57 protein-coding genes (1 of these 57 running past the window's edge) are annotated in these 55,118 nt (G+C 65.9%); 29 read left to right on the top strand and 28 right to left on the bottom strand.

All coding sequences use genetic code 11. From position 1 onward, the window contains the following. The 3 genes in view from ispH to RT513_RS12210 are tightly spaced (at most 40 nt apart) and all read left to right on the top strand, a layout consistent with a single transcriptional unit that may run on beyond the window. Positions 1 to 857: the 3' portion of a 4-hydroxy-3-methylbut-2-enyl diphosphate reductase gene (gene ispH / locus RT513_RS12220; protein ID WP_290686036.1), read on the top strand. 94 nt of this gene lie to the left of the window's left edge; the window shows 857 of its 951 coding nt (coding positions 95-951); its start codon lies beyond the left edge, outside the window; its stop codon occupies positions 855 to 857. 40 nt (positions 858 to 897) lie between these two features. Further along, the gene (gene rnhA / locus RT513_RS12215; protein WP_088216594.1) at positions 898 to 1,359 is read left to right on the top strand and encodes a ribonuclease HI; all 462 of its coding nucleotides are present in this window, start codon (positions 898 to 900) and stop codon (positions 1,357 to 1,359) included. A 2-nt stretch (positions 1,360 to 1,361) separates the two neighbouring features. Then, entirely contained in the window at positions 1,362 to 1,985 is a 624-nt protein-coding gene (locus tag RT513_RS12210; RefSeq protein ID WP_290686047.1) for a trimeric intracellular cation channel family protein, read from the top strand. Between the two features lie 15 nt (positions 1,986 to 2,000). Here RT513_RS12210 and fmt read toward each other — a convergent pair whose 3' ends face one another. The 7 genes from fmt to clpS form a co-directional block, all read right to left on the bottom strand. Then, positions 2,001 to 2,900, bottom strand: coding sequence for a methionyl-tRNA formyltransferase (gene fmt, locus RT513_RS12205; RefSeq protein ID WP_290686053.1), 900 nt, complete (start codon positions 2,898 to 2,900; stop codon positions 2,001 to 2,003). Positions 2,901 to 2,978: 78 nt separating this feature from the next. After that, complete coding sequence (gene def, locus RT513_RS12200) at positions 2,979 to 3,479, bottom strand: peptide deformylase (protein ID WP_290686055.1); 501 nt, start codon at positions 3,477 to 3,479, stop codon at positions 2,979 to 2,981. After that, a complete protein-coding gene (gene def, locus RT513_RS12195; RefSeq protein ID WP_290686058.1) occupies positions 3,476 to 3,985 on the bottom strand; it encodes a peptide deformylase in 510 nt (169 codons plus the stop codon). Before def (RT513_RS12195) ends, def (RT513_RS12200) begins: the two co-directional genes overlap by 4 nt. After that, positions 3,982 to 4,503 carry a peptide deformylase gene (gene def, locus RT513_RS12190; RefSeq protein ID WP_088216589.1) on the bottom strand — a complete coding sequence of 174 codons (522 nt, stop codon included), beginning with the start codon at positions 4,501 to 4,503 and terminating at the stop codon, positions 3,982 to 3,984. Before def (RT513_RS12190) ends, def (RT513_RS12195) begins: the two co-directional genes overlap by 4 nt. A 51-nt stretch (positions 4,504 to 4,554) precedes the next feature. Further along, positions 4,555 to 5,376, bottom strand: coding sequence for an SDR family NAD(P)-dependent oxidoreductase (locus RT513_RS12185; RefSeq protein ID WP_088216588.1), 822 nt, complete (start codon positions 5,374 to 5,376; stop codon positions 4,555 to 4,557). Then, positions 5,373 to 6,422, bottom strand: a complete 1,050-nt coding sequence (locus RT513_RS12180) for a class I SAM-dependent methyltransferase (protein WP_290686064.1) — start codon at positions 6,420 to 6,422, stop codon at positions 5,373 to 5,375. Before RT513_RS12180 ends, RT513_RS12185 begins: the two co-directional genes overlap by 4 nt. A gap of 31 nt (positions 6,423 to 6,453) precedes the next feature. Beyond that, the gene (gene clpS, locus RT513_RS12175) at positions 6,454 to 6,774 is read right to left on the bottom strand and encodes an ATP-dependent Clp protease adapter ClpS (RefSeq protein WP_088216640.1); all 321 of its coding nucleotides are present in this window, start codon (positions 6,772 to 6,774) and stop codon (positions 6,454 to 6,456) included. Between the two features lie 116 nt (positions 6,775 to 6,890). On the opposite strand from clpS, the gene RT513_RS12170 reads away from it, so the two are divergent. Then, positions 6,891 to 7,589 carry an HAD family hydrolase gene (locus RT513_RS12170; RefSeq protein ID WP_290686067.1) on the top strand — a complete coding sequence of 233 codons (699 nt, stop codon included), beginning with the start codon at positions 6,891 to 6,893 and terminating at the stop codon, positions 7,587 to 7,589. Between the two features lie 242 nt (positions 7,590 to 7,831). Next, positions 7,832 to 9,424, top strand: coding sequence for a D-alanyl-D-alanine carboxypeptidase family protein (locus RT513_RS12165; protein WP_088216639.1), 1,593 nt, complete (start codon positions 7,832 to 7,834; stop codon positions 9,422 to 9,424). A 270-nt stretch (positions 9,425 to 9,694) separates the two neighbouring features. Here RT513_RS12165 and RT513_RS12160 read toward each other — a convergent pair whose 3' ends face one another. After that, entirely contained in the window at positions 9,695 to 10,873 is a 1,179-nt protein-coding gene (locus tag RT513_RS12160) for an MFS transporter (protein ID WP_290686070.1), read from the bottom strand. A 167-nt stretch (positions 10,874 to 11,040) separates the two neighbouring features. Between RT513_RS12160 and metH the strand changes: the two genes are divergently transcribed. Further along, complete coding sequence (gene metH, locus RT513_RS12155; protein ID WP_290686073.1) at positions 11,041 to 14,796, top strand: methionine synthase; 3,756 nt, start codon at positions 11,041 to 11,043, stop codon at positions 14,794 to 14,796. On the opposite strand, the gene RT513_RS12150 is transcribed toward metH, so the two are convergent. Then, positions 14,797 to 15,249, bottom strand: a complete 453-nt coding sequence (locus RT513_RS12150; protein ID WP_290686076.1) for a TspO/MBR family protein — start codon at positions 15,247 to 15,249, stop codon at positions 14,797 to 14,799. Between the two features lie 364 nt (positions 15,250 to 15,613). On the opposite strand from RT513_RS12150, the gene RT513_RS12145 reads away from it, so the two are divergent. The 4 genes from RT513_RS12145 (at position 15,614) to recR (ending at position 18,684) form a co-directional block, all read left to right on the top strand. Then, positions 15,614 to 15,835 carry a hypothetical protein gene (locus RT513_RS12145; RefSeq protein ID WP_088216435.1) on the top strand — a complete coding sequence of 74 codons (222 nt, stop codon included), beginning with the start codon at positions 15,614 to 15,616 and terminating at the stop codon, positions 15,833 to 15,835. Between the two features lie 113 nt (positions 15,836 to 15,948). Further along, positions 15,949 to 17,724 carry a DNA polymerase III subunit gamma/tau gene (locus RT513_RS12140; protein WP_290686081.1) on the top strand — a complete coding sequence of 592 codons (1,776 nt, stop codon included), beginning with the start codon at positions 15,949 to 15,951 and terminating at the stop codon, positions 17,722 to 17,724. A gap of 11 nt (positions 17,725 to 17,735) precedes the next feature. Continuing rightward, positions 17,736 to 18,080, top strand: a complete 345-nt coding sequence (locus RT513_RS12135) for a YbaB/EbfC family nucleoid-associated protein (RefSeq protein ID WP_088216433.1) — start codon at positions 17,736 to 17,738, stop codon at positions 18,078 to 18,080. Between the two features lie 7 nt (positions 18,081 to 18,087). Beyond that, the gene (recR, locus tag RT513_RS12130) at positions 18,088 to 18,684 is read left to right on the top strand and encodes a recombination mediator RecR (protein ID WP_179209240.1); all 597 of its coding nucleotides are present in this window, start codon (positions 18,088 to 18,090) and stop codon (positions 18,682 to 18,684) included. 3 nt (positions 18,685 to 18,687) lie between these two features. Here recR and RT513_RS12125 read toward each other — a convergent pair whose 3' ends face one another. Beyond that, complete coding sequence (locus RT513_RS12125; RefSeq protein WP_290686087.1) at positions 18,688 to 19,620, bottom strand: cation diffusion facilitator family transporter; 933 nt, start codon at positions 19,618 to 19,620, stop codon at positions 18,688 to 18,690. 73 nt (positions 19,621 to 19,693) lie between these two features. Continuing rightward, positions 19,694 to 20,449, bottom strand: a complete 756-nt coding sequence (locus tag RT513_RS12120; protein ID WP_290686090.1) for a DUF1013 domain-containing protein — start codon at positions 20,447 to 20,449, stop codon at positions 19,694 to 19,696. 121 nt (positions 20,450 to 20,570) lie between these two features. Here RT513_RS12120 and RT513_RS12115 point away from each other — a divergent pair, with 121 nt between their 5' ends. From RT513_RS12115 to RT513_RS12100, 4 genes are all read left to right on the top strand, one after another. Next, positions 20,571 to 21,224 carry a ribonuclease T2 gene (locus tag RT513_RS12115; protein ID WP_290686093.1) on the top strand — a complete coding sequence of 218 codons (654 nt, stop codon included), beginning with the start codon at positions 20,571 to 20,573 and terminating at the stop codon, positions 21,222 to 21,224. Positions 21,225 to 21,284: 60 nt separating this feature from the next. Continuing rightward, positions 21,285 to 21,749, top strand: coding sequence for a hypothetical protein (locus tag RT513_RS12110; RefSeq protein WP_290686096.1), 465 nt, complete (start codon positions 21,285 to 21,287; stop codon positions 21,747 to 21,749). A 64-nt stretch (positions 21,750 to 21,813) separates the two neighbouring features. Next, a complete protein-coding gene (locus tag RT513_RS12105) occupies positions 21,814 to 23,187 on the top strand; it encodes an aspartate aminotransferase family protein (RefSeq protein WP_290686099.1) in 1,374 nt (457 codons plus the stop codon). Further along, on the top strand, positions 23,184 to 24,572 hold the full coding sequence (locus RT513_RS12100; RefSeq protein WP_290686102.1) for a glutamine synthetase family protein: 1,389 nt from the start codon (positions 23,184 to 23,186) through the stop codon (positions 24,570 to 24,572). The genes RT513_RS12105 and RT513_RS12100 overlap by 4 nt, the downstream gene beginning before the upstream one ends. A 27-nt stretch (positions 24,573 to 24,599) precedes the next feature. On the opposite strand, the gene RT513_RS12095 is transcribed toward RT513_RS12100, so the two are convergent. Further along, on the bottom strand, positions 24,600 to 25,082 hold the full coding sequence (locus tag RT513_RS12095; protein WP_088216427.1) for an Lrp/AsnC family transcriptional regulator: 483 nt from the start codon (positions 25,080 to 25,082) through the stop codon (positions 24,600 to 24,602). Positions 25,083 to 25,222: 140 nt separating this feature from the next. On the opposite strand from RT513_RS12095, the gene cysG reads away from it, so the two are divergent. The 6 genes from cysG to RT513_RS12065 are packed head-to-tail and all read left to right on the top strand — an operon-like array spanning position 25,223 to position 30,614. Next, complete coding sequence (gene cysG, locus RT513_RS12090; protein ID WP_088216441.1) at positions 25,223 to 26,611, top strand: siroheme synthase CysG; 1,389 nt, start codon at positions 25,223 to 25,225, stop codon at positions 26,609 to 26,611. After that, complete coding sequence (locus RT513_RS12085) at positions 26,608 to 26,925, top strand: DUF2849 domain-containing protein (RefSeq protein WP_088216426.1); 318 nt, start codon at positions 26,608 to 26,610, stop codon at positions 26,923 to 26,925. The genes cysG and RT513_RS12085 overlap by 4 nt, the downstream gene beginning before the upstream one ends. Positions 26,926 to 26,944: 19 nt before the next feature. Continuing rightward, positions 26,945 to 28,612, top strand: coding sequence for a nitrite/sulfite reductase (locus RT513_RS12080; RefSeq protein ID WP_290686109.1), 1,668 nt, complete (start codon positions 26,945 to 26,947; stop codon positions 28,610 to 28,612). Then, a complete protein-coding gene (locus RT513_RS12075) occupies positions 28,602 to 29,348 on the top strand; it encodes a phosphoadenylyl-sulfate reductase (RefSeq protein WP_290686112.1) in 747 nt (248 codons plus the stop codon). Before RT513_RS12080 ends, RT513_RS12075 begins: the two co-directional genes overlap by 11 nt. Further along, complete coding sequence (locus RT513_RS12070; RefSeq protein WP_290686115.1) at positions 29,345 to 29,749, top strand: DUF934 domain-containing protein; 405 nt, start codon at positions 29,345 to 29,347, stop codon at positions 29,747 to 29,749. Before RT513_RS12075 ends, RT513_RS12070 begins: the two co-directional genes overlap by 4 nt. Before the next feature lie 49 nt (positions 29,750 to 29,798). Then, positions 29,799 to 30,614, top strand: coding sequence for a ferredoxin--NADP reductase (locus RT513_RS12065; RefSeq protein ID WP_290686118.1), 816 nt, complete (start codon positions 29,799 to 29,801; stop codon positions 30,612 to 30,614). 3 nt (positions 30,615 to 30,617) lie between these two features. Here RT513_RS12065 and RT513_RS12060 read toward each other — a convergent pair whose 3' ends face one another. Further along, a complete protein-coding gene (locus tag RT513_RS12060) occupies positions 30,618 to 31,238 on the bottom strand; it encodes a hypothetical protein (RefSeq protein WP_088216422.1) in 621 nt (206 codons plus the stop codon). 131 nt (positions 31,239 to 31,369) lie between these two features. Between RT513_RS12060 and infC the strand changes: the two genes are divergently transcribed. Further along, positions 31,370 to 31,909, top strand: a complete 540-nt coding sequence (gene infC, locus RT513_RS12055) for a translation initiation factor IF-3 (protein ID WP_088216439.1) — start codon at positions 31,370 to 31,372, stop codon at positions 31,907 to 31,909. 216 nt (positions 31,910 to 32,125) lie between these two features. On the opposite strand, the gene ureG is transcribed toward infC, so the two are convergent. The 10 genes from ureG to RT513_RS12005 form a co-directional block, all read right to left on the bottom strand. After that, a complete protein-coding gene (ureG, locus tag RT513_RS12050) occupies positions 32,126 to 32,737 on the bottom strand; it encodes an urease accessory protein UreG (protein WP_088216421.1) in 612 nt (203 codons plus the stop codon). Continuing rightward, positions 32,734 to 33,369 carry an urease accessory protein UreF gene (locus RT513_RS12045; protein ID WP_088216420.1) on the bottom strand — a complete coding sequence of 212 codons (636 nt, stop codon included), beginning with the start codon at positions 33,367 to 33,369 and terminating at the stop codon, positions 32,734 to 32,736. Before RT513_RS12045 ends, ureG begins: the two co-directional genes overlap by 4 nt. A gap of 23 nt (positions 33,370 to 33,392) precedes the next feature. Then, entirely contained in the window at positions 33,393 to 33,956 is a 564-nt protein-coding gene (gene ureE, locus RT513_RS12040; protein ID WP_290686126.1) for an urease accessory protein UreE, read from the bottom strand. Positions 33,957 to 34,016: 60 nt separating this feature from the next. Next, positions 34,017 to 34,250 (bottom strand): hypothetical protein, encoded by a 234-nt coding sequence (locus tag RT513_RS12035; RefSeq protein ID WP_290686129.1) that lies wholly within the window; start codon positions 34,248 to 34,250, stop codon positions 34,017 to 34,019. Positions 34,251 to 34,353: 103 nt separating this feature from the next. Further along, a complete protein-coding gene (locus RT513_RS12030; RefSeq protein ID WP_290686132.1) occupies positions 34,354 to 34,650 on the bottom strand; it encodes a hypothetical protein in 297 nt (98 codons plus the stop codon). Between the two features lie 9 nt (positions 34,651 to 34,659). Further along, positions 34,660 to 36,369, bottom strand: a complete 1,710-nt coding sequence (gene ureC, locus RT513_RS12025; RefSeq protein WP_290686135.1) for an urease subunit alpha — start codon at positions 36,367 to 36,369, stop codon at positions 34,660 to 34,662. 113 nt (positions 36,370 to 36,482) lie between these two features. Continuing rightward, complete coding sequence (locus RT513_RS12020) at positions 36,483 to 36,833, bottom strand: antifreeze protein (protein ID WP_088216415.1); 351 nt, start codon at positions 36,831 to 36,833, stop codon at positions 36,483 to 36,485. Positions 36,834 to 36,952: 119 nt separating this feature from the next. After that, on the bottom strand, positions 36,953 to 37,258 hold the full coding sequence (locus RT513_RS12015) for an urease subunit beta (RefSeq protein ID WP_088216414.1): 306 nt from the start codon (positions 37,256 to 37,258) through the stop codon (positions 36,953 to 36,955). A 10-nt stretch (positions 37,259 to 37,268) separates the two neighbouring features. Next, positions 37,269 to 37,571 carry an urease subunit gamma gene (locus RT513_RS12010; protein WP_290686140.1) on the bottom strand — a complete coding sequence of 101 codons (303 nt, stop codon included), beginning with the start codon at positions 37,569 to 37,571 and terminating at the stop codon, positions 37,269 to 37,271. Positions 37,572 to 37,583: 12 nt separating this feature from the next. Then, complete coding sequence (locus tag RT513_RS12005; protein ID WP_290686142.1) at positions 37,584 to 38,399, bottom strand: urease accessory protein UreD; 816 nt, start codon at positions 38,397 to 38,399, stop codon at positions 37,584 to 37,586. A gap of 115 nt (positions 38,400 to 38,514) precedes the next feature. On the opposite strand from RT513_RS12005, the gene pyrC reads away from it, so the two are divergent. The 3 genes from pyrC to RT513_RS11990 all read left to right on the top strand — a co-directional run bounded on the left by pyrC (position 38,515) and on the right by RT513_RS11990 (position 42,069). Then, the gene (pyrC, locus tag RT513_RS12000) at positions 38,515 to 39,549 is read left to right on the top strand and encodes a dihydroorotase (protein WP_290686146.1); all 1,035 of its coding nucleotides are present in this window, start codon (positions 38,515 to 38,517) and stop codon (positions 39,547 to 39,549) included. A gap of 70 nt (positions 39,550 to 39,619) precedes the next feature. Next, the gene (locus RT513_RS11995; RefSeq protein WP_290686149.1) at positions 39,620 to 40,294 is read left to right on the top strand and encodes an orotate phosphoribosyltransferase; all 675 of its coding nucleotides are present in this window, start codon (positions 39,620 to 39,622) and stop codon (positions 40,292 to 40,294) included. Positions 40,295 to 40,581: 287 nt separating this feature from the next. Next, positions 40,582 to 42,069, top strand: coding sequence for a replicative DNA helicase (locus RT513_RS11990; protein WP_088216410.1), 1,488 nt, complete (start codon positions 40,582 to 40,584; stop codon positions 42,067 to 42,069). Between the two features lie 391 nt (positions 42,070 to 42,460). Here RT513_RS11990 and RT513_RS11985 read toward each other — a convergent pair whose 3' ends face one another. Further along, a complete protein-coding gene (locus tag RT513_RS11985) occupies positions 42,461 to 42,877 on the bottom strand; it encodes a GFA family protein (protein ID WP_290686152.1) in 417 nt (138 codons plus the stop codon). Positions 42,878 to 42,995: 118 nt separating this feature from the next. Between RT513_RS11985 and alr the strand changes: the two genes are divergently transcribed. The 4 genes from alr (at position 42,996) to RT513_RS11965 (ending at position 46,861) form a co-directional block, all read left to right on the top strand. Next, positions 42,996 to 44,042: an alanine racemase gene (gene alr / locus RT513_RS11980; RefSeq protein WP_088216408.1), complete on the top strand. Its 1,047-nt coding sequence runs from the start codon at positions 42,996 to 42,998 to the stop codon at positions 44,040 to 44,042. Next, complete coding sequence (locus RT513_RS11975; RefSeq protein WP_088216407.1) at positions 44,042 to 44,824, top strand: MlaE family ABC transporter permease; 783 nt, start codon at positions 44,042 to 44,044, stop codon at positions 44,822 to 44,824. The genes alr and RT513_RS11975 overlap by 1 nt, the downstream gene beginning before the upstream one ends. Then, complete coding sequence (locus RT513_RS11970) at positions 44,821 to 45,576, top strand: ABC transporter ATP-binding protein (protein ID WP_373447809.1); 756 nt, start codon at positions 44,821 to 44,823, stop codon at positions 45,574 to 45,576. Before RT513_RS11975 ends, RT513_RS11970 begins: the two co-directional genes overlap by 4 nt. A gap of 169 nt (positions 45,577 to 45,745) precedes the next feature. Further along, positions 45,746 to 46,861 (top strand): sensor histidine kinase, encoded by a 1,116-nt coding sequence (locus RT513_RS11965; RefSeq protein ID WP_290686158.1) that lies wholly within the window; start codon positions 45,746 to 45,748, stop codon positions 46,859 to 46,861. A gap of 32 nt (positions 46,862 to 46,893) precedes the next feature. On the opposite strand, the gene RT513_RS11960 is transcribed toward RT513_RS11965, so the two are convergent. The 4 genes from RT513_RS11960 to RT513_RS11945 all read right to left on the bottom strand — a co-directional run bounded on the left by RT513_RS11960 (position 46,894) and on the right by RT513_RS11945 (position 54,676). Then, positions 46,894 to 48,108 carry an FAD-dependent oxidoreductase gene (locus RT513_RS11960; protein ID WP_290686161.1) on the bottom strand — a complete coding sequence of 405 codons (1,215 nt, stop codon included), beginning with the start codon at positions 48,106 to 48,108 and terminating at the stop codon, positions 46,894 to 46,896. A 116-nt stretch (positions 48,109 to 48,224) separates the two neighbouring features. Continuing rightward, a complete protein-coding gene (locus tag RT513_RS11955) occupies positions 48,225 to 49,124 on the bottom strand; it encodes a serine hydrolase domain-containing protein (RefSeq protein ID WP_088216404.1) in 900 nt (299 codons plus the stop codon). 317 nt (positions 49,125 to 49,441) lie between these two features. Next, positions 49,442 to 52,729 carry an error-prone DNA polymerase gene (locus RT513_RS11950; RefSeq protein WP_409518414.1) on the bottom strand — a complete coding sequence of 1,096 codons (3,288 nt, stop codon included), beginning with the start codon at positions 52,727 to 52,729 and terminating at the stop codon, positions 49,442 to 49,444. A 477-nt stretch (positions 52,730 to 53,206) separates the two neighbouring features. Continuing rightward, entirely contained in the window at positions 53,207 to 54,676 is a 1,470-nt protein-coding gene (locus RT513_RS11945; protein WP_313534099.1) for a DNA polymerase Y family protein, read from the bottom strand. Between the two features lie 142 nt (positions 54,677 to 54,818). Here RT513_RS11945 and RT513_RS20850 point away from each other — a divergent pair. Further along, a partial coding sequence (locus RT513_RS20850; RefSeq protein ID WP_409518413.1) for a hypothetical protein occupies positions 54,819 to 55,118 on the top strand: 300 nt, incomplete at its 3' end.

Here is a 55,118-nt window from a genome sequence, read left to right as displayed (position 1 = left end):
AGAAATGGGGGGCTCCCGTCTATGTCCGCCATGAGATCGTCCACAACAAATACGTGGTGGACGAACTTCGCGCCAAGGGCGCCGTTTTCGTGGAGGAGCTGGACGACTGTCCCGACGACCGCCCCGTCGTCTTTTCCGCGCATGGGGTGCCGAAGGCCGTCCCTGCGGAAGCCGAGCGGCGTAATCTCATCCATGTCGATGCCACCTGCCCCTTGGTGACGAAGGTCCATAACGAGGCCGCACGCCACAACAGCGTCGGGCGGCAGCTCATCATGGTGGGCCATGCCGGGCACCCGGAGACGCTGGGCACCATGGGCCAGCTCCCCGAAGGCGAGGTCATCCTCGTGGAGACGGAGGCGGATGTGGCGCGGATCGCCGTCCGCGACCCCTCCCAGCTCGCCGTCATCACCCAGACCACGCTCTCCGTCGATGATACCGCGGGCATCATCGCGGCCCTCCGCCGCCGCTTCCCCGAAATCATGATCCCCGCGCATGAGGACATCTGCTACGCCACCACCAACCGTCAGGCGGCGGTGAAGGCGATTGCGCCGAAGATCGCCGCGCTCTTCGTGCTGGGATCGCCCAATTCGTCGAACTCCCGGCGGCTGGTGGAAGTCGGGCGTGCCGCAGGCTGCGACTATGCCCAGCTTGTGCAGCGGGCCGCCGATATCGACTGGCGCGCGCTCGGAACACCCGCTGCCATCGGCGTGACCGCGGGCGCCTCCGCGCCTGAGGTTCTGGTGGAGGAGGTGCTCGACGCCTTCCGCGTCCGGTTCGACGTGACCGTCGATATCGTGGAGACCGCCGTCGAGGACATCGAGTTCAAGGTGCCCCGCGTGCTCCGCATCCCGGCGTGAGGGGCTTGCGGGCCGCGCGGGCTGCCGCTACCTCGTCCCGATGACCGACCTCTTTGCCTATACCGACGGAGCCTGCTCCGGCAATCCCGGCCCGGGTGGCTGGGGCGTCCTGATGATTGCCCGTGACGGAGAGGCCGTGCTGAAGGAACGCACGCTTTCCGGCGGGGAGGCGCTGACCACCAACAACCGCATGGAGCTGATGGCCGCGATCTCCGCGCTTGAGGCCCTCTCCCGCCCGTCCAGCATCACGGTGGTGACCGATTCGGCCTATGTGAAGAACGGCGTGTCCGAATGGATCCACGGCTGGAAACGGAACGGCTGGAAGACCTCCACCAACAAGCCGGTGAAAAACAGCGACCTGTGGCAGCGGCTGGATGCTGCACGCAGCCCGCACAAGGTGACGTGGCAGTGGATCAAGGGCCATGCCGGCCATGCGGAGAACGAGCGCGCCGATGAACTCGCGCGGCATGCCATGGCCCCCTACAAGCCGGGCAAGAGCTGAACATGGGTTCCGGGGCGTGGCTGGACGCGGCTTCGGTGTTCGTCTTCGCGCTCACCGGGGCACTGGCGGCGAGCCGGGCGCAGCTTGACCCGATCGGCTTTCTGTTCCTTGCCTGCCTGACTGCGGTGGGCGGCGGCACGGTGCGGGATGTGCTGCTGCAACGGGATCCGGTGTTCTGGATCGGCCGCCCCGGGATGCTGCTTGTTGCCGGTGTGGCGGCCACTCTGGTGTTCTTCCTGGCGCCCAGGCTGGAAAGCCGTGCCCGCGCGATCCTGTGGTGCGATGCCGTGGCCCTTGCCATCGCCGTGCCCGCGGGCGTGAACATCGCGGCGGGCATGGGCCAGCCCTGGTCCATCTGCATCATCATGGGGGTCATCACCGGCTGTCTTGGCGGGCTGATGCGGGATGTGGTGAGCAATGAAGTGCCGCTGGTTCTCCGGCAGGGGGAACTCTATGTCACCGCGGCGGCGGGAGGGGCGCTCGCCGTCTCCCTCGCCCTGAACCTGTCGGAAAGCGGGCCGACAGCGGCGCTGATCGGCGGGATCGTCACCTTCGGCCTGCGCGCCGGAAGCCTGCTCTTCGGCTGGCGCCTGCCAAGCTACAAGCCGCGCCCGCCCCGTCGGTAGCGCCGCCCGCCGGTTTCAGCCGAGCACATTGGGCAGACGGAACCCGCGCAGCAGGTCCTCCGGCACCATCGGGCGCTTTCCCTCCCGCTGGGCCAGCGTGATTTCCACCGCGCCCGCCCCACATGCCACCGTGAACGTCCCGATGACCTGCCCCGGCGCGCCTGTGCCCGCCACGGGCCGCGAGCGGAGAAGCTTCAGCCGTTCCGTCTCCGCAAGGCACCATGCACCGGGAAAGGGGGAGAGCCCGCGGATCAGCCGATCAACCTCCTCCGCGGGGCGGGTCCAGTCGATCCGCGCCTCGGCCTTGTCGATCTTCGCGGCATAGGTGACGCCATCCTCCGCCTGCGGGACGGGGCTCAGCGCGTCCAGCCGGTCCAACGCCTCGACAATGGCCGCTGCCCCGAGGGCAGAGAGCCGGTCGTGCAGCTCCCCCGTCGTCTCTTCCGCCGCGATGGGGGTTGTCCGGCGAAGCAGCACCGGCCCGGTGTCCAGCCCCTCCTCCATCCTCATGATGCAGACCCCCGTTTCCGCATCGCCGGCAAGGATGGCACGGTGGATCGGTGCGGCCCCCCGCCAGCGCGGCAGAAGCGAGGCATGGATATTGAGACACCCCCGCGCCGGCGCATCCAGAACAGGTTTGGGCAGGATGAGGCCATAGGCCACCACCACGGCGATCTCCGCCTGCAACGCCGCGAACTCGGCCTGCGCCTCGGAGGTCCGCAAGCTCCGGGGATGGCGCACCGTCAGCCCCAGCGTCTCCGCCCGCGACTGGACGGGGCTTGGCCGTTCACGCTTGCCCCGGCCCGCCGGGCGTGGCGGCTGGCAATAGACGGCCGCGACCTCATGGCCCGCGGCCACGAGCGCATCCAGCACGGGGACGGAGAAATCCGGCGTTCCCATGAAGATCAGTCGCATGTCACGTGTCCTTGTTCCAATGCCAGGCCGCTTCGCCCTGCCGCGGCGGCGGCCACCGACGGCAGGTGCCTCGCCCTCTCAGGCGCGCCGGGTGAGTTTTTCCGCCTTCGCCAGCAGCATCCGCCGCTTCAGGGGAGACAGCCGGTCGAAATACATGCGCCCGTCGAGATGGTCGATCTGATGCTGCACGGAGGTGGCCCACAGACCGACGAAATCCCTCTGCTCAAGCTCCCCCTGCTCGTTCAGGAACCGGACGGTCACGGCACGGGGCCGCTCGATAGGGGCAAAGACACCGGGCAGGTTGGGGCTGGCTTCCTCATGCATCCGCAACTGCCCGGAGGCATGCAGTATCTCCGGGTTCGCCAGGCGCACGGCCTGCCCCCGCGCCTCCGAGCAATCCACCACCGCCAGCCGCTGCATCACGCCGACCTGCGGCCCCGCCAGCCCGTAGCCGGGCATGGCGTCCATGGTTTCGACCATGTCGTTCCAGATGGTCCGCGTCTCCTCCGTCACCTCCGTGACGGGTGCTGCCGGGGTGCGGAGCCTGCGGTCAGGCCAAGGCAGAAAGGGGCGGATCATGCGGAAGTCTCCAGCAGGCGGAGCGCCGGGGCGATCATCGCCCGTGCCTCCTCACCGATAAGGTCGATGCAGAGCTGCCCGTCGAGATGATCCCGCTCATGCTGCACGCAGGCGGCGGCAAAGCCCCGGTAGCTTTCTTCCCGCATTCCGCCGCACAATGTCTGCCAGCGCAGCCTGACCTCCGCCGGACGCGCGACCGCCACCACGATACCGGGAAGCGACAGGCAGCCCTCGTCGCAGAGCGCGGTCTCCGGCGCAGACCAGACGATCTCCGGGTTCAGCATGATGACGGGATTGGCAGGGCCGGTCTTCCATTCCGCATCCATCACGAAAACGCGGTGCATCGCGCCGATCTGGGTCGCGGCGAGACCGCGGCCGGGGGCGGCGTACATCGTGTCGAGCAGATCGGCGGCCAGATCGCGGATTTCCGCGGTGATCTCCTCCACCGGCGCGGCGACGCGGCGGAGCGCCGGGTCCGGCCAGCAAAGGATGCGGCGGCGGCTCATGCCCGCGCCCGCTCCCGCTTCAGCTTTTCCATCTTCCGGGTGATCATCTGCCGGCGCAGCGGTTTGAGATAGTCGATGAACAGCCTGCCATCGAGATGGTCGATCTCGTGCTGGACGCAGGTGGCCCAAAGCCCCGCGAAACGCTCCTGCTGAACCAGCCCCTCCCGGTCGAGCCAGCGCACCTCCACCTCGGCGGGGCGCTCCACTTCGGCATACTGGTCGGGAATGGAGAGGCAGCCTTCCTCATAGACGCTGCGATCCTCTGAACTCCAGAGGATTTCGGGGTTGAACATGGCGATGGGGCGCGGCTCGCTCTCCGCCTCCTTCACGCAGTCCAGCACGATCAGCCGCTTCGATATGCCGATCTGCGGCGCGGCGAGACCGATGCCCGGCGCGTCATACATCGTGGCGAGCATGTCATCCGCAAGCTCTGCCAGTTCGGGCGTGATGTCCGTCACCGGTTCCGCAACCTTGCGGAGCCTCGGATCGGGGTGAATGAGGATCAGTCTGCGTGCCATGATCGGGATTTAGGCGATGACCGCCCGCTGTGCAACGGGATTGCCGCGCCGTCAGGCCCGCCCGGTGACGAAAGGCACGGCATCGAGAAGCGACCGCCCGCCGTCAAGGGTCAGCACCTCCCCCGTCATGAAGGACGCCGCTTCGGAGGCCAGGAACTGCACGGCCTCCACGACCTCGCGCGCGCCGGCGATCCGGCCCGCCGGTGTACGGGAGATGACCTCGTCACGGTAGGCCGGCGTCTCGCGGATGGCGCTTTGCAGGGTTTCCGTCATCACGCTGCCAAGGGCGAGCGCATTGACCCTGATCCGTTTCGGCGCGAGCGCCAGCGCCAGAGAGCGCGTCACCTGCTCCACGCCGGAGGCGGCGATGGAGGCGGCCAGCATTTCCGGCCGCGTGCGGCGGGCGGCGATGGAGGAGAGCGTGATGATCGACCCCGCCTCCCCCTCGGCCAGCGCATCTGCCTCCGCCTGCGCGATCATGCGGCGGGCGACCTGCTGGGAAAGCCGGAGCGCCGGAAGCACGTTCGTCTGCCACAGCTCCTCAACCCCGTCGCAGTCCGGGTCCAGCACGTCTTCCGATGGCTGCATGAAGAACCCGGCGTTCACCAGGATGTCCACCCGCTCGAACGCGTCATAGGTTGCGGAAATGAGGTTGGTCACCGCCAGCTTGCGCCGCGTATCCGCCACGAAGAAACGCAGCGGGCCGCTGTCGGCATCCACCTCGTTGCCCACGCGCGACAGAAGCCGCTGCTCATCGGCCTCTGCGAACATGACATTCGCGCCGCGTTCCACGAAGTGACGGGCGATGGCGAGGCCCAGCCCCGTGGCGGTTCCGGTGACGATGGCCGTCTTTCCCGCGATGGAAAAGCTCATCTCGCGGGCCGTCGGCGCTGGACGGCCGCGCCTGACCGACCGGGAGCGGGGCGTGTGGCGACTGCCGCGCGGCTCGCACGGAAAATCTTGAAGGCTCCGGTGCCGGCAACCTCCTCCACCTCGCGAAAGGCGTCGCGAAGGGTCGCCTCATAGGGGAGGTGCCGGTTCGCCACCATCCAGAACGCTCCCGACGGGGTCAGCATCCGCGCGGCCGCCCGGATGAACGCGGCGCCAAGCGCCGGATCGGCGGCCCGGCCGGTGTGGAACGGCGGGTTGGACAGGATGAAGTCATAGCGGTGCGCCGGTTGATAGCGTGTCGCGTCGGCCCAGACGAAGGCGGCGCGGGGATCGCTCACGTTCCGGCGCGCACAGTCCAGCGCCGCATGCTCCGCCTCGATCAGATCGAGCTGACTGACGCCGGGCCGCGTCAGAACCGCCTTTGCCAGATAGCCCCAGCCTGCCCCCAGATCGGCGCCCATCCCGACAAGCTTTTCCGGCAGGCTCGCGGCCAGCAGCGCCGATCCCGGATCCGGCCCATCGGCAGAGAACATCCCCGGCAGCGTCACCGATCCGTCTGCAAGCACGGTGGGCCGCGCCTGCCAGTCGGCAAAGACGGAAGCCTCCGGCGCGGCAAAGGCGAAGATCTTGCCATGCGCCTTGGAAATCAATTCTCCCACCGCCACGCGCGCACGGAGTTCGCGGAGAATGCCTTCCACACCGTCGGTCCGCGCCCCGTCGATGGCGACAGGCGCGCCCGCGGGCAGGCTGGCCACGGCGGCGGCGATGAGGGCGCGGCCCTCAACCCGGGACCGGGGCAGAACGACGACCGCCGCACCATGCTGTCCCTCCGGTTCCGGGGTGACGGCATAACCGGCAGCGGCGAAGGCATCGTAATCGGGACGGAAGCCCTGCACGATCCGTACCCGCTCCTTCCGCAGCGCCGAAAGATCCGCGCCGGCGTGGGGCCGCAGCATGAGGATGGTGCCCGTTTCGGGCACGGCAAAGACGCCTGCCTCGATAGCGAGCGAAAGTCTGATGTCTGTCATTCTTCGGTGGAATGACGGAGGTCGCCCCGCGTCATTCCTTCTCCATGGTGCATTGCAGGGGGTGCTGGTGACGGCGGGCGAAATCCATCACCTGCGCGACCTTCGTCTCCGCGACCTCATGGCTGAACACGCCCACGACGGCGAGGCCTTTCTTGTGCACTGTCAGCATGATCTCGAAAGCCTGCGAATGGGACAGGCCGAAGAACCGCTCCAGCACATGCACGACGAATTCCATCGGCGTATAATCGTCGTTCAGCAGCATCACCTTGTAAAGCGGTGGCCGCTGCGTCTTGGGCTTGGTCTTGGTGATGACCGAGGCATCACTGTCAGGACTGTCCTTGCGCGAGGACATCGTGAAGGGAGCACGGATCATGGGCAGGCTCAACGGACTGTCTCCGAAGCGGAGGGAAGGATGAAGGGTGTCGGCAAAGATATAGCGCGAAAGGCCGCGGGAAAAAAGGGCACGCCATGCTGCAGGTGATCGGCTTCGACGCGGATGACACGCTCTGGCAGAACGAGACCTTCTTCCGGCTGACGCAGGATCGCTTCGCGGCGTTGCTTGCGGACTACGTGGCGCAGGAGGAACTGCATCGGCGCCTGATCGCGGCGGAGCGGCGCAACCTCGGCTCCTATGGCTTTGGCATCAAGGGTTTCGTGCTGTCGATGATCGAAACGGCCATCGAAGTGACGGAGGAGCGCGTCCCCGCCCGAGTGATCCGCGAGCTGATCGAAGCCGGTCAGGACATGCTCCGCCATCCCATCGACCTGCTGCCCCATGCGGAGGAGGTGGTGACGCAGCTCGCCGGGCACTATCGGCTCGTGCTCATCACCAAGGGCGACCTGCTGGATCAGGAGCGAAAGCTCGCCCAGTCGGGGCTGGGGCCGCATTTCGACGCGGTCGAGATCGTCTCCGACAAGACGGCGGATATCTACCGCGCGCTCTTTGCCCGGCATGGCGCGCGGGAGGGCGAAGCGATGATGATCGGCAATTCGCTCCGCTCCGACGTGATTCCCGCGCTTGCTGCGGGGGGATGGGGCGTGCATGTGCCCCACGATCTGACGTGGGAGTTGGAACATGATGATGCGCCGGAGCAACAGTCGCGCTTCCGTGTGATTCCCCATCTCGGCGTATTGGAGGGCCTTATCGCCGAAATCACAGAGGCGTGACGGCAGGAAACCGCCTTCGGTGGGGGCGTATCGGCGGAACCGCCACGAAATATGGGGGGCGGTTAAGGAATTGGCGACAACTCACCGATAAACATAGGGTTTCCCAAAGGAGGAAGCCCATGTTACCGTCCCTCCATATCAACGAGACCTCGCGACGAACGACGGGGTCCGCGGCAGAACGAGGACGAGCAGTGATCCGTAAGCTGGGGCTTTCGGCCCGTCATGGGCTGTTCCTGGCGGGCATGGCCTGCCTAATGACGCTTCTCCCACTCATGGGACGCGCCGCGCCTTTCGCGGCCTATGTCATCGACGCCCGTTCGGGTGAGGTGCTTTACGAGCAGAATGCCACGACCCGGCTTCACCCGGCGTCGCTGACGAAGATGATGACACTCTACATCACCTTCCAGGCGATCGAACGGGGAGAGATATCGCTCGACACCCGTGCGACGGTCACCCGCAACGCGGCGGCGGAGCCACCTTCGCGCCTCGGCCTGAAACCCGGCCAGAAGATCGCGGTGCGCTATCTGATCCGCGCGGCGGCGCTGCGGTCCGCAAACGATGCGGCAACGACGCTGGGCGAACTGATCGGCGGGAGCGAGACCGCCTTTGCCGAGCGGATGAACCGAACTGCCAAGCAGATCGGCATGACCAATACCACGTTCCAGAATGCCAACGGTCTGACCACGGCGGGACACATGTCGACCGCGCGTGACATGACCATTCTGGGGCGGCGGCTGTTCTACGATTTTCCGCAATATTACAATATCTTCTCTCGCCGTGCATCCGATGCCGGCATCGCGCAGGTGGCCAATACCAACCGCCGCTTCCTTGACGCCTACAAGGGCGCGGACGGAATCAAGACCGGCTTCACGAACGCCGCAGGCTTCAACCTGACCGCCTCGGCGGAGCGGGGAGGCAAGCGGATCATCGCCACGGTCTTTGGCGCGGCGTCTACGCCTGCGCGGAATGCCAAGATGGCGGAATTGCTGGACATCGGCTTCAAGAAGGCACCAACGCGTGCCCCGGTGAGCGAGGCGCTGATCGCACAGGCGGACCCGGAACCCGTTCCGGCACCCCTCTCCCGTGCCTCTGCCATGCCGAACATAGATGCCTCGCGCGCGATTCAGGTGGCCCTCGCGGCGCCGCAAGTCAGCGCAATGGCCCCCCCCTCCAGCACCCGCCCCGCCAAACGGCCCGAGCGTGCGCCCGATCCGGCGCTTATTGCCGCAATCCGGGAAAATATCTCGAGCGTGGTAGCAGAGGTTCACGATGCGCCGGAGCGGCGGGCCTCCGCTTCGCTTGTCATGGCATCGGTGGCGCCCGACGCCCGACCCGCCCTGCCCTTTGCCAGCGAGGGCGAGGATGAGGCTGCCATCGAGGAGGAGGGCGATTCCTCCATCGATACGGTTGCCGCCCCCGCCCCTGCAACTCCTGCGCGCGAGATGGTCCTGGCAGCGGCCATTCCCGCACCGCCCTCACGGCCCGTCCTCGCGGCGGCTGCGGTCCACAAGCAGCCGACGGCCAAGCCGCAAGCCGCGGCGCTGGCCCCTGCCCCTCCCGAAGGACCGGAAGTCGTCACGCGGCTTTCTACGTCCGGCGGTCGGTTCTGGGGTGTGAATCTCGGGCGCTTCAACTCCCGCTACGAGGCGGAGAAGGTTCTGCTGCGCACCGCGCTGAGCGAAATGGGGACGTTGAGCGATGGGCTGCGCAAGGTCGTTCAACGCCCGACCGGCTTTGACGCGACCTTCATGGGGCTGACCCAGGACACTGCCGATCTGGCGTGCCGCAGGCTGCAGGCACGCAATATCCAGTGCTTCACCGTCGGTCCTTCCTGACGGCCGCGCAAACTGGCCGCGCAAACTGGCCGCGACGTTCCTCCGTCTGCCAAAACGCCGCCCGTCTGACCGGGCGGCGTTTTGCGTCGGAACCCTATCCTCAAGGATTTAAACGCTGGAGCCACAAGTCGTGGAATGGCGCGGACAGCCCTCCATCGGAAGCTGCCCTTGAAGCGTCGGCGCAAAGGCGCAACCGCTTCACCCCAAGATTTGCGCTGCATCCCACGCCGCGGGCCTGGACGGCTCCCGGCGCGATTCGGGGCAGTGCGATCAATCCGTCCGGTCGGGCGCGAAGGCATAGATCGCGCATCCCGCCACGATGCTGAGAGCCAGAAAGCTGAAGATGGCAGAATAGGCCGCCGCTTCGCCTGCCGGCCGGACAGCGGCGAAGATACGGCCCGAAAGCATCTGGAAAAGCCCCACCGCGCCCACGGAAAACAGGTTCAGCACGGCCACGCCCCGCCCCGTCAGATGCGGAGGAAAGAAGGCCCGGCCATGTGCCATCTGCAACCCGTAGCTCATGCCGAAGAGCCCGGCGAGCAGCAGCAGGATCACGTCGCGGATCAGATGGGGACTGCTTTCCATGGCGAGCAGCGCGAAACAGGCCGCCGTGCCGAGCGCCCCGCCCAGCACCACCCATTTGCGCGTGCCGAGAATGCGGTCGAGCGGCCCGTAGGCAAAGGTCCCCGCCGCCATCGCCATGGCCATTCCGCTGGTCACAAGCCCGATCCCGGCTGGGTCGAGATGATGGATCGCCTCCAGATAGGGACCGACCCAGAGCCCCCGTACTGCGGCGACCGGCGCATATCCCACGACCAGTATCGCCATCACCAGCCAGAGCGGACCGGGCCGCAGCACCCGGAGAAGCCCCTGTGAATCACCGGTCGCGGGCGCTAGTCGCGCGGGATCGCGCACGAAGATCAGCACCGCGACGGCGACCGCGACAGTGAGGACAGCCACCCCGGCCATCGTCGCCCGCCAGCCGAAGGCCGCCGTGGACCAGGCAAGCGGCAACGAGGCGCCGAGATCGCCCATCATGCCCAGACCGACCATGGCGCTGGCCATTGTCGCGAACAGGCGCGGCGGAAACTCTCGTGCGATGATGTAATAGCCTGCCACCAGAATCGGCGCGCATCCCACCCCGATCAGCGCCATTCCGAGATCGAGTTCCCCGCTTCCCCGCGCATTCGCCACGATCAGCGCCCCGCCGCCGCCGCAGAGCCCGAGCAGAATGCCGGAGGTCAGCCGCGGCCCGACCCTGTCCAGCGCCCAGCCGATGGGAAGTTGGCAGGCGGCGAAGGCAAGGAACCAGAAGCCGGAGGCCCGCGCCAGCACCTCCGGCGTAGCCCCGATATCCTGTGCGAGCACGGGCGCCAGCACGGCCAGAAACGAGCGGTAGAACTGGCTGAGCAGATAGCCCGCCACGAGGCAGATCAGTCCCGGATGCATTGGTCCCTCCCGGCGCCTCTCCCCAGCGCCGCGCGCAACCGTGCCGCGCAGCCCCGAAAAGAGCAAGCCGCAGGCAAAGACGCGGTTCGCATGTGGTTGCGGGGTGACTATGTTAGGGCGTAACAGGAACGATCCGCCCCTTGCCCCAGATTTTACGGGAGGTCGCCATGACCCGTGCCGCAAAACCGCTCCGCTCCCCCGTCTTCGACGCGCTCACCGCCGCCGCACGGGAGCGTATCCTGATCCTCGACGGGGCGATGGGCACGCAAATTCAGGGGCTGGGCCTGTCGGAGGAGGATTTTCACGGCCACGGCGCCGGTTGCGGATGCGGCTGCCACAGCGTGAACGGCGAGAAGCCGCAGAAGGGCAACAACGACCTGCTGATCCTGACCCAGCCCAAGGCGATCGAGGAAATCCATTACCGCTACGCCAGGGCGGGCGCGGATATCGTGGAGACGAACACCTTCTCCTCCACCACCATCGCGCAGGCCGATTACGGCATGGAGCATCTCGTCCGCGATCTGAACCGGGAGGGCGCGCGCATCGCCCGCCGCGCGATGGACCGGGCGACGGCGGAGGACGGGCGGCCCCGCTGGGTCGCGGGCGCGGTGGGGCCTACGAACCGCACCGCCTCCATCAGCCCGGATGTGAACGATCCGGGCTTCCGCGCCGTGACGTTCGATGATCTGCGCATCGCCTATGGCGAGCAGATCCGGGGATTGGGGGAAGGTGGGGCCGACCTGATCCTGATCGAGACGATCTTTGACACGCTGAACGCCAAGGCGGCGATCTTTGCCTGCGAGGAGGTCTTTGCGGAAACCGGCCTCCGCCTGCCGGTGATGATCTCGGGCACGATCACCGACCTGTCCGGGCGCACGCTCTCCGGCCAGACGCCGACCGCGTTCTGGAACTCCGTCCGTCATGCGCGGCCCTTCACGGTGGGGCTGAACTGCGCGCTTGGCGCCCGCGCCATGCGGCCGCACTTGGCGGAACTGTCGGGCGTGGCCGAGACGTTCATCTGCGCCTATCCGAACGCGGGCCTGCCGAACGAGATGGGCGCCTATGACGAAACGCCCGACCAGATGGCCGCCCAGATCGCCGATTTCGCGCGCGACGGGCTCATCAACGTGGTGGGGGGCTGCTGCGGCTCCACCCCCGAGCATATCGCCGCCATCGCGGAGACAGTGGCGGCGGAGGGCCCCCGCGCCCTGCCGAATGTGCCGGTCAGGATGCGGCTTTCGGGGCTGGAGCCCTTCGTCCTGACCCCTGACATTCCCTTCGTGAACGTGGGGGAGCGGACGAATGTCACCGGGTCCGCGCGCTTCCGCAAGCTCATCACCAACGGCGATTACGCCGCCGCGCTGGACGTGGCCCGCGATCAGGTGGAGAACGGCGCCCAGATCATCGACATCAACATGGACGAGGGGCTCATCGACTCGCAGAAGGCGATGACCACCTACCTCAATCTCATCGCGGCGGAGCCGGACATCGCCCGCGTGCCGGTGATGATCGACAGCTCCAAATGGGAGGTGATCGAGGCCGGGCTGAAGTGCGTGCAGGGCAAGCCGGTGGTGAACTCCATCTCGCTGAAGGAAGGCGAGGAGGCTTTCCTGCACCACGCGCGTCTTTGCCGGGCCTATGGCGCGGCGGTGGTCGTGATGGCCTTCGACGAGACGGGGCAGGCGGATACCGAAACGCGGAAGGTAGAGATCTGCACCCGCGCCTACCGAATCCTCACCGAGGAAGTCGATTTCCCGCCGGAGGACATCATCTTCGACCCGAACATCTTCGCGGTGGCGACCGGCATCGAGGAGCATGACAACTACGGCGTCGATTTCATCGAGGCCACGCGCAAGATCCGGGCAACGCTGCCCCATGCCCATATCTCCGGGGGCGTGTCCAACCTCTCCTTCTCCTTCCGCGGCAACGAGCCGGTGCGGGAAGCGATGCATGCCGTATTCCTCTACCACGCCATTCAGGCGGGGATGGACATGGGCATCGTCAATGCGGGCCAGCTCGCCGTCTATGACCAGATCGACCCGGACCTGCGCGAAGCCTGCGAGGACGTGGTGCTGAACCGTGTGCCGAAAGCCGGCGGCACGGCGACGGAGCGGATGCTGGAGATCGCCGAGCGCTTCCGCGGCACCGGCGCGAAGGAAGCGAAGGAGCGCGACCTCGGCTGGCGCGAATGGCCGGTGGAGAAGCGGCTGGAGCATGCGCTGGTCAACGGCATCACAGAATTCATCGACGCGGATACGGAGGAGGCGCGGCTGGCGGCCGACCGGCCGCTCCACGTCATCGAAGGGCCGCTGATGGCCGGGATGAACGTGGTGGGTGACCTGTTCGGCGCGGGCAAGATGTTCCTGCCGCAGGTGGTGAAATCCGCCCGCGTCATGAAACAGGCGGTGGCGGTTCTGCTGCCCTACATGGAGGCCGAGAAGGGCGAGGGGCGGCAAACCGCGGGCAAGGTTCTGATGGCCACGGTGAAGGGCGATGTCCACGACATCGGCAAGAACATCGTCGGTGTCGTGCTGGCCTGCAACAATTACGAGATCATCGACCTCGGCGTCATGGTTCCGGCGGAGAAGATCCTCGCGACCGCAAGGGAGAAGGGCGTGGATGTGATCGGTCTCTCCGGCCTCATCACGCCGTCGCTGGATGAGATGGCGCATGTCGCCGCCGAGATGGAGCGGGAGGGCTTCGACATCCCGCTGCTGATCGGGGGGGCCACCACGTCGCGCGTGCACACGGCGGTGAAAATCCACCCGAACTATACCGCTGGTCAGGCCGTCTATGTGACGGATGCCAGCCGCGCGGTTGGCGTGGTCTCCGGCCTGCTGTCCGACAACCGGGACGCCTATGTGGAAACGGTGCGTGCCGAATACCGCAATGTGGCCGAGGCCCATGCCCGGTCGGAGCGCGAGAAACAGCGCCTGCCGCTGGCCAAGGCGCGCGAGAATGCATTCCGCGCGGACTGGTCCGCCTACCAGCCGCCGAAGCCCAGCTTCCTTGGCACGCGGGTCTATGACCACTGGAGCCTTGAAGAACTGGCGCGCTACATCGACTGGACGCCCTTCTTCCAGACATGGGAGATGAAGGGCCGCTTCCCCGCCATTCTGGAGGATGAGAAACAGGGCGTCGCCGCCCGCGCGCTCTGGGATGATGCACAGGCGATGCTGGCACGGATCATCGCAGAGAAATGGTTCTCCCCCAAGGCAGTGGTCGGCTTCTGGCCCGCGCAGGCCGTGGGTGACGACATCCGGCTGTTCACGGATGACGGGCGGAGCGGGGATCTGGCGACGTTCTTCACCCTTCGCCAGCAGACATGGAAGCGGGAGGGGCGGCCCAACACCGCGCTGGCCGATTTCGTTTCCCCCTCCGCGCCCGACTATGTCGGCGGCTTCGTCGTCACCGCCGGGGTGGAGGAGCAGGAGATTGCCCATCACTTCGAGCGGGCGAACGACGACTACTCCGCCATTCTCGTCAAGGCGCTGGCCGACCGCTTCGCCGAAGCCTTTGCCGAACGGATGCACGAACATGTCCGCAAGGAGTTGTGGGGTTATGCGCCCGATGAGACCTATGCGCCGACAGATCTGATCGGAGAGCCGTATCGCGGCATCCGCCCCGCCCCCGGCTATCCCGCCCAGCCCGATCATACGGAAAAGCTCACGCTGTTCCGCCTGCTGGATGCGGAGGCCCGGATCGGCGTCCGGCTGACGGAAAGCTACGCCATGTGGCCCGGCTCCTCCGTCTCCGGGCTTTATCTCGCCCATCCCGACGCGCACTATTTCGGCGTGGCGCGGGTGGAGGCGGATCAGGTGGCCGACTACGCCAGCCGGAAGGGAATTGATCTGGCGGAGGCGGAACGCTGGCTGGCCCCGATCCTCAACTACACGCCCGCGCGCCGTGCGGCTGCGGAATGATCAGTTGAGCCAGACGATGCCCAGGTTCAGCGCCGTCGCGTAGCTAAGCCAGAGCAGATAGATCACCATCATCCAGGCCGTTGGCGGGTCCGCCTGCCAGCGGTCGCGGATGAACACGGCGACGGCAAGCCACAGGGCCACCATCACCATTGCCGCAAGCACCGTCATTTGCGCCCCGAAGAAGATGGGCGTCCAGATGAAGGTCAGCGCGGGAATGATGATCCAGAGCCAGAAGGGCCGCTCTGTCCGCTCCCGAAGCCAGGTGCGAGCTCCCGCAACCGCGATCAGCAGATACATCACCCCCCAGACCGGGCCGAAGACGCTGTTCGGCGGCGTGAAGGAGGGTTTGACCAGCGACTCATACCAACCGCCCGGCTCCACCGTCATGCCCGTGCCGAAGCCGATGACCAGGACCACGATGATGAACATCGCATAGACTGCAATCCGGCCCATCCCGTCCTCACCGCATTCAAACCGTCGAATGCGAGATAATTCGAGCCGAGATAGGATCAAGGTGGGCTACCGTCTCGGGCTTTTTCGAAACACTGCTTTCACCGGCGATTAACAGGTTCAGCCTATGGTTGTCGAAAGTATGAGGGAACAGAAGAGGAGTGTTTCGTGTTTTTGGCAATGACTATCGATACTTCTTCGGGGTATCTGACATGAACGGGCAGGGAAGATGCCCCGGTCGCAGGGTTGCTTTAGATACCGAAAAGCCACCCTGCGAAAGAATTGCTTTGTACCTTCCACTTTTCTTTTTGCAGACAAGGCTAGATCATTTTCCGGCAGTGAATGTTTTTTTTAAGGTTTGAGTGTCATGAGTGCTGTTCCCGCTTCCCACCTCTCCTCCGTGCCGCAGGATACGGGCGAAGTTGCCATCCGTACCGCTGTGGCCGTGCTCCTCGCGAATGTGAGGGGTGAATACAACAGGCTGTGCCTGGTGGACGATCTGGAGGATCTTGCCAGCGATTCGCGTGCCGATGAGGCCGAAGTGCTGCGCACTATCGCCTCGCAGGTCCGGCGTCTCGTGAAGATGTAACGGCTGGGATGTCGCCGCTCTGGGCGGTAGCTGAGTTGGTTGGTCCTGCCGCGGTCTTGTGACAGGCGGCGGGAGACTATAGGTTCAGCGGAACTCTCCGACGGACACTTCATATGCCTGCCAGCGACAGCGCCCCGGCGACCTATCAGGTCCTTGCCCGCAAGTACCGACCGCAGACCTTCGCCGATCTGATCGGGCAGGAGGCGATGGTCCGCACGCTGAAGAATGCCTTCGCGGCGGACAGGATCGCCCATGCCTTCATCATGACCGGCGTCCGGGGGGTGGGCAAGACGACCACCGCCCGGATCATTGCGAAGGGGCTGAACTGCACCGGCCCAGACGGGACTGGGGGCCCGACGACGGAGCCGTGTGGCGTCTGCGACGCCTGCCGCGCCATTACGGAGGGGCGCCATGTCGATGTGATGGAGATGGACGCTGCCTCCCGCACGGGGGTCGGCGACATACGGGAGATCATCGATTCCGTCCATTACCGGGCGGCGTCGGCGCGCTACAAGATCTACATCATCGATGAGGTCCACATGCTCTCGACCAGCGCGTTCAACGCGCTGCTCAAGACGCTGGAGGAACCGCCGCCGCATGTGAAGTTCATCTTCGCCACCACGGAAATCCGCAAGGTTCCGGTAACCGTGCTGTCCCGCTGCCAGCGATTCGACCTTCGCCGGATCGAGCCTGAGGTGATGATCCCCTATCTCGCCGGCGTGGCGGAGCGCGAGCGCGCCCTTGTCGCCGCCGATGCCCTGGCGCTGATTGCGAGGGCGTCCGAAGGATCGGCGCGGGATGCGATGTCTCTGCTCGATCAGGCCATTGCGCATGGCGCGGGCGAAACCACGCTGGAAGAGGTGCGGGCGATGCTCGGCCTCGCCGATCGAGGCCGGGTGCTCGACCTCTTCGACCTCATCATGCGGGGAGATGCGGCCGGGGCGTTGGCGGAACTTTCCGCGCAATACGCGGCGGGCGCCGATCCGATGGCGGTGCTGCGCGATCTGGCGGAGATCACGCACTGGCTCTCAATCGTTCGCATCACCCCGGAGGCGGCGGAGGATCCGACCGTTCCGCCGGACGAGCGCGCGCGCGGGCTGGATCTGGCGGAGCGGCTTTCCATGCGGGTGTTGACCCGGATGTGGCAGATGCTGCTAAAGGCGCTGGAGGAGGTCTCCCTCGCGCCGAACGCAATGATGGCCGCCGAAATGACGGTGATCCGCTTGACACATGTGGCCGACCTTCCCTCCCCCGAGGATCTGGTGCGCAGGCTGCAATCGCTGCCTCCCCCCGGCCCCGGCGCGCCGGGAAACGGGCCGGGAAACGGGCGTGGCAGCCGGGCAGGATCCGAACGTCCGCTTCCGCAGACCGCGCAGGCCAGCGCCCGGACGGTCTCCACGCCCTCCGGCGGGGGCGTTGCGATGGCGCTGTCCTCCGCACCGGAAACGTCGCTTGCCCGCTACGCCAGCTTTCCGCAGGTCGTCGAACTCATTCGCGCGAACCGGGATGTGAAACTGCTGATCGAGGTGGAGACGACGCTCCGCCTTGTCCATTACGCGCCCGGCCGGATCGAGTTCCAGCCGACACCCGAGGCACCGCCGGATCTTGCCGCACGGCTTTCAGGGCGCTTGCAGGGCTGGACCGGCGTGCGCTGGGGCGTCTCCGTCGTTTCGGACGGCGGTGGCCGCACGATTGCGGAAGAGCGCGACGCGGAGCAGGAAGTCCTGCGGCTGGAGGCACGGAACAATCCGCTGGTGCAGGCGGTGCTGGAGGCTTTCCCCGGCGCCCGCGTGGCGGAAGTCAGAACAGCCGAGACGGCGATGGCCGAAGCGGCGGAGGCGGCGCTTCCCGAAGTGCCGGATGAATGGGACCCCTTCGAGGACGAATGAGAGGATAACGGATGTTCAAGGGACTGGGCCAGATGGGCGACATGGCGAAGCTCATGAAATCGGCCAAGGACATTCAGGAGAGGATGGAGGCGCTTCAGGAGGAGCTTCGCACCACGACGGTGACGGGCGAATCCGGTGCCGGTCTGGTGAAAGCCACCGCGACCGCCAAGGGCGAGTTGACGGGGCTGGACATCGACCCCTCCATCTTCAACCCGGAAGAAAAGGAAGTGGTGGAGGATCTGATCCTCGCCGCGATCAAGGACGCGCAGACCAAGGCCGCCGAGAAATCGCAGGCGGAAATGGCGAGCCTCACCGAATCCTTCGGCTTTCCCGCCGGGATGAAGCTGCCCTTCTGAGGTCATCTTGAAAGACGCCGCCAGCGAGGAGATCGAGGCGCTGATCGCGCTCATGTCGCGTCTGCCGGGGCTTGGCCCCCGGTCGGCGCGCCGGGCCGTGTTGCACCTGCTCCGCCGCCGGGCTGCGCTGATGGCCCCGTTGGGGGAAGCGCTCCAGCAGGTTGCCGTGAATGCGCGCGATTGCGTGGTCTGCGGCAATATCGGCACTGGCGATCTCTGCGCGATCTGCGCCGATCCCCGCCGGGAGACGGGCGAGATCTGCGTGGTGGAGGACGTGGCGGACCTGTGGGCGATGGAGCGGGCGGGAGCGTTCCGCGGGCGCTATCACGTGCTGGGCGGCACCCTGTCCGTGCTCGACGCCGTCGGGCCGGAGGACCTGCGCATCCCGGCGCTGGTCTCTCGGGCGAAGGAGGCGCGGGAGGTGATCCTCGCGCTCCCCGCCACGGTGGACGGTCAGACCACCGCGCATTACATCGCCGAGGCGCTGGAAGGCTCCGGGGCGGCCATTACCTCTCTCGCGCAGGGCGTGCCGGTGGGGGGGGAACTCGACTATCTGGACGATGGCACGATCAGCGCGGCGATGCGGGCGCGGCGGTCCTTCTGACCCTCACTCCGCCCAGCCGGGATCGGTGGTGAAGGCAATGGTCAGCCAGCGGTCCGGCCCCTCCCCCCCGATGGCATCCCCGATTTCGTCCCGCAGACGATCCCAATGCTCCAGAGGCTCGGGTGGCAGGCCTGTCCGCAGGATGAAGTAGAGCTCCACCTGAGTGCCCCGCCCGACCCGGGCAGCATAGGCGCGGTAGCCCTTGAAGCCGTATTTCGCGACCATCTCCTCGGCCACGCTGTCCACATGCACCTTCAGATCGGGCGGCGTGATGAGCAGCACATCCGAAAGCGCCTGCCGCACGGTGCCGAGCGGCAGCGGAATGATGACAAGGCAGACCAGCGCCAGCACCGCCGGATCGACATAGGGCGACAGCCATTCCAGGCGTGTGCCTTGCACCGCCCAACCCAGCACGAAGGCGACCAGCAACGCGCCGGTGATACACCCCGACATGATCCACGCGCGTACATCGAGCTTCAGGAATTCGGATTTGAGCCGCAGGTTCACCCGATGCCCCAGCCACGCCATCGCCATGCAGACCGCCAGCGTCACCACGGCATAGAGGATGGCCAGATCGAATTTGAGGACGTTGCCGCCGTCCAGAATGGTCATGACCGCATTGATCAGCGCATAGATCGCCACGACCATGAGCAGAAGGCCGTTCAGCCCCAGCACGATGGGTTCCAGATGCCAGAAGCCCATCGTGAACCTGTCGCGCAGCTTGCCGGAGAGCGCATTCGCACGGGCGGACCTGAAGATCAGTTCCGACACGATGAGCGCGAGCGCCGTCATCGTGGCATCGGCAAGCGAATAAAACCCGTCGAAGGCAATGGAGAAGGCGCCCGACAGCAACCCGAACAGAATGCCGAAAAACGCGACCACGACGGTCGCGCCAATGGAGAGGCGCAGCGCGCCCTGTTCGGTCAATCTGTCCATTTTCCCCATCGGCCAGCCGCCGTTGGGGGGAAATTAGCCGTGGCTTTCGCGAAGTCCAGCCACGGCAACGGTCTCAGCGACGGTGATCGTCGTCCTCGTCCTCATCGTCGTCGTCATTGTTGGGCAGGTTGAAGAAGCTGTCCGCATTGGAGAAATCGGCCGGTTTCTTCTCCTCCTCGGAGAGGGAGAAGTTCTCCAGACCCGCGATGGAGGACGGCAACCGTGCATCGGGCGACATGCCCAGCGACTGCTCGGTGGAGACGAGCTTGCGACGTTCGTCGTCGGTCATCACGACACCATCCGCCGTCTTCTTGCGGGCGGCCTGCTGCACGGCCGCATCCAGCTCGGACTGGCGGGCAAGGCCCAGCGCCACCGGATCGACCGGCGTGATGTTGGAGATGTTCCAGTGCGAACGGTCGCGGATCGACTGGATCGTCGGCTTCGTCGTGCCCACCAGCTTCGCGATCTGGCCATCCGTGAGTTCCGGGTGGAACTTGACGAGCCAGAGAATCGCGGCGGGACGATCCTGACGTTTGGAAAGGGGTGTGTAGCGCGGCCCGCGGCGTTTTTCCTCGCCCACGGCGGCGGGGTTGAACTTCAGCCTGAGCCGGTAGATCGGGTTCTTCTCACCCTTCTCGATCTCCACGGCGTCGAGCTGGTTGTTGGCGATCGGATCGAAACCCTTGACGCCGGTGGCCACGTCTCCATCGGCGATGCCCTGCACCTCAAGCTCGTGCAGTCCGCAGAAATCCGCGATCTGCTTGAAGGACAGGGTGGTGTTTTCGATGAGCCAGACCGCGGTCGCCTTGGCCATCAGGGGCTTGTTCATCGGGTCTCTCCTAACATATCTCTCCCGCGCCGGGAAAACGGCTGCGGCCTTGGCCGCGATCTCCACGTTTTCGGGAAGTCCGGTGATATATAGGCGGGAAGGCCGAAGGAGAAAAGAGGCAATGCGCGTGACCACAGCGGTTCTGACCGCCTTCCTGAGCCTCTGCGCAACGGCGGACGGCGCGTTGGCGCAGGCGCGCGGCGGGCGTCCGGCAGGGGAATTCGACTACTATGTCATGGCGCTCACATGGTCCCCCGGCTGGTGTTCGCGCGAGGGAGAAACGGGCGGGCAGTGCGACCCCCGGCATCGCCACGGCTTCCTCCTTCATGGCCTTTGGCCGCAGTATGACAAGGGAGGCTGGCCCGAATTCTGCCGCACCTCCACGCGCGATCCCTCGCGGGTGGAGACGGGAGCGATGACGGATATCATGGGCTCGCAGGGACTTGCCTGGTATCAGTGGAAGAAGCATGGGCGCTGCGCGGGGCTGAGCGCGCGCGACTATCTTGCCGCCCAGCGCAGGGCCTACCGCAGCATCGCGCTGCCGGAGATCTTCTCCCGCCTGCAACAGGATGTGCGCCTTCCCGCCTCCGTGGTCGAGGATGCGTTCATCGAGGCTAACCCCGGAATGACGCGCGACATGCTCACCGTCACCTGTTCCGCAGGCCATATCGCCGAGGTGCGCGTCTGCCTGACGAAAGACCTGGAACCCCGCCGCTGCGGCCCGGATGCGATCCGCGACTGCACCTTGAAAAACGCGATACTCGAAGCGCCTTAGGGGCTTCTTCGCTGCAATGCGGCACGGTAAGGTGGACACCCATCCAGACGCGGCTTCCAGATGCGCCTCCCTCCCCTCGTCCGACCGCTGGTCATCGCCCTCTCGCTGGCTCTGGCAGGCTGCGCACCGCAACTCGCGCTCTACGATGCCGGCACGGTGGACCGGGCCGCCGACCTCGCAACGCTGACCATAGGCATCTATCAGGAGCTGCTCATCCTGCCGCCGTCGGAGCGTGCGGCCGCGGTCGAACGCCTCCGGCCCCGCTATGCCGAAGTGGAGACGCGGCTCCGGGTTCAGCTTCTCCGCCAGGAAAGCCGTGTCGCCAATGCCACCAGCGCCGTTGCCGCGCACGAGTTGCTGATCCTGTGGCAACAGGCTTCCGCCGAACAACTCCGAGGCGATCCGGCAGCGCTGTCCTCTGCCGCGCTGCTGACCTATCGCGACCGGATCGAGCGGCTGTTCCGCACCCTTCTGAGCGCGGAGGAGGGCAAGCGCCTGCTCGCGCTCGTCCCGCTGGTGGAGTAACGGCCCTCTTGCGCCCGCGCCCACCTTGAGTGAGAACCCGACGGACCCCAAGAGCGAGGCGCCCATGTCGTCGCCGACTTCCCTTTCGGGCGGTGTCCCGACGAATCGCCTCCGCAAACTGCTTGCGCGGGAAACGGCAACCTATACGAAGGCGCGCCCCCGGAGCCGCATGGCGCTTGACCATGGCGCGGCCGCCTGGCTGGACGGCGTGCCGATGCACTGGATGCGGGACTGGCCCCTGCCCTTCCCCATCATGGTGAAACGGGCGGAAGGCGCGACGCTCACCGATATCGACGGGCACGATTTCGAAGACTTCTGCCTTGGAGATACTGCCTCGCTCTTCGGCCATTCACCCAAGCCGGTGGCACAGGCGATTCGCCAGCAGGCGCGGCAGGGCCTGACCTACATGCTGCCGAATATCGACGCGCTGGCAGTCGGGGAGTTGCTCTCCTCCCGCTTCGGAGAGTTCCGCTGGCAGGTGGCGACGACGGCGACGGACGCCAACCGCTTCGCGCTGAAGGTCGCGCGGGCGGTCACGGAGCGGCGAAAGATCGTCGTCTTCAACGGCGCCTATCACGGCACCGTGGATGAGACGATGGTGCGGCTGTGCAACGGGCGCACGGTGCCCCGCTCCGGCCTTGTCGGCATGGCCGGGGACCCGGCTTCGGAGACGGTCGCAGTGGAGTTCAACGATCCCGCCGCGCTCGAAGCCGCGCTTTGCGAGATGGACATTGCGGCGGTCATCGCGGAGCCGGTGATGACAAATGCCTGCATGGTGCTGCCCGAGCCCGGTTTTCATGAGGCGCTCCGGCGGCTCACACGGGCGACGGGAACGCTCCTCATCCTCGACGAGACGCATACGATCAGCTCAGGTCTCGGCGGCTACACGCGCCGCCACGGCCTGCGGCCCGACATCCTCACCTGCGGGAAGGCGGTGGCGGGCGGCGTCGCGGCGGCGGTCTGGGGCATGACGGAGGACATCGCCTCCCGTCTTTCGGCGCAGGAGGCACAGCGCGCGGCGGGCCATACCGGCATGGGCACCACCCTCTCCGGCAATCCGCTCCAGTTCGCAGCACTTCGGGCCACGCTCTCCGAAGTCATGACGAAAGACGCCTATCGGCGGATGGAAAGCGGCGCGAAGCGGCTGGAAAAGGGGCTGCGCACAGTCATCGGGGAGCGGAATGTGCCCTGGCATGTCGCCCGCTGCGGCGCACGGGTGGAGTTCGTCTGCGCCCCCGGCCCTCTCCGCAACGGCACCGAGGCCGAGGAAGCCTATCAGCCGCTGGTTGAGGCGGCCGTTCACCTGTCCCTTGTCAACCGCGGGCTGCTGATCGCGCCCTTCCACAACATGATGCTCGTCTCTCCCGTCACCCGGAAGAAGCAGATCGACCGGCTGATCCACGCGTTTGACGAGATATGCGCGGAGCTGTTCCGATGACATCGCTTTCCCCCTCCGGCTCCGACGCTTCCGAAGCTGAGGACTTTCTGGCCCGCCACCCGGAGATCGAGGCGATCGACCTCGTTCTGACGGATGCGAACGGTGTGGGCCGCGGCAAGATCATCCGCCGGCATGAACTCCTGTCGCTCTACCGCAACGGGCGGCATCTGCCGATCTCCATTCTCGGGCTGGATATCTGCGGCGAGGATGTCCACGAAACCGGACTCATCTGGGATCAGGGGGATGGCGACCTGCGCGCCTGGCCGGTGCCGGGGAGCCTGGTGCCCATCGCGGCCACATCGCCCGCTCGGGCGGAAGTGCTGATCTCCATGTTCACCCTCGACGGGGCGCCGATGGCCTCCGATCCGCGTCACGCCCTTTCCCGTCAGGTGGCGGCGCTGGCGGCAGAGGGCCTGTTTCCCGCAGGCGCGTTCGAGCTGGAGTTCTTCCTGCTCGACAATGCCCGCGACGCAGAGGGGCGCGTCCGCCCCGCTGCCGCCGTGCTGGACGGGCGGCGGTCGGACAGGACGGAGGTCTATTCCGTCGATCACCTGCACGGGATGGAGCCGCTCTTTTCCGCCATCTATGCTGGCGCTGCGGCAGCCGGGATCATGGCGGAGACGGTGATCTCCGAATACGCGCCCGGTCAGTATGAGCTGACGCTCCATTACCGGCCCGATGTCATGCGGGCGGCCGATGACCTCATCCGGCTCAAGCGCATCGTGCGTCTTGCCGCGCGGCGCTTTGGCGTGACGGCCTGCTTCATGGCGAAGCCCTTTGCCCGTTATGCCGGGTCGGGGATGCACTTCCATGTGTCGATGGCAGATGCCGGGGGGCGCAACATCTTCAGCGAGGCGCAGGAGGGCGTCTGGAACGACCCGATCCGCCGGGCAATCGGCGGTCTTCGCACGACGATGGGCGAATCGATGCTGGTCTTTGCCCCGCATGGCAACTCCTGGCGCCGCTTCGCGAGCCAGAGCTATGCCCCGGTGTCGCCGACCTGGGGGGTGAACAACCGCTCCGTGGCGCTGCGTATCCCCGCTGGACCGGTTGCGGCCCGCCGCATCGAGCATCGCCCCGCGGGAGTGGACGCCAACCCCTATCTGGTGGGCGCGACGGTGCTGGCCGGTATCCACAAGGGGCTGGCGGAGCAGTTGGACCCCGGGCCGGAGACCGTCGGCAACGGCTATGAGGAGAGCTCGTCCCTCCCCATCCCGCGCGACTGGCGGGAGGCAATTCAGGCGGCGGAACAATCCGCCTTCCTTAAGGCGGCGCTGGGGGAGGAGATGCATCGCACCTTCACCGCCATAAAGGCGGCCGAATATGCCCGTGTCGCCGCGACCATCCCGGACGTGGATTTCGACCTTTATCTCCACTCCGTCTGACGGCGCGCGTGGCCTTTGCGGAGGGCGTCACTGGACGGGCGTCTCCTCCGGGATCGGCAGGATGGTCGTGGCCTTGATCTCCTCCATGGAAAGGAGCGCCGTGACATTGTAGATCCGCACTTCCGAGATCAGCGCCTGATAGAACTTGTCATAGGCGCGGGCATTGGCGACGCGGACCTTCAGGATATAGTCGATATCGCCCGCAAGCCGATGCGCCTCCAGCACTTCCGGGCGTTCGCGGAGTGCCTTGAGGAACTTCTTCTGCCAATCGGCCTCATGCTCCGAGGTGCGGATCAGCACGAAGAAACAGGCCTCCAGCCCCAGCGATTCCGGATCCAGAATCACCGTCTGCCGCCCGATCACCCCGGCCTCGCGCAGCTTGCGGATCCGGTTCCAGACCGGCGTCTTGGAGGAATTGACCTTGCGGGCGATTTCATCCAACGACTGGCTGGCATCCTCCTGCAATTCGACAAGGATTTTCCGATCGATCTCATCCAGCCGGACTGCCATTCGTTGATCTCCCTCAAAACGGGAAGGATGCCCCGTTGGGGCCGATTATCCGAACAAACATCCTTATCTGCAAGGCAGGATAGCATTCATGGCGGAAAATATCCTACATTAGCGCTGCGATTCCAGACTTGGTTCCTGTCATGAAGCACTTTCCGCTCTTCCTCGATACCACGGGGCGCCGCATCCTCCTGTCGGGAGGGGGCGATGCCGCCGTCGCGAAGCTGCGGCTGCTGCTCAAGACAGAGGCGCAGGTCGAAGTATTTTCCAACGATCCGGTGAACGAAATCCTCCTCTGGGCGGCGGAAGGGCGCATCGCGCTCCATCATCGCGCGCTCACGTCCGAGGATCTGTCGGGGGCGGTGCTCGTCTATGCCGCGGATGAGGATGCGGCGCGCGACGCCGCGACCGCAGCCCTCGCCCGCGCGGCAGGTGTTCTGCACAATATCGTTGACGATCTCCATGGCAGCGCCTTCATCACGCCCGCCATCGTGGACCGCGATCCGGTCACCGTCGCCATCGGGACGGAGGGGGCGGCCCCGGTCCTTGCCCGGGCGATCAAGGCGGATCTGGAAGCGCGGCTGCCTGTGCGCCTTGGCACGCTGGCCCGGATCGGCAAAGCCTTTCGCAACATGGCGGAGGCGCTGCCCATGGGCCGCCGCCGCCGCGATTTCTGGAGCGAGTATTACTTCGACATCGGCCCCCGCGCACATGAAGCGGACGGCGAGGACGGGGCGGAGCGGGCGCTGGACGATCTGCTCGCCCGCCACCTGGACGCGGCTCCCCGGCCCGGCCATGTGGATTTCGTCGGCGCTGGCCCCGGTGACCCCGAACTGCTGACGCTGAAGGCGCGGCGCGCGCTGGATGCGGCGGATGTGGTCATCCACGACCGCCTCATCTCCCCGGAGATCCTTGAGCTCGCCCGGCGCGAGGCCACGCTGATCGACGCGGGCAAGGAGGGGTTCGGCCCGTCGATGAGCCAGCAGCGGATCAACGCGCTCATCCTCGCCCATGCAGGGTCGGGGGCGCATGTGGTGCGGCTCAAATCCGGCGATGCGGGCCTGTTCGGGCGGCTTGACGAGGAACTGGAGGCGGTGGAGGAGGCCGGTATTTCCTGGCGCATCGTCCCCGGCATCACCTCCGCCGTGGCCGCGGCGGCAAGCATCGGCCAGAGCCTGACCCGCCGCGGGCGCAATTCCTCCGTCCGGTTCATCACCGGCCACGACATGCAGGGCTTTGCCGAGCATGACTGGCGCACGCTCGCCCGTCCGGGCGAGGTGGCGGCGATCTACATGGGCCGGAAGTCTGCGCGATTCGTTCAGGGCCGGCTCATGATGCACGGTGCGGCGGGGACCACGCCCGTCACGCTGATCGAGAACGCTTCCCGCCCGGATGAACGAATTATCGGCTGTTGTCTCAATGATTTTACCAAGGCCGTCACGGAACTGACGGGCCCAGCGATCATTCTTTACGGGCTGTCGCCCCGACGCGCAGTCCAACTTCTCGAAGATTACAAGGAGGCCAGACCATGAGCCGCCGTTTCACCCCGAAAGTCGTCACCGCCAACGCCCTCCTTGAGGGCGATGTGGTTTATCTCACCCCCGATGACCGCTGGTCGCGCGAACTGCGCGAGGCGGAACTGATCGAGGACGAGGCCCATGCCGCGATCCGCCTGCTGGATGCGGCAGCCCAATCCGGGCTTGTCGTCGGCGCCTATCTCGCCGATGCCAAGGCGGGATCCGCCGGACCGGAACCCGTCCACTTCCGGGAGGCGTTCCGCGCGACCGGCCCGTCAAACTATCCCCACGGCAAACAGGCCGAACGCGACCTCGATCGCGTCGGCTGAATCCCAGGAGCACGACCGCATGTACCGCTACGACGATTTCGACGCAGCCTTCGTCCGCGAACGGGTGGCCCAGTTCCGCGCGCAGGTGGAGCGACGGATCGACGGATCGCTGACGGAGGACGAGTTCAAGCCGCTCCGGCTGATGAATGGCCTCTACCTCCAGCTGCACGCCTACATGCTGCGCGTGGCCATTCCCTATGGCACGCTGAACGGCGCGAAGATGCGTCAGCTCGCGCTCATCGCCGACCGGTGGGACAAGGGGTACGGCCATTTCACCACCCGTCAGAACATCCAGTACAACTGGCCGCTGCTCCGCGACGTGCCGGACATGCTGGAGGCTCTGGCGGAGGTGGAGATGCACGCCATCCAGACCTCGGGCAACTGCGTCCGCAACGTGACCGCCGACCATTTCGCCGGCGCGGCGGCGGATGAGATCGAGGATCCGCGCCCCGTGGCGGAACTTCTCCGCCAATGGTCCACCGATCACCCGGAATTCCAGTTCCTGCCGCGCAAGTTCAAGATCGCCATCACCGGCAGCCCGAACGACCGCGCCGTGACGCGCGCGCATGACATTGGGCTCCGCATGGTGCGCAATGCGAAGGGCGAGCCGGGGTTCGAGATGATCGTGGGCGGCGGCCTTGGCCGGACGCCGATGCTTGGCCATGTTGTACGGGAGTTCCTGCCGAAAGCCGACCTGCTGCCCTATGTGGAAGCGGTTCTCAGCGTCTACAACGAGCTTGGCCGCCGCGACAACAAGTACAAGGCGCGCATCAAGATCACCGTGCATGAAACGGGCCTTGAGACGATTCGGGAGCTTGTGGAGGCCCGGTTCGCGGAAATCCGGCCGGAGTTCCATGGCGCCGATCAGGCATTGCTTGCGGACATCGAGGCGGCCTTTGCCCCGCCCGCGTGGAAGAACGCGCCCACCGACGCCTATGATGCCGCGCTGCGCGACCCGGAATTCCGTCGCTGGAGCGAACAGAACCTGAGCCGCCACCGGAACGACAACTATGCCATCGTCTCCGTCTCGCTGAAGAAACAGGGTGCGACGCCGGGGGATGCGACATCTGACCAGATGCGCGTTTTGGCCGATCTGGCGGAGCGCTACGGACATGACGAGCTACGCATCAGCCATGAGCAGAATGTCATCCTGCCGCATGTGCACAAGGGCGATCTGCCCGCCGTCCACGCCGCGCTGAAGGCCGCGGAACTGGCCACGGCGAATATCGGGCTCATCTCCGACATCATCGCCTGCCCCGGCATGGATTACTGCGCGCTGGCCACGGCCCGCTCCATTCCCATCGCACAGGACATCGCCACCCATTTCCACGCTCTCGGGCTGGAGGAGGAGATCGGCGGGATGAAGATCAAGATCTCCGGCTGCATCAACGCCTGCGGCCATCACCATGTGGGGCATGTGGGGATCCTCGGCCTCGACCGCGCGGGGGTGGAGAATTATCAGATCACGCTGGGCGGCGATGGCACCGAACGCGCGGCCATCGGTGAACGCGCCGGCCCCGGCTTTCCGGCGGAGGAGGTGGTGCCCGCCATCGAGCGGCTCATGCGCGCCTATCTGGCCGAACGGCAGGGGCCGGAGGAGACGTTCCTCGACGCCTTCCGCCGCCTTGGCCCGGCCCCCTTCAAGGCTGCGCTCTACCCGGAGGAAGGCAAGCGCGATGCGGCCTGACGGTTCCGTCGCGGATCGGGTGGATGCCCTGAACGCCCGCCATGGCGGCACGGGCGGCGCGGATGCGATCGGTGCGGCACTCGCCGATCCGGCGGCGGGGCGGGTGGTGCTCGTCTCCTCCTTCGGGGCGGAATCGGTCGTGCTGCTCCATATGGTGGCGGAGGTGGCGCCCGATCTGCCTGTGCTGTTCGTCGATACGGAGATGCTGTTCGCGGAAACCATCGCCTATCAGCAGGAGATCGCGCGCAGCCTCGGCCTGACCGGCATCCGGCGCATCACCGCTGATCCAGAGGAGCTTGCCTTCGAGGATCCCGATAATACGCTGCACCAGTTCAATACCGACGCCTGCTGCGACCTGCGCAAGACCCGCCCGCTCGAACGCGCGCTGAAGGGATTCGACGCTTGGATCACCGGGCGGAAGCGGTTTCAGGCCACGACCCGCGCCACGCTCGACCTGTTCGAGGCGGAAGGCGACAGCCGGATCAAGATCAATCCGCTCGCCGACTGGACGCCGGCGAAGGTGGATACCTATATGACCCGACATGATCTGCCCCGGCACCCGCTCGTGGCGAAAGGCTATCCGTCGATCGGCTGCGCCCCCTGCACCTCTCCGGTGAAACCGGGCGAGGATCCGCGGGCCGGTCGCTGGCGGGGACAGGCAAAGGTCGAATGCGGCATCCATTTCATCGACGGCAAGGCCGTGCGGATGCCAAAGGACAAGGAGAACGCGGCATGACCGTGATCGTGCGCGACGACGGCTTCCATGCCGAGGATTTTGCCGGAGACTTCCTGCCGCTCGATGCGATGGATGGTCCGAGTCCCGCCGTGGATGTCCCGTCCAACACCGCGACCGCCGATCTGGCGCCGCTTCTGTCGGCCGGATTCGTGCGGATCGACTTCCCCGCCTTTTCCGACGGTCGCGGCTTCACCCTCGGGCGGGAGTTGCGGCGGCTGGGATTCACTGGGCGGCTCCGCGCCAAGGGCCATGTGATCGCCGATCAATATGCCATGGCGCGTCGCTCCGGTTTCGACGAGGTGGAGATCGCCTCCGAACTCGCCACGCGCCAGCCCGAGGATCAGTGGCTCGCCCGTGCCGACTGGCGTGCCCATGATTACCAGCGGCGGCTGCGGGGCTGACCCTTCCGCCGACCGCCAATTCCCGATAAAAAGGATGCGACTCTCCGCCATGAATGACCTCGCTCCCGTGACCGATACCGCCGCCCCCGCCGCCAAGACGCTGCCCACCGAAACCGTGACCTCCGTCCGGCACTGGTCGGAGCATCTGTTTTCCTTCCGCGTGACCCGTCCACGGTCGCTCCGCTTCCGGTCGGGCGAATTCGTGATGATCGGCCTGACCGGCGACAACGGCCGCCCGTTGCTGCGCGCCTATTCAATCGCCTCCCCCGCTTGGGACGAGGAACTGGAGTTCTACTCCATCAAGGTGCAGGACGGCCCGCTCACCTCCCGGTTGCAGCATATCCAGCCGGGGGACGAGATCATCCTGAAGCCGAAAGCGGTGGGAACGCTCGTGCTGGACGCGCTGCTGCCCGGCAAGCGGCTGTGGCTCTTCGCTACCGGCACCGGGATCGCGCCCTTTGCCTCGCTGATCCGCGACCCGGAGACTTATGAGCGGTATGATGAGGTCATTCTCACCCATACCACGCGGGAAGTGGCGGCACTGGCCTATGGCGAGGAGCTGGTCGCCTCCGTCGCCGAGGATCCGCTGGTCGGCGAATTCGCCGCGGGCAAGCTGCGCTATTACCCCACCACGACGCGCGAAACCTCGCCCGTCATGGGTCGGATCACCGACCATCTACGCTCCGGCGAGGTGTTCGAGCGGCTCGGCATCCCGGCGATCAACCCCGCGACGGACCGGGGCATGGTCTGCGGCAGCCTCGCATTCAACAAGGACATCATGGAAATCCTCGACGGATTCGGTCTGCGTGAAGGTGCAAACAGCGAGCCGGCCGAATATGTGGTGGAAAAGGCCTTCGTCGGCTGACCCTCACTCCGCAAGCTGAAGCCTGAGTTCCTGAAGGACGCTCTGGATCGCCTCCGGGGCGTCCTTCGCCTTGTCCCAGACGTGGAGCAGCCGGTCCTTCAGCTCGGGCGCCAGATCGGCTGCGGAGATGTTCGCGCGATATGCGCCCGCACGCTCCGCCCACCAACGCTGCGCCTTTTCCCCCAGCGCCTCCGTCCCCTCCGTGACGAGGTCAGTGGCATGATCGGCTGCTGCAAGCGCCCCCTCCGCCGCACTCCGGGTCGACTCGGAGGGGTCGCGCAGCGCATCCTGCACCCCTGACATCGCGGCATCGACAGCCCGCTCCACCTCTCCCGCAGCAAGGGTCACCGCTTCGCGCAGATTGGCGGAGGTCATGCTGCGCAGCGCCCGGCCCGCCTGCTCTGCCGCGCTCTGCGCATCGGTAGCGGCTTCGCGCGCGGTGCGGGCGGCACGGTTGACGAAACTCTCCTCGTCGTCCTCCTCGACGGGAAATCGGAAGACCGGAGGCGGAGAGGGCGCTTCCCGCGCGAGCCCGCCGACCGGGCCGCGAACATCCGTGGCGAAGTGGCGCCAGGTCAGAACGCCCAAGGCTACCAGTATCGCCGCGATCAGAAACGACTTCATCTTCCAACTCCTCGGGGCCTTTACCGCCCATCGCGGTGCCGAGCCGCGGCGGAAATACCGAATCCCTGTTGTATCACGCCTTCGCCAACACTATTTTGCCCGCGGCACACAACATCGTAAGGATTACCACCATAGCCCGCAGACCGCACAATGCCCCGCCCCAACGCGACACCGGACCCCGTGTCAATGATCGCATCCGCGCGCCGGAGATTCGGCTGATCGGGGCGGAGGGCGAGAACGTCGGGGTCGTGACGCCAGCGCGGGCGCTCGCCCTGGCGCAAGAAGCCGGTCTCGATCTCGTCGAGATCTCGCCGAATGCCACGCCGCCCGTCTGCAAGATCATGGACTTCGGCAAGTTCAAGTATGAGAACCAGAAGCGCGAGGCCGAGGCGCGGAAGAAGCAGAAGACCATCGAGGTCAAGGAAATCAAGTTCCGTCCGGGGACCGATACTCACGACTACGATGTGAAGATGCGCTCCGTGCTCAAGTTCCTCGAAGGCGGCGACAAGGTCAAAGTGACCCTTCGCTTCCGTGGCCGTGAGATGGCGCACCAGCAGCTCGGCATGGAACTGCTGAACCGCGTCGCTGCCGATGTGGCCGAGGTCGGCAAGGTGGAGAACATGCCGAAGCTCGAAGGTCGCCAGATGGTGATGATGATCGGTCCGAGGTAAACCACCCGGATCATCTCTATCGCGCCCAGGCCCCCTTGTGGGGGCCTTTCGCATTTCTAACTGCTGAAAAAGGCTTTTTGGCCTGTATTGGAGTGGAAATCGTTCGCCATCTGACGAAATCCAGCCGGAGATTTTTATACTTCCGGGCGTTTCCGGGCCGATTTTCCGATTTTCCAGCGCATAGGCATGACATTTCAGGACTTTTTCAGCAGCCTGCTAAAGGCCGCCTTCCCGCGCGATGAAGCGGACGACCTCCTCCACGCCGACCGCTTGCCGGAGACAGGCCATCACATAGGGAAGTCTGCCGCGCGCCGCGCGGGTGTCGCTCTCCAGCAAGGCGGCATCCACACCCACATGCGGCGCGAGATCGACCTTGTTCACGATGAGCAGGTCCGATTTCGTGACACCCGGCCCCCTCTTGCGTGGAATGTCCTGCCCCGCCGCCGTGTCGATGACATAGAGCGTCAGGTCCGCCAGTTCGGGTGAGAACGTGGCTGCCAGATTGTCGCCCCCCGATTCGATCAGGATCATGTCCAGATCGGGAATGGAGGCGGTCAGATCCGCCACTGCGGCAAGGTTGATCGACGCATCCTCGCGTATCGCGGTATGGGGACACCCGCCCGTTTCCACCCCCCGGATGCGCTCGAGCGGCAGGGCCTGTGCGCGCATGAGGTATTCCGCATCCTCGCGGGTATAGATGTCGTTCGTGATCACGGCCACTGACCAGCGATCCCGCATCGCTCTGCAAAGCTGCTCTGTCAGGGTCGTCTTGCCCGCCCCCACCGGACCGCCGATCCCGACGCGGAGGGGGCCATTCCCGCTCTTCATGTTCTGAAAATCCTTACATCCATCGTCTCGTGCCGCATGGCGGCGAGGTCGGAGCGGAAGGCGCCGCTCGCGATGCCCTCCAGCGGGGTTGCGATCGCCTCCGCTGCAATCCGCATCATCAGCGGATGGAGCGCGGCAATCACGCGCTGCCCCGCTGTCTGGCCGATCGGCACGAACCGCACCGCCGCCTGCACCAGCATCCCGGCAAAAGCCTGAAGATAGAAGGCCACGACCGTCTCGGCGGCGAGGTCCAGATCACGGCAGGTCGCGCCCAGCGCCACGGGATAGGGGAGATCGAGCGCCAACGATCCCCTGTCTTCCGGGAGTGCCGCCAGATAGGCGCGGCCCTGATCGAGCGTTTCCCGCACCCGCTCCGCGCCGGCGGCGAGCGCAAGGGACATATCAGAAAGCAGCCGCAAATCCGCCCCGGGGACGAGGGCATGGGCCAGAAGGATCGCATCGCTCCGCCCGCTGCCATGGGCCAGAACATCCTCCACCCACAGAAGAAGCGTATCCGCGTCCGTCACGTCACCTCCGGCAATGGCCCACTCCAGCCCATGCGAATAGGCAAAGGAGCCGACCGGGAATGCCGGGGAAAGGCGTTGGGCAAGAGTGAGAAGCGCCGCCGTCATGGAAAAAGATCAACCCGCGGCGATCATTCGGGATCCCGCGGCGGCGGATCCTCCTCCTCCTCCGGGCCGTGGCTGCCGTGAAACCGCACCTGCGCCCCGGAACTGTCAGAGCGATCCTGGGCATGGTCATCCGGCCCGTGCGAATGGCCAAGGGTCCGGCCGTGGCCATAGGCGCCGCCTTCGGGCCGGAAGGGGGCGATTATGGCATGGACATATCCACCCAGCCGCTCGACCATGTCCTGCAAAACGTGATCGCGGCGGATCAGCAGACGGCCCGGTTCGATCTGGCAGGGCGTATGCCGGTTGCCGATGTGCCAAGCCAGCCGCACCAGATCGTCGGCATGGATTTCCAGCAGCGGCTCATCCGCAGCAGCGACGGAAATCAGGCGACCATCCTCCAGTTCGAAGGCATCGCCATGGTTGAGGCTGGTTGTCTCCGGCAGATCGACCATGAACGCCTCGCCCGCCGCGGAGTCCAGCCGGCGGCGACGGAGAAACCGCTGATCGTAGTCGAGCAGCACTTCATCCACAGCGCCCGCCCAAGTACCGGCCGGGCGGATGCGCACCGCTTTCGGAATGTCTGCCATTGCCTGATCTCCCGCGCTTTCCCCGTTGGTGCCTCCTCCGGGGAAAGGCGTCAAGGCGGCTCAGGCGGCGAAAAGGTCGCGGAAGACGTATTGCGGGATCCGGTCGCGCGTCAGGCCCATGTCGTTGAGCTCTGCGTCGGATTTGGCGTCAAGCCTGCGGATTTCGGCCATGCGCGATTCGCGGACACGATAGGCGCTGACGCCTTGGCCGAGCCCCACAAAGAAATCATCGACGATCTCGCGGAGGGTTTTCTCGCGGGCGGGCGTGGTTTCGATGCGATTGTAAGCGTTCATTGGGAAACGTCCGAACTTGCGGTGTTTCCTCCCCGAAGGGGGAAATAGGCAGCCTCCCCCCGAAGTGCTACGGACGTTTTTGCATTGCAGCGTTGCGGCTGGATCAGCAGCGGTAAGCTGTCGCATTGAGTTCGTAAACCGGCTCGCCGGGCGTGACCTTCTGGAACACCACCGTATTCGCCCCGGAGCTGCGCGCGGTATCCAGCACCTGATTGCGCGTATAGCTGATGCCCTGATCGCCGAGAAGCGGCCCATAGACGCTGGGCCTGCCGGTGATGTTGGACACATAGGCGCAGGAGCCGACCTGCGACGCCTCCGCTTCCCGCACACCGGCAACACCGCGGAAACCCGGATCGGTGCAGGCGGCGAAGGCGAAAGGCAGGATGAGCCACAGACGCATGGAGAGACCTCAGAACAGGAAGTAGCGCTGCGCGAGGGGGAGTTCCTTCGCGGGCTCGCAGGTCAGAAGTTCACCGTTCGCCCGAACCTCGTAGGTTTCCGGGTTCACCTCGATCTCCGGCGTGGCGGCGTTGAGCTTCATGTCCGCCTTGCCGATGTTGCGGGTGTTCTGGACAGCGAGCGTTTCCTTGGCAATGCCGAGCCTGCCCCGCAGCCCCTCCGCCTCTGCCGCGGCGGAGACGAACACCACGGCCGAGCGTTCCACCGACCTGCCGTAGGCACCGAACATCGGCCGGGTATAGACCGGTTGCGGCGTGGGGATGGAGGCGTTGGGATCGCCCATCTGCGCCGCCACGATCGTGCCGCCGATCATCACCATCTCCGGCTTTGCGCCGAAGAAGGCGGGGTGCCAGAGCACGAGATCGGCACGCTTGCCTTCCTCAATGCTGCCGATATGGCGCGACAGCCCATGCGCGATCGCGGGGTTGATCGTGTATTTGGCGATGTACCGCTTGGCGCGGAAGTTGTCGTTGTCGCCGGTCTCCTCCGCCAGCCGCCCGCGTTGCGCCTTCATCTTGTGCGCGGTCTGCCAGGTGCGGGTGATGACCTCTCCCACGCGCCCCATGGCCTGGCTGTCCGACGAGATGACGGAAAACGCGCCCATGTCGTGCAGGATATCCTCCGCCGCGATGGTTTCCTTGCGGATACGGGATTCGGCGAAGGCCACGTCCTCCGGGATCGACTTGTCCAGATGGTGACAGACCATGAGCATGTCCAGATGCTCCTCCAGCGTGTTCACGGTATAGGGCATGGTCGGGTTGGTCGATGACGGGATGACGTTCGGCTGGCTCACCACCTTGATGATGTCGGGCGCATGGCCGCCGCCCGCGCCTTCGGTGTGAAAGGCATGGATCGTCCGGCCCTTGATGGCGGCCAGCGTGTTCTCGACAAAGCCCGATTCGTTCAGCGTGTCGGTGTGGATCATCACCTGCACGTCCATGTCGTCCGCGACCGACAGGCAGCAGTCGATGGCGCCCGGCGTCGTGCCCCAGTCCTCATGCAGCTTCAGGCAGGAGGCGCCCGCCTTCACCATCTCCTCCAGCGCGGCGGGGAGCGAGGCATTGCCCTTGCCCGCAAAGGCCAGGTTCATCGGAAAGGCGTCCGCCGCCTGGATCATCCGCGCCAGATGCCAGGGGCCGGGCGTGCAGGTCGTGGCAAGCGTGCCATGCGCCGGGCCCGTTCCACCGCCCAGCATGGTGGTGATGCCGGAATAGAGCGCGTCGTCGATCTGTTGCGGGCAGATGAAGTGGATATGCGCATCCATCCCCCCGGCGGTGAGGATCCGCCCTTCCCCCGCGATGGCCTCCGTGCCGGGGCCGACGATGATATCCACGCCCGGCTGGGTGTCGGGGTTGCCCGCCTTGCCGATCTTGTGGATACGACCGTCGCGGAGGCCGACGTCGGCCTTGTAGATGCCTGTCCAGTCGAGGATCAGCGCATTGGTGATGACGGTATCCACCGCGCCCTCCGCCCGCGTCGCCTGAGACTGGCCCATACCGTCGCGGATGACCTTGCCGCCGCCGAACTTCACCTCCTCGCCATAGGTGGTCAGGTCGCGCTCCACCTCCACGATCAGGTCGGTATCGGCCAGCCGGACCCGGTCCCCGGTCGTCGGGCCATACATGTCGGCATAGGCGGCGCGAGAAATCTTGGCGGGCATCGGGTTCTCCGGGATGGCTCTCGGTCCGTTCTGCCGTGCAGCGGCGGGCGTTTCAACAGGCTCCGCGCAGTCGTCCGCGCCGCGCCCCGCTCATGCCCACTTTTCAGGCAAAATCAGCGCTTGCTTCCCGGTCGGGCAGTGAGCCCGAGAGCGGGGCCGGACCTTACGAGGCGCAGATGATTGGCGCGGGTCTTCCTGCGCAGCGGCTTGATCGCCTCTGCCGCCACCTTTTCCGCCGATTCACCGTTCATCGCCGCGGACATGCCCCGCATCCAGCCCTCGAAGAAGGCAGGCGGCTTTTCGGTTATCATCCGCAGGGCTTCGGTATCCCGCATGCGCCAGAAGCCCATGAACCCCATCATCCGCATCGCGATGATCGCGTTCGCCTCCATACCCAGTTGGGCGAACTCCATACCCGTCCGCCAGAGCGCCAGGGGGTCGGGAAGGTCTTTCACATTGCTCATGATACGCTCCCACGACAGTAAAGGTCAGCCGCCTCGCAGAAACGATCCCGGAGCCGCTGCGCGACAACATGTCGCTGAGGCGGCGCGCGTCAATCATTCAATGGAATGACGCAGCGCAATCAGAGGCCGCCCATCACCTTCTGGTTGAACCCGTACACGATACGCGCACCCGAGAAGGGCACCAGACGCACCTCCCGCTCCTGCCCCGGCTCGAACCGGACGGCGGTGCCGGAGGGGATGTCGAGCCGGTAGCCCAGCGCGGCCTCCCGGTCGAAGGACAGCCGGGGATTGGTTTCGGCGAAATGATAGTGCGAGCCGACCTGAACCGGGCGGTCGCCGGTATTGGCGACGGTCAGGGTGATCGCCTCGGCGCCGTCGTTCAGCGTGATCTCACCCTCGGCGGGAAGGATTTCTCCGGGAATCATCTCTGGACCTCTAGCGGATCGGGTGGTGAACGGTGACGAGCTTGGTGCCATCGGGGAAGGTCGCCTCGACCTGCACCTCATGGATCATCTCGGGGATGCCCGACATGCACTGATCGCGGGTGACGACATGCGCGCCCGCCATCATCAGGTCCGCGACCGACCGGCCGTCCCGCGCACCTTCCACCACATAGTCGGTGATGAGGGCGATCGCCTCGGGATGGTTGAGCTTCACCCCCCGCTCAAGCCGACCCCGCGCGATCATGGCGGCGAGGCTGATGAGCAGCTTGTCCTTTTCTCTGGGCGTCAGGTTCACGTGTTCTCGTCCTCACAACTGCCAAACGCGGGGAAGGGGAGCACCCCGCACTACTTCCATGACCACGCGCAGCGCCTGCCGGAGCGCTGCCGCCCGTTCCGCCGCAAGGCGGACAAGACAGCGACCGTCCCAGCCCGAAACTCCGGCCTCCACGCCATCCACCCCGCCCAGCGCGGCGCGCAGCGGTCCGACCGCATCTTCCGCACCACGGGCCAGAAGCGCAAGGGTCGCCATCGCCCGATGCGCGCCGATCAGCGCCGCGCGCCCCTGCGAGTGATCGCCTAGGCGCAGCGGCTCCAGAAAGACCGGGCGGCCGTCGCGCCATACCTCCCGCCGGTCGAGGAGATCGAGGCTCCGCACCTCCTCCCCCATCGCCGCGCGGCCCAGAACCAGCGTTTCCACAAGAAGAAGCTCCGCATCGCCTGCCAGATCGGCCCGCGTGTGGCGGGAAAGGCGCGCGCGGTCGAACAGGATCGTCTCCTGCGGCAGCCAATGGAGCCGTGCGCCCGCCGCTGCGAGAAGGCGCACCTCCACCTCCGCCAGATCGCCGGTACTGGAATAGATCCGCTCGGCCGTCTGGGTGGTGCCGGTCACCGCCGCCCCTGTCCCGACGGCCAGCCGGTAGGAAAGCCGGTCCCCCCCCGTGAGACCGCCTGCGGTGTTGAGGAAAACCACCTCCGGCACCGGCCCATGCACACGCGGCAGAAACGCCTTGGCGGATCCCTGCTGCGCGAGCCTGTCGAGACGGACGGCATCGGCGCGATGCGAGAGAGTGACTTCCGCCGCGCCCCGCACCCGTTCCATCCGATATGCCTGCCTGTCCTGCATCGTCTCTCCACTCTTCGCTGCGCACCATGCGCGGAAAGCGGGGCCCAGGGGAAGGGGCCCGCGAATCACCGGGAGAAATTGCGCGGCAGGCCGGGGCATGCTAGGGGCCGGGCTCATGACCCAGATTACCCTTCGCCGCCCAGACGACTGGCACCTGCATCTGCGCGACGGCGCGATGCTGCAAGGCATCCTGCCCGAAAGCCGCGATTTCGCCCGCGCCATCGTGATGCCCAACCTTGTTCCGCCCGTTGTGACGGGCGATGACGCCCGCCACTACCGCGACCGCATTCTCGCCGCGCTGCCGGAGGGACAGGCGTTCGAGCCGCTGATGACGCTCTACCTGACGGAGACGACGGAGGCGGCGGATGTCGCTGCCGCCCATGCCTCCGGTCTGGTGAAGGCGGTCAAGCTCTATCCCGCGGGAGCCACGACGAACTCCGCCTCCGGTGTCCGCGACCTGGAAAAGGTGCGGGGTGTTCTGGAGACGATGGCGGAGATCGGCCTGCCCCTCTGCATGCATGGCGAGGTGACGGATCCTGTCGTGGACATCTTCGACCGGGAAGCCGTGTTCATCGAGCGCGTTCTGGCGCCGCTGCGGCAGAAGACACCCGGCCTTCGCGTGGTCATGGAGCACATCACCACCCGCAACGGCGTGGAATACGTCAAGAACGGCGGGGATGACATCGCCGCCACGATCACCACGCACCACCTGATCATCAACCGCAACCACATCCTCGTGGGCGGGATCAAGCCGCACTACTACTGCCTTCCCGTCGCCAAGCGCGAGGAACACCGTATCGCGCTGCGCGAAGCGGCCACCTCCGGCGCGGCGAGCTTCTTCCTCGGCACCGACTCCGCGCCGCATGCGGACGCGGCGAAGGAAAGCGCCTGCGGCTGTGCGGGCTGCTTCACTGCGACGAACACCATGCCGCTTCTCGCGCATGTGTTCGAGGAGGAGAAGGCCCTCGACCGGCTGGAGGCCTTCGCCAGCCTGAACGGCCCGGCCTTCTACCGCCTGCCCCCGAACGACACCACCCTGACGCTGGTCAAGCGGGAGACGCCCACCCATTTCCCGACACGGATCGAGACGGGGGCGGGGCCGGTCACCGTTTTCGACCCCGGTTTCCCGGTCCACTGGGCCGTCGCCTGACCCCTCCGCTTCGGGCCGCCCCTCACCGGGCGGCCTTTTCAAAAGACCCTTCGTCCAAGGAAATCCCGCCATGATCCCCACCAGTTTCCCCTCCAGAGAGGAAATCGCCCGCCTCACCGCCCGCATGTTCCTTGAGATCGGGGCCGTCGATTTCAACGCCACCACTCCCTTCACCTATGCCTCCGGCTTGAAGGGGCCGACCTATATCGACTGCCGCAAGCTCATCTCCTATCCGCGCATCCGCTCCACGCTGATGGACTTCCTGACGATGACCGTACTGCGCGATGCGGGCTTCGAGGCTTTCGACAACATTGCCGGCGGCGAGACGGCGGGCATCCCCTTCGCGGCGCTCGTGGCCGAGCGGATGGGACTGCCGATGAGCTATGTCCGCAAGAAGCCCAAGGGCTACGGCCGGAACGCCCGGATCGAGGGCGCCATGACCGAGGGTCAGCGCGTGCTGCTGGTGGAGGATCTGACCACCGACGGCGGATCGAAGCTCTCCTTCGTCGATGCGATCCGGGAAACCGGCGCGAGCTGCAACCATACCGCGGTGATCTTCTTCTACGGCATCTTCGAGGGCACGGAGCAGCGCCTTGCCGATCACGGCGTTCAGCTTCACCATCTCTGCACCTGGTGGGACATGCTGGCAGAAGCCAAAGCCGCGGGCAGCTTTGACGCCGCCACGCTGGACGGGGTGGAGGAGTTCCTGAACGATCCCCGCGGCTGGCAGGGCCGTCACGCCTGAGGGGCGCCTGCGGAAATCCGCCGAGACAGGAACCCCGCTGTGGATTGTCCTGTTTCGGCGGCGCGGCGGAATCGGGCAGATGCGGTGCTGCGCCACAGGTCGACCCCAACATTCAGGGCGCACCGCGGCGCAGCCTGTGATATACAGGATTATACACAGGCAGAAGCGAGTCTTATCCACAGGTTTTTCCCGCGCTTTTGGCCGGACACCGTAGGGAGTATGACAGTCGCTTGACAGAAGACGACGGCCCGCCTGCCTGCGGGGGCGTCGCAAAGGGCAGGATCATGATGACCGAACTGAGGGCGATCCAGGCCGCCGCCGAGCCGGAGGCAGAGGTTCTTCCCCACAATATCGAGGCCGAGCAGCAGTTGCTGGGCGCGATTCTCACGAACAACGACATCTACGACCGCATCGCCAGTCTGGTGCGGCCCGAGCATTTCTACGACCCCGTCCACCAGCGGATCTTCGAGATCGCGGCTTCCCGCATCGTCAAGAACGCGCTCGCCTCCCCGGTGACGCTGAAGGCGTTCCTCGAGGATGACCAGGGCCTCAAGGAACTGGGCGGACCGGCCTATCTGGTGCGCCTTGCCGGCGCAGCCATCTCCTCCTTCGGGGCGCGGGACTATGCGCAGATGATCTACGATCTCGCCGTCCGGCGGGAGCTGATCGGGCTGGGCCGCGACATCGCCGCGAAGGCCGCCAAGGTCGATGTGCAGAGCGAACCGAAAGAACAGATCGTCGAGGCGGAGCAGCGGCTCTACAAGCTCGGCGAGCAGGGGGTGGCGGAGCGCGGGTTCCAGTCCTTCCTGAAGGCCGTGACCGATGCGGTGAACGTCGCCAACGCCGCCTACCAGCGGGATGGCGGGCTGGCGGGCGTCTCCACCGGTCTTGTCGATCTGGACAAGAAGCTCGGCGGTCTGCACCGCTCGGACCTGCTGATCCTCGCCGGGCGGCCGTCGATGGGCAAGACCTCGCTCGCCACCAATATCGCCTTCAACGTCGCGAAGAACTTCAAGCGCGGCCGGATGCCGGACGGCTCCGAAGGCGCGGTGGACGGGGGCGTGGTCGGGTTCTTCAGCCTGGAGATGTCGGCCGAGCAGCTTGCCGCCCGGATCCTGTCGGAAGCGGCGGAAGTGCCCTCCGAGCAGATCCGCCGGGGCGACATGACGGAGGCCGAATTCCGCCGCTTCGTTGAGGCCGCAAAGGCGCTGGAGGCGTGCCCGCTCTACATCGACGACACGCCGGCGCTGCCGATCAGCCAGATGGCGGCGCGGGCGCGGCGGCTCAAGCGGACGCACGGGCTGGATCTGCTGGTGGTGGACTATCTCCAGCTTCTCCGCCCCGCCACGGCGAAGGACAGCCGGGTGAACGAGGTGTCCGAGATCACGCAGGGCCTCAAGGCGGTCGCCAAGGAACTGGATATCCCCGTTGTCGCCCTTTCCCAGCTTTCACGTCAGGTCGAAAGCCGCGAGGACAAGCGGCCCCAGCTCTCCGACCTGCGCGAATCGGGCTCCATCGAACAGGATGCCGACGTGGTGATGTTCGTCTATCGCGACGAATATTATCGCGAGCGGGAGAAGCCGGGCGACGAAAACCTCGAAGCGATGGCCAAGTGGCAGGAAGCCATGGAACGGGTGCATGGCAAGGCCGAGGTCATCATCGGCAAACAGCGCCATGGGCCGATCGGCACGGTGGAACTGTCCTTCGAGGGCCGCTTCACCCGATTCGGCAACCTCGTGAAGCCATGGCAGCAGGGGATCGACGCAGGGTTCTGAGCTACCGCTGCAGCGGCACGCATCGCCCGCCGCTGCAGCCGCCATCGACGGGGTTTGCTGTGCAGGAGGCTTGCTCCAGCGCCCAGCCTTGCGTGCCTGCGTGCCTGCGTAGCTTTCGTCTGGAGAAAATGCCGTCAACCTGCCCGGTGCCTTGGGAGCTCCGGCATGCGGCCTCTATGAAGGCGGTCCTCCTTGCGCTGTAGTGCTTCGAGGCGACCTCCTTGGCATCAGGACATCTCAGGACGAAAATTCACGGGCATGCAGCAGTCCGAATCTCAAGGGACCGCAGAATTTTCGGGGTGTCCTTCAAAGTCCAGTCCGCCCGACCCCAAAGGCCTGCTCCCGGACCCGCATCTCCGTCGCACAACCCCCAGCGGATGACCTCCGCCGCTCAGAGATGCTCGAACCGCAGCACGCCCATCACCCGGCTTTCATTGCCGTCGGAGGGGTGATGAACTCCGTCATTCACCTGAACTTCGGCAAAATCGAACGGGCTGATTCCCAGACAGGCGGCATTCACACCGAATTGATCCGGGTTGGAACGCCTTTTATGATGCGTATAGATCCCGCAGTTTCCGCAGAAATGGTGCTCCGCGACCCCGGTGTTGAACCGGTAAGTGCGCAGCACCTCCACGCCTTCCAGAAGGGTGAAATCCGCCAGCCGGGCCGAGAGGGTTACCGCGCCGCGCATCGCGCAAAGGGAACAATCGCAGCGTCTGGCCGCGTTCAGCCCGCCAGCAAGCCGCACCCTGAAACGCACCTTGCCACAGTGGCAGGCGCCCTCCAGCCGTTCGTCGTTCTGTTCCATTTCATGCCCCTTTTACGCCCCGAGAATGCGACAAAGCTGTCGCCCGTCTGCGCCAAGGTCAACCGCCTGTGCTGCCTTGCCCCTTGACCTTCGCGGAGGGCCAGCCGAAACAACCGCCATGGCAAGCGGCATCCTCTCCATTGATCTCGACGCGATCGCCGCGAACTGGCGGGCGCTCGATCAGGCATCCTCCCCCCAGACCCAGACCGGCGCGGTCGTGAAGGCCGATGCCTACGGGCTCGGCGCCGACCGTGTCGCGCGAACCCTCGCACGTGCCGGGGCGCGGCGGTTCTTCGTCGCGATGACGGAAGAAGGCGCGCGGGTGCGGCAGGCGCTCGGCCCCGGTCCGCAGGTCTGTGTGCTCGGCGGCCATATGGAGGGCGACACCCGGCTGATCGCGGAAGCCGAACTGACGCCGATGCTGAATTCGCTCGACCAGCTCACCCGGCATTTCGAGGCGCTGCCCGGCCATCCCTTCGGCATCCAGCTCGACACCGGCATGAACCGGCTCGGTCTGGAACCCGGTGAATGGGCGGCCGTCGCCAGCCTCGCCGTGGCGCAGGGGCCGGATTTCGTCATGTCGCACCTCTCCTGCGCGGATGAGCCGGATCACCCGATGAACCGCGCGCAGCTCGACAGTTTCCGCCGCATGACGGATGGCACCGGCCTGCCCCGGTCGCTGGCCGCGACGGGCGGCATCCTGCTCGGCCCCGACTACCACTTCGAACTCACCCGTCCCGGCATCGGTCTCTATGGCGGCCTGCCCTTCACGGAGGCCAACCAGACGGTCCGTCTCTCGCTGCCCGTGGTGCAGATCCGCGCGGTGGAGCCGGGGGAAATCGTGGGGTACTCCGCCACGTGGCAGGCGGCAGCACCGACTCTCATCGCCACCGTCGCCGCGGGTTACGCCGACGGGTTGAGCCGGAGGCTGTCGGGTCAGGGAACGCTCTGGGCAGGCGACGTCCCCTGCCCGCTCATCGGGCGTGTCTCCATGGATCTCATCACCGCCGACGTGTCGCATCTGGACGAGATGCCCGGTTATCTCGACATCCTCGGCCCAAGCCAGACACCCGACCAGCTGGCAGAAGTCATCGGCACCATCGGCTATGAGGTGCTGACCTCGCTTGGCCCCCGCTATCGCCGGACCTACAGGGAGACGCGCTGATGATCCTGCTCTCTCCGCTCGCCGCCCTGGGACGGATGGTGCTGTCGCTGCTGACCTCCATCGGGCAGGTCGCGATCTATGCGGGCCAGACGGTGAGCCATATGTTCCGCCCGCCGTTCTACTTCCGCGAATTCGCGCAGCAACTCCTTGCCATCGGCTATCTCAGCCTGCCCGTCGTCGGGTTGACAGCGCTGTTCACGGGCGGCGCTCTGGCCCTGCAGATCTATGCGGGCGGCTCGCGGTTCAATGCCTCCTCGGTCGTTCCCTCCATCGTCGCCATCGGCATGACGCGGGAACTCGGCCCGGTTCTGGGCGGGCTGATGGTGGCCGCGCGGGTCGCCTCCTCTATCGCGGCGGAGATCGGCACGATGAAGGTGACGGAGCAGATCGATGCGCTGACGACGCTGTCCACCAATCCGATGAAATACCTGACCGTTCCACGTGTGCTCGCCGCCACGATATCCGTGCCGGTGCTGGTGGGAATTGGCGACATCATCGGGATCATGGGCGGCTATCTGGTCGGGGTGACCCGGCTGGGCTTCAACGGCGCGACCTATCTGCACAACACATGGAACTTCCTTGAGGGTTGGGACATCGGCTCCGGTCTTGTCAAAGGCGCGGTGTTCGGCTTCCTGATCGCGGTGGTCGGCTGCTACTATGGCATGAATTCCGGCCGGGGCGCACAGGGCGTGGGCGGGGCGACCAAATCCGCCGTGGTCGCCGCCTCCATCCTGATCCTCGCCTCCAACTATGTTCTGACGGAGTTCTTCTTCGCCTCATGACCGACATGATCGAGATCACCGAGCTGAAGAAATCCTTCGGGCCGAAGCATGTTCTGCGCGGGGTGAACCTCTCTGTCCCGAAGGGCAAGAGCATGGTCATCATCGGCGGATCGGGTACGGGCAAGTCGGTACTGCTGAAATGCGTGCTTGGCCTCGTCACGCCCGATAGCGGCGATATCAAGGTGGATGGCCATGACGTGACGGAGGGGGATCGCGATGCCTTCCTCGCCCGGTTCGGCATGCTGTTCCAGGGTGGCGCGCTGTTCGACAGCCTGACGGTCTGGCAGAACGTCGCCTTTCGCCTGCTGCGCGGCTCGCTGAAACGCCCCAAGGCCGAAGCACGCGAAATCGCCATCGAGAAACTCCGCCGTGTCGGCCTGAAGCCGGAGACTGCGGACCTGTTCCCGGCCGAGCTTTCTGGCGGCATGCAGAAGCGCGTGGGCCTTGCCCGCGCCATCGCCGCGGAGCCCGAGATCATCTTCTTCGATGAGCCCACCACCGGGCTCGATCCGATCATGTCCGGCGTCATCAACGATCTGATCCGCGAGATCGTGACCGAAATGGGCGCGACCGCCATGACAATCACGCATGACATGACCAGCGTCCGCGCCATCGCCGACAGGGTCGCCATGTTGCACGACGGGCTGATCCGCTGGACCGGACCGGTTGAGCAGATGGACGCGGCGGACGACCCCTATCTGCAGCAATTCATCCACGGTCGCGCGGATGGACCCATCGAATCCGTCCGCTGACACCGCATTCGCGACTTTGACGCAGGGTGTCACGTTGCCCCGCCGCTCCAAAGCGCCTACATTGCTTCGATAGCGCGTCTTGCGCCTGTCCGGGGGGAGGGCTCATGCCGGATTTCTGCCACAACCCCATGTTCGCCAAACCGACAAGCCGCCACGGAAGCCCAGCGTCATGCGGGGCCTGTCCGTGAACGCGACCCCCGCCTCCGACAAGGAGATGCTGGCGCGCGGCGCTCTCGACCTGATGGGGAGCGGTCTGCCGGGGTTTGCGCTTGGCATTCTGGGGGCCTCGCCGGATTGCATCAAGCTCATCGACCTTGAGGGACGCGTGTCCTTCATGAGCGAGAATGGCATGTGCGCCATGGAGATCGAGGACTTCGGCACGGTGGCCGGGTTGCGGTGGACCAGTCTGTGGCCGCTGGAAGCCAAGGAGACGCTGGAAACCGCGCTGACCGCCGCCCGGGACGGCAAGCTTACGGAGTTCGAGGCCTTTTGTCCCACCGCCAAGGGAACACCCCGGTGGTGGTCCGTCACCGTGACACCGGTTCGCAACCAGATGGGGGAAGTTCATCTGATCCTCGCGTCGTCCCGCGATGTGACCGAGACCGTCAACGCGCGCCGGATGCTGGAGGAACAGGCGGCGACGCTGGCGCGCGAGGTCGCGGAAAAGGACACCGCACTCGCACGGCAGAAGGTTCTGCTGGCCGAGATCGACCACCGGGTGAAAAACAGCTTCGCCGCCGTCATCGGATTGCTGAACCTTCAGGCCCGGAGCCATACCGACCCCGCCTTGCGCGAAGCCGTGGCACAGGCCGCAAGCCGGATCGCCACCCTCGCCCGCGTTCACGACCAGCTCTATCGCGATCCGGAATCCGACCATCTTCCCCTTGCGGCCTTTGCCTCCGGCCTGCTGGCCGATCTGGACCGGGCGCTGACCGGAACGGTGCGGGCGGACATCCTTGTGCCGAAGGAGATGCTTCTTTCGGTCAATGCCGCGACCGCGCTCGGACAGGTCATGGCGGAACTGGTGGGCAATGCGATCAAGCATGCCGGAAGGGAGTGCCTGCCGATTGTCGAAGTCACCCTCGCGGCAGAGGGGGAGGGGCGGCTGCTTCTCTCCGTTTCGGACAATGGGCCCGGTCTCCCGCCCGACTTCGACCCGGCCGCTCGTCATGGTCTGGGTATGCGCATCCTGTCGATCTACAGCGATCAGCTTGACGCCGATCTGACGTGCGGAAACACGCCGGAGGGTGGCGCCATGTTCCGGCTGGACTTTCCCGTCCGCTGAGAGCGGGGCCGCAGGAAATCCGGGAAGCCACGCTAGATGCGCACGCGCTCCGGCCGGAAGCCCAGCCCTACCAGGCGGCCGGCAAGATGGCTCAATGCAGGCCACCGCCCGATGACTCGCAGGAATTTCGGGGGGCCGGAAGGTTTTTCCGGGCTGGCTGCGGCATTTTGCCCGGCAACCACGGGCCGCTTGCGGCGCATCATCAGTTGCAGCTTCTGCGTGGCGCGTGTCGGGAAACGGCGACGACGCTCCACCCGTGCAAGATCATCAGGGCCCATTCGCCCGTCGCCAAGCGGGGCCGCAAGGATATTCGCCGCAGCGATCGCATCCTGCACGGCGAGGTTCACTCCGAACCCGCCGATCGGTGACATGGCATGGGCTGCATCCCCGATGCAGAGCAGCCCCGGCCGCCACCAGCGTTCGAGCCTGTCCATACGAACGGACAGCAGATGCACCTGATCCCAGCCCCGGATTTCCTCGAACCGCTCGGGGGGAAGCGGGGCGAGAGCCGCGAGGCTTTCCCGGAACGCAGGCAGGCCGCGGGCCTTCAGGTCATCGTAGCTGCCCTTGCGGATCACGTATCCGCATTGCCAGTAATCCCCCCGGTCGATCAGGACGAGGCCCTGTTGCGGCCCGGCATGGCTCATGGTCAGGACGGGATCCCCCTCCCGCCGCGAAAGCCGGAGCCAGAGCACATCCACCTGACTGCCGAAATCAGTGACGGGAAGCGCCGCGTCGCGCCGCGTGACGGAATTCCGCCCATCGGCGCCGATAACCAGATCGGCCGGCAGCTCGCGCTCCACACCCCCCTCCCGGATGCGGATCCCCCGGATTTGGCCCTCGGATTGAACAAGGCCCAAGACTTCCACCCCCATCATCAGGCGGAAACCGGGAAATGCCGCCGCACGGCGGGCGAGGAAGTCGAGAAAGTCCCATTGCGGCATGAAGGCGATGAACCGGCAGCGAGCGGGAATACGGGAGAAGTCGGCGATCTTCGTTTGCACGCCTCCGATCTCTGCCTGAAGCACGGGTGCCTTCTGATGCGGGATCTTCAGGAAATCTTCGAGCAGGCCCAGATCGGCGAAAGCTTCCAGCGTGGAAGGATGGATCGTGTCGCCGCGGAAATCATGCAGAAAGTCGGGATGCTTCTCCACCACGGTCACCGGAAGACCGGCGCGGGCCAGCAGATAGCCCAGCATCATGCCCGCCGGACCTGCTCCCACGATCACACAGCTTTGCGGGGCCATGGTGCTCCTCCTTCAGTCGGATCTCTGGCGGATCTCCGGGATCATCGCCGATCTCCACTGCGACCGAAAGGGCTCTCCCCGGAATACGGCATCCCGATGGGCCGAAAAGAAAGAGTTCACGTGGGGTGCCGCCCGCCGCTGTTCCTCACAGCCGCAAACTCGGCGCGGCCCTCATCATGGCTATCGGCGAAGGTGGCAACCGTAACTGGCTCGGGCAGGTCCGGAAAATGATAGAGGGCGTTCACACCGACGGGTCCGCCGCCGGTGTGCCCGATGGCTCTGCCGACAGACCCCATCCTTCCGGTCATGAGGCCAAGGCCATATCCGCAGTCCGTCCAGGGGCGTCCTTCAAGCGCGCCGCCAAGCGACACAGGGGTCAGCATCTGCCGAAACGATGCTTCGTTCAGAAGCTGCCCGGTAAAGAGAGCATGCAACACCAGTGTCGCTTCCCGTGCAGTCCCGATGAGACAGCCGTGATAGACCCAGCCCGGATGGTAGCGCTGCGCCCCTTTCCAGTGCACATGTGAAAATTGCTCCCGGGTCGTCGCGAGGGCAAGAGTTTTGAGCCCAAGCCGCCCAGCGATCATGCTCTCCACGACATCGGGGAAAGCGGATCCGGCAGCTTCCTCGATACGCTCACGCGCAAGCATGTAGCCGACATTCGAATAGCGCCAGCCTCCGCCCGGCGGGAACAGCATGCCCTGCCTCATCGTTTCCCGGAGCAGATCGTCACGCGCCCACGGCTCCTCATTGTTCCGCACGGCTTGATGATAGGCAGGAAGCGTGCCGTAGTCGGGCAGGCCAGCGGTATGGTTCAGAAGCTGGCGCAGGGTAAAAGGCTGCCCCGGGAGAGCTTTGTCCAGATCGACCCTGCCCCTTTCCGCCAGTATGAGGGCGCAGATCGCGATGACGGTCTTCGTGAAGCTCCAATAGGGAAACAGACGTGAGCCGCCGGTGTCTGCGGACTCGGCTCCCCGAAGCAGAAGGGTGCTGGAGAACAGGAGACCGTGCTGCATCATCCTCTCACCCTACCATGCTGCTGAAAAAGTTCAGAAGCGTCATATCCATGCTCTGGAAAATCGGAAAATCAGCCCGGAATAGTCCGAAATACGTGGATTTTCGGGAAAATCCGTCAGAGAGCGGACAATTTCCGCCCAACGCAGACCCGAAGGTCTTTTTCAGCAGCCTGCTAAGATGCTCTCGCCCCGCCAGCAATCGCCTGCCAGCAATCCGTGGACCCTCCGGGGTTGCAGGCCACCCGTTTCCTGCAAACGAGGATTCGCCATGCCACGCGGACTTCGGTGATTGCGGATCCTGGAGAGACAGGCGGCAATCAATGGAAATCCCGGCTCGGGAACAGGCGTTTGGTCTGCTCCCGCGGGTGCCGGGCGGTCGGGCGGGGTGGACGGACGGGCCGGGGCGCGCTGTCGGCGGGAGCGGCAGGTTCGCCCACCACCGCTTCGAGCGGATGGCCGAGTTCCGTGAGCCGGTGGGAGAGATCCTCCAGCTGTTCCGCGATCACGTGCACGACCGCTCCCTCCCGCTCCACCCGCCCCGTCACGCGGATGAGCCGGCCGCCCATTACGACACGGCGGAACCGCTCGAAAGTCCGCTTCCACACCACGATGTTGGAAACGCCGGTTTCATCCTCCAGCGTCAGGAAGATCACGCCGGACGCGGTGGCAGGCCGCTGCCGGGTGATGACAAGACCGCAGACCGACACCCATCGGAGCGGCGTTCCCACCAAATCCCCATGTGGTGTCACCCCCTGAAGCGCGGGGCGAAGGAGGGCCACGGGATGCGTACGCAGGGTAAGGCGGGTGGCCACGTAATCCTCGACCACCTCCTCCCCCTCATGCATGGCGGGCAGGATCACCTGCGGCTCCCGGTGCCCCTCGCCATCCAGCGGGTCGGCAAAGAGCGGCAGCGGCTCGGGCGCGCGGATGGCCCGCACCGCCCAGAGCGCATCCCGCCGGTTCAGGCCCATGCCGGTGAAGGCATCGGCCTCCGCCAGCCGCTCCAGCACGGCAGGGGCGATCCGGGCGCGGAGCCACAGGCTCTCCGGATCGGGATAACCGTTGCCGCGGGCGGAGGCGATGGTTTCCGCATCTGCCCTGCGGAAGCCCTTGATCTGCCGGAAGCCCAGCCGCAGGGCAAAGCTTCCGTCGGGCCGCTTCTGCAGCCGGTTGTCCCATGTGCTGTGGTTGACGCAGACGGGCCGCACCTCCACCCCGTGTTCCCGTGCGTCGCGCACTAGTTGCGCGGGCGCATAGAACCCCATGGGCTGGCTGTTCAGCAGCGCACAGGTGAAGATGGCGGGATAACGGCATTTCAGCCAGGCCGACACATAGGTGAGCATGGCAAAGGCCGCGGCATGGCTTTCGGGAAAGCCGTAATCCGCGAAGCCTTCGATCTGGCTGAAGCAGCGTTCCGCCACCTCCCGGTCATAGCCGTTCTTCTCCATCCCGGTGACGAACCGCTCCCGGTGCTCAGCGATCGTGCCCATGCGACGGAAGGAGGCGAGCGAGCGGCGGAGCTTGTCAGCCTCCTCCGCCGAATAGCCCGCACCGACCATGGCGATCCGAAGCGCCTGTTCCTGAAACAACGGCACACCCAGCGTCTTCGCCGTCACTTCCGCCAGATCGGGGCCGAAGGGCTCCGCCGCCTCCAGTTCCATGCGACGGCGGATATAGGGTTTCACCATGCCGCCCTGAATCGGACCGGGCCGGACAATGGCCACTTCGATCACCAGATCGTAGAATGTCCTGGGTTTCATCCGGGGCAGGAAGTTCATCTGCGCGCGGCTCTCCACCTGAAAGACGCCGACCGCATCGGCGCGCTGGAGCATTCCGTAAGTCTTGCCATCCTCCTGCGGCACGCTGCCCAGCGTATGGGAAATGTTCTCATGATCGGAGAGCAGCTTGAACGCCTTGCGGATGCAGGTGAGCATTCCGAGACTCAGCACATCGACCTTCAGGATGCGGAGAGCGTCGATATCGTCCTTGTCCCATTCGATGCAGGTGCGATCCGGCATCGCGGCGTTTTCGATGGCGCAAAGCTCATCGAGCCGCCCGCGGGTGATGACGAAACCACCCACGTGCTGCGACAGATGGCGGGGGAAGCCGATGATCTCCCGGATCAGCCCGATGGTGAGCATGAGCCGCCTGTCGGACGGGTTCAGCCCCACCTCACGCATCCGCTCTGCTCCGGCGCCTTCGTTGGACGTGCCCCAGATCTGGCCGGAGAGGGCGGCGGTCACGTCCTGCGACAGCCCCATCACCTTGCCCACTTCGCGGATCGCGGCGCGGGTACGGAAATGGATCACCGTGGCGCAGAGCGCCGCACGGGCGCGAGAGTATTTATCATAGATCCACTGGATCACTTCCTCCCGCCGCTCATGCTCGAAATCGACGTCGATATCCGGGGGTTCCTTGCGGTGACGGGAGATGAAACGCTCAAAGACCATACCGATCATCTTCGGGCTGACATCGGTGATCCCGAGCGCCCAGCAGATGATGGAATTCGCGGCCGACCCCCGCCCCTGGCACAGAATGTCCTTCGACCGCGCCCAACGCACGATGTCCTGAACTGTAAGAAAATACGCGGCATATTCGAGCTCTGCGACCACCGCGAGCTCCTTGTCCAGCAGGGCGAGGTAGTCCTCTGGAACCCCTTCCGGGCAGCGGCGGGCCAGCCCTTCCCGCGCCAGCCGTTCCAGACGGGTCTGCGGATCCTCCCCGCAGTCGCTTTCATCGGGATAGTCCTGCGCGAGTTCCTTCAGGTCGAAATGGCAGCGGGCCGCAATCTCCAGCGTGCGGTGGAGCGCCTCGGGATAGCGCCGGTAAAGCCGCGCCACATCGGCAGCCCCTTTCAGCCGGCGCTCCGCATTGGGGAGCGCGCGGGTGCCGATCCTGTCAATGGTCAATCCCTCCCGCAGGCAGGTCAGCACATCTGCGAGCGGCCGCCGCCGCCCGTGATGCATGAGCACATCCCCCGCCGCCACCATCGGCGCACCGGACTGCTCCGCAAGACGGGCACAACTGTCGAACCACTGCTGGTCCGACCCATCATATCGCGGCACGGCACCGACATGGACAAACCCCGGAAAGCGCCTGTGGAGACGCGAGAGGATGGGCAGGCTTTCCTCCTCCTCCTCCCGGGGCAGGGCAATGAGGATCATCCCCGCCGCTCCCGCCTCCAGATCCGCGAGGCGCAAATCACATTTCCCCTTCACCGTGCGGCCCTTCCCAAGGGTGAGAAGCCGGGTCAGCCGCCCATAGGCCGCCCGGTCCACCGGCAGGGCTACCCATTCCACCGGGCAGTCGGTCAGCACCAGCCGCGCGCCCACGATCAGCTTCGGCAAAGCGGACAGAACCCGATGGCGGAGCGGGGGCTGATGTCCGACATCCTGCCGGGAGCAGGTATCCACCAGCCTGTCCGACCGCACGGCCAGGGCCTTCTCAGCCTCCTCCCGCAGATTGCGGAGGGCGGTCCAGGCGCGCACGACCCCGGCCAGAGAGTTGCGATCGGTGACGGCGAGAGCCTCCAGTCCCAGTTCCGCGGCCCTTAGAACCATCTCTTCGGGATGGGAGGCACCGGTCAGGAAGGTGAAATTCGTCATGGCACAAAGTTCGGCGTAACGCGGGGTTCCCGTCTCCCGAAGGGACGGCTCCCCCACCTTCGGGCCGGGGGACAAGGGTGCAGCCGTGTTGCCTTGGCCCGGTGAGGACGCGTGGCCTGTCAGGCCGGAAGGTTCGACCCCCTGCTGCGAAAGCCTTCGGGGCCCGGTGTGCTTCCCGCGCTTCAACCCGTGCCGGACAGTCGGACCTCCCCTCATGTCGGGCCCACCATCATGTCAGGCCCGCCGTTATGTCAGGCCCCCCGTCATGTCGGGACTGCGGACGTCGTTCAGGGCCGGTCTCCCTGATCGCAGGCATCCTGCAGGCACGGGATCTGGCAGCACATCCCCGGGGGGAGGTCACCGCCAGATAGCTGCCTTCGCTGTCATCCGCCCCGGGACCGCCTGCGACAGGGGATGGCCCCCCGCAATGTACCGGAAGGCCGGGTACCCGGTCGGGAAAGGTCGTCGCGCGCGGCGTCATGGGAAAATCCCCTGAACGAACCATCCGGGTGCCTGTGGGGTATGGAACAACCACAGGCGACGGCCCTCACGGGTTTCCACCCGCCAGTAGTCCCGGACGCCTGAGCGCCAGTTCTCATCTTCCACCCACCATTCCGGCGCAATCCGTTCCGGCCCGGTGGCCCGCCCCGTCGTCAGGCGGAGGCCGCGCCAGCGAAAGGTTTCCGGTGGCGTGGAGCCGCTCGCAAGGATCGGCTCCGGCGGGAACAGGATCAGCGGACGGGGGCGGGGCGGCTCCGGCCATGGCTCCTGCATCGGCGGCGCCTCGGTAAAGGGTACGAGCGCAAAACTCCGCTCCGGGATATGGCTGTCAACCGGACGGAAGCACAGGACGTTCTCCAGGCCGATCCGCGCGCCGATGCGGGTCACCAGCGCGTTCAGCCGGTCCGTCGCCGCCGTTCTCTCTCCCATTTGCTGCAGGGGCAGCGGCTCGACCAGCGTCGCCTCCAGCCGTAGCTGATCGATACCGAACCCGGCATCCACGCCCTCCACCCCCCGGGTAAACAGGGGCTGAATGCGCTCTGCATCCCGCATGGCAGCGGCAAGCCGGAGATCCACATGCGCCGCGTTTCCATCCACTCGCCGGAGTGTCAGCCGCAGCTCCCGCGCACCGGCTTCCTGTCCGCGCAGCTTGTCGCACAACCGGTCCAGCAGGCGGCAAAGCCCCGCCATCACGTCCTCAGTCCTGCCGATCGGCTCCGGCAGGGTCAGGCGCACACCGAAATGGGGAGGCTCGGCCAAGGGGTTGACCGCTTCCGGCTGTTGTCCGAGTGCGCGGTCCAGCAGATCCAGGAGTTCCGGACCGAAACGTCGGGCCAGTGGCGCACCGGGCGCCCCGGCCAGCGCGCCGATCCGCCCCAGCCCCAGCCGCTGAAGCGACACGGAATGCTCCTCACTGATCCGCAGCGCCGCAACCGGCAGATCCGCCAAAGCCGCAAGGGTATTGCCGGGAGCCGCAAGCCCTTCACCATAATGCGCCAGCGCCCAGGCCGCCCCGCGCGTATCTGCCAGCCCCATCCGCAGGTCGAACCCAGTCCCGCACAACCGCTCCCGCATATCGGACAACAACCGGCCCTCCCCCCCGGCAAGATGCGCGGAACCGGTGATGTCGAGCACCAGGCCTTCTGGTTCTTCCAAGCCAACCCAAGGGCAATAACGCAGCGCCCAGCGACGAAGGGCACGGAGCAAACGGCGCTCACCCGCCCGGTCAGCAGGCGTGCTCACCAGTGGAGGACAAAAGGCTCTCGCATCCGCCAATGTCATGCCGCGCGATAGCCCCGCGCGCTCTGCCGCGGGATTGAGGCACTGAATGAAATCGGTGTTGTTGAGCCGCTGGGAAACGACGAACGGCCCCTCCACCGGGCAATAGCGGAGCGCCCGGTTAGTCGCCAGCCGGGGAAACCATATCGAGACGATGCGCCTTTGCATCCCATCGAACATGCCACGCCCCAGTTGTTCCCTTTTTGTTCTTAATAAGCTCCCACCTCATGAGAGTCGAGTCCACAGGAGTGCCAGAGGCGGACATCCTCAACATTGGTCCAGAAGGAGCGGGATCGAATACCGGGCCGCAATGCCAGCGCGTCTCCGCCGCATTGCTGCCCATACCTTCCGGGATCAGACACAGACCCGTTGCTTCCCCCGCCTGCGCCGCGAGTTGCAACCGCCGCCCCTCACGCAGGTTGAGCGGCCGGGTGATCTCAACCACCACCATGGGTATGACCCCATCCTTCAACGCCTCCTCTGCGATGGCCAGGGTTTCCACCTGATCGTCACTACGGGCCAGCAGAAGGCGCCGCGGATCAATAAGCGTCCGCAAACTGCGGATTCCAATGAAGTCGGCCAGGGATTCCGGACTTCTGCCGGCCAGTCA

The sequence above is a fragment of the Haematobacter sp. genome, assembly GCF_032102465.1.
Lineage (GTDB): Bacteria > Pseudomonadota > Alphaproteobacteria > Rhodobacterales > Rhodobacteraceae > Haematobacter.
The sequence above is the reverse complement of the archived record's forward strand: the minus strand, read 5'-3'. Positions and strand labels throughout refer to the sequence as shown.

Bases quoted from the DNA above. Each gene is read 5' to 3' on its own strand.
- rnhA (WP_088216594.1), top strand. From the start codon at position 898: ATGACCGACCTCTTTGCCTATACCGACGGAGCCTGCTCCGGCAATCCC.
- RT513_RS12210 (WP_290686047.1), top strand. From the start codon at position 1,362: ATGGGTTCCGGGGCGTGGCTGGACGCGGCTTCGGTGTTCGTCTTCGCG.
- fmt (WP_290686053.1), bottom strand. From the start codon at position 2,900: ATGCGACTGATCTTCATGGGAACGCCGGATTTCTCCGTCCCCGTGCTG.
- def (WP_290686055.1), bottom strand. From the start codon at position 3,479: ATGATCCGCCCCTTTCTGCCTTGGCCTGACCGCAGGCTCCGCACCCCG.
- def (WP_290686058.1), bottom strand. From the start codon at position 3,985: ATGAGCCGCCGCCGCATCCTTTGCTGGCCGGACCCGGCGCTCCGCCGC.
- def (WP_088216589.1), bottom strand. From the start codon at position 4,503: ATGGCACGCAGACTGATCCTCATTCACCCCGATCCGAGGCTCCGCAAG.
- RT513_RS12185 (WP_088216588.1), bottom strand. From the start codon at position 5,376: ATGAGCTTTTCCATCGCGGGAAAGACGGCCATCGTCACCGGAACCGCC.
- RT513_RS12180 (WP_290686064.1), bottom strand. From the start codon at position 6,422: ATGACAGACATCAGACTTTCGCTCGCTATCGAGGCAGGCGTCTTTGCC.
- clpS (WP_088216640.1), bottom strand. From the start codon at position 6,774: ATGTCCTCGCGCAAGGACAGTCCTGACAGTGATGCCTCGGTCATCACC.
- RT513_RS12170 (WP_290686067.1), top strand. From the start codon at position 6,891: ATGCTGCAGGTGATCGGCTTCGACGCGGATGACACGCTCTGGCAGAAC.
- RT513_RS12165 (WP_088216639.1), top strand. From the start codon at position 7,832: ATGGCCTGCCTAATGACGCTTCTCCCACTCATGGGACGCGCCGCGCCT.
- RT513_RS12160 (WP_290686070.1), bottom strand. From the start codon at position 10,873: ATGCATCCGGGACTGATCTGCCTCGTGGCGGGCTATCTGCTCAGCCAG.
- metH (WP_290686073.1), top strand. From the start codon at position 11,041: ATGACCCGTGCCGCAAAACCGCTCCGCTCCCCCGTCTTCGACGCGCTC.
- RT513_RS12150 (WP_290686076.1), bottom strand. From the start codon at position 15,249: ATGGGCCGGATTGCAGTCTATGCGATGTTCATCATCGTGGTCCTGGTC.
- RT513_RS12145 (WP_088216435.1), top strand. From the start codon at position 15,614: ATGAGTGCTGTTCCCGCTTCCCACCTCTCCTCCGTGCCGCAGGATACG.
- RT513_RS12140 (WP_290686081.1), top strand. From the start codon at position 15,949: ATGCCTGCCAGCGACAGCGCCCCGGCGACCTATCAGGTCCTTGCCCGC.
- RT513_RS12135 (WP_088216433.1), top strand. From the start codon at position 17,736: ATGTTCAAGGGACTGGGCCAGATGGGCGACATGGCGAAGCTCATGAAA.
- RT513_RS12125 (WP_290686087.1), bottom strand. From the start codon at position 19,620: ATGGACAGATTGACCGAACAGGGCGCGCTGCGCCTCTCCATTGGCGCG.
- RT513_RS12120 (WP_290686090.1), bottom strand. From the start codon at position 20,449: ATGAACAAGCCCCTGATGGCCAAGGCGACCGCGGTCTGGCTCATCGAA.
- RT513_RS12115 (WP_290686093.1), top strand. From the start codon at position 20,571: ATGCGCGTGACCACAGCGGTTCTGACCGCCTTCCTGAGCCTCTGCGCA.
- RT513_RS12110 (WP_290686096.1), top strand. From the start codon at position 21,285: ATGCGCCTCCCTCCCCTCGTCCGACCGCTGGTCATCGCCCTCTCGCTG.
- RT513_RS12105 (WP_290686099.1), top strand. From the start codon at position 21,814: ATGTCGTCGCCGACTTCCCTTTCGGGCGGTGTCCCGACGAATCGCCTC.
- RT513_RS12100 (WP_290686102.1), top strand. From the start codon at position 23,184: ATGACATCGCTTTCCCCCTCCGGCTCCGACGCTTCCGAAGCTGAGGAC.
- RT513_RS12095 (WP_088216427.1), bottom strand. From the start codon at position 25,082: ATGGCAGTCCGGCTGGATGAGATCGATCGGAAAATCCTTGTCGAATTG.
- cysG (WP_088216441.1), top strand. From the start codon at position 25,223: ATGAAGCACTTTCCGCTCTTCCTCGATACCACGGGGCGCCGCATCCTC.
- RT513_RS12085 (WP_088216426.1), top strand. From the start codon at position 26,608: ATGAGCCGCCGTTTCACCCCGAAAGTCGTCACCGCCAACGCCCTCCTT.
- RT513_RS12080 (WP_290686109.1), top strand. From the start codon at position 26,945: ATGTACCGCTACGACGATTTCGACGCAGCCTTCGTCCGCGAACGGGTG.
- RT513_RS12075 (WP_290686112.1), top strand. From the start codon at position 28,602: ATGCGGCCTGACGGTTCCGTCGCGGATCGGGTGGATGCCCTGAACGCC.
- RT513_RS12070 (WP_290686115.1), top strand. From the start codon at position 29,345: ATGACCGTGATCGTGCGCGACGACGGCTTCCATGCCGAGGATTTTGCC.
- RT513_RS12065 (WP_290686118.1), top strand. From the start codon at position 29,799: ATGAATGACCTCGCTCCCGTGACCGATACCGCCGCCCCCGCCGCCAAG.
- RT513_RS12060 (WP_088216422.1), bottom strand. From the start codon at position 31,238: ATGAAGTCGTTTCTGATCGCGGCGATACTGGTAGCCTTGGGCGTTCTG.
- ureG (WP_088216421.1), bottom strand. From the start codon at position 32,737: ATGAAGAGCGGGAATGGCCCCCTCCGCGTCGGGATCGGCGGTCCGGTG.
- RT513_RS12045 (WP_088216420.1), bottom strand. From the start codon at position 33,369: ATGACGGCGGCGCTTCTCACTCTTGCCCAACGCCTTTCCCCGGCATTC.
- ureE (WP_290686126.1), bottom strand. From the start codon at position 33,956: ATGGCAGACATTCCGAAAGCGGTGCGCATCCGCCCGGCCGGTACTTGG.
- RT513_RS12035 (WP_290686129.1), bottom strand. From the start codon at position 34,250: ATGAACGCTTACAATCGCATCGAAACCACGCCCGCCCGCGAGAAAACC.
- RT513_RS12030 (WP_290686132.1), bottom strand. From the start codon at position 34,650: ATGCGTCTGTGGCTCATCCTGCCTTTCGCCTTCGCCGCCTGCACCGAT.
- ureC (WP_290686135.1), bottom strand. From the start codon at position 36,369: ATGCCCGCCAAGATTTCTCGCGCCGCCTATGCCGACATGTATGGCCCG.
- RT513_RS12020 (WP_088216415.1), bottom strand. From the start codon at position 36,833: ATGAGCAATGTGAAAGACCTTCCCGACCCCCTGGCGCTCTGGCGGACG.
- RT513_RS12015 (WP_088216414.1), bottom strand. From the start codon at position 37,258: ATGATTCCCGGAGAAATCCTTCCCGCCGAGGGTGAGATCACGCTGAAC.
- RT513_RS12005 (WP_290686142.1), bottom strand. From the start codon at position 38,399: ATGCAGGACAGGCAGGCATATCGGATGGAACGGGTGCGGGGCGCGGCG.
- pyrC (WP_290686146.1), top strand. From the start codon at position 38,515: ATGACCCAGATTACCCTTCGCCGCCCAGACGACTGGCACCTGCATCTG.
- RT513_RS11995 (WP_290686149.1), top strand. From the start codon at position 39,620: ATGATCCCCACCAGTTTCCCCTCCAGAGAGGAAATCGCCCGCCTCACC.
- RT513_RS11990 (WP_088216410.1), top strand. From the start codon at position 40,582: ATGACCGAACTGAGGGCGATCCAGGCCGCCGCCGAGCCGGAGGCAGAG.
- RT513_RS11985 (WP_290686152.1), bottom strand. From the start codon at position 42,877: ATGGAACAGAACGACGAACGGCTGGAGGGCGCCTGCCACTGTGGCAAG.
- alr (WP_088216408.1), top strand. From the start codon at position 42,996: ATGGCAAGCGGCATCCTCTCCATTGATCTCGACGCGATCGCCGCGAAC.
- RT513_RS11975 (WP_088216407.1), top strand. From the start codon at position 44,042: ATGATCCTGCTCTCTCCGCTCGCCGCCCTGGGACGGATGGTGCTGTCG.
- RT513_RS11970 (WP_373447809.1), top strand. From the start codon at position 44,821: ATGACCGACATGATCGAGATCACCGAGCTGAAGAAATCCTTCGGGCCG.
- RT513_RS11965 (WP_290686158.1), top strand. From the start codon at position 45,746: ATGCGGGGCCTGTCCGTGAACGCGACCCCCGCCTCCGACAAGGAGATG.
- RT513_RS11960 (WP_290686161.1), bottom strand. From the start codon at position 48,108: ATGGCCCCGCAAAGCTGTGTGATCGTGGGAGCAGGTCCGGCGGGCATG.
- RT513_RS11955 (WP_088216404.1), bottom strand. From the start codon at position 49,124: ATGCAGCACGGTCTCCTGTTCTCCAGCACCCTTCTGCTTCGGGGAGCC.
- RT513_RS11950 (WP_409518414.1), bottom strand. From the start codon at position 52,729: ATGACGAATTTCACCTTCCTGACCGGTGCCTCCCATCCCGAAGAGATG.
- RT513_RS11945 (WP_313534099.1), bottom strand. From the start codon at position 54,676: ATGCAAAGGCGCATCGTCTCGATATGGTTTCCCCGGCTGGCGACTAAC.